Raw genomic sequence first — 41,769 nt, 5'->3', positions numbered from 1 at the left:
GGATAGAGCAGCCTGGTAGCTCGTCGGGCTCATAACCCGAAGGTCAGTGGTTCAAATCCACTTCCCGCCACCAAATTCAAGCGAACCCTGTAATCGTTAAGGTTTCAGGGTTTTGTTTTTGGAAACCACTAAAGAGAGATAAAGCGACGCGGGATAGAGCAGCCTGGTAGCTCGTCGGGCTCATAACCCGAAGGTCAGTGGTTCAAATCCACTTCCCGCCACCAAATTAAACAAGACAAGCCCCGGCAGCCTAAAAGTTGCTGGGGTTTGTTTTATGCCGTCTGTTTGATGGCGTCTGCGATCGCATCTTCGACAGATTGAAAGCAGTTTATTTTAGGCGGCAACAAAAATGAGGACACAGCAGCGCTGTGTCCCTAGTGTATATTTGTATTTTTATGTTTGAGAAAAAATAAGACCCACCCTCAACCCAAACACTTAACCCTATACTTTTCGACGACCGTTGGTGCAAGCTTTATTTGTCAAAAAATTGCAATCCGATATCCATATTTTTTAACTCAGGATTGTGAACTACCAGACGCTGACCACTTAAGTGGTACAGCGCTGGCTTCCTGATTCAACGGGGCGGGGCGTCCCACAAAACCGAAGTTTTACCAGATCGACTTACATCCCCTCCACAGGCAGAAGCGCTAGTTCCTAACGCCAAAATCCGCAAGGCTTCATTTCTAATATTGGTTGCCGCGTTTACGTCACGATCGTGGTGAGTACCACAATGCTGACAACTCCATGCTCTAATATCAAGAGTGAGATTCTCAACTCGATTTAGACATACATGGCAAGTTTTAGAACTCGGAAACCATCTATCGATTTCGACATATTGCTTTCCTTCGCTCTGGGACTTGTACTTGAGCATGGTACAAAACATACCCCAGCCAGCATCACTAATAGCTTTGGCTAGATTATGATTCTTTACCATGCCTTTGATGTTGAGATTTTCCACTGCAATAACTTGGTTTTCGTTAACTATCTTGCGGGATAGCTTTTGTAGAAAATCTTCCCGGCATCGGGCAATCTTGGAGTGAACTTTTGCCACCGCCCGTCTTGCCTTTTTCCTGTTTTGACTGCCTTTATTTTTGCGAGAAAGCTTTTGCTGCTTACGTTTTAGGTTCCGCTGACGTTTAACAAAATGCTTGGGATTGCCAAACTTAGAAGCATCACTGGTAATCGCAAAATGAGTCAACCCGACATCAATGCCAATAGCTTTACCTGCTGGGACGGATTCAGGCTTTTCTTTCCCGTCGTCAGTCAAAACAGAAATAAAGTGTTTGCCGTCTGGGTTACGAGACACGGTAACGGTCTTGATGTCGCCCTCGAAATCACGGTGCCGCCGACAGAAAACTAAACCAATTTTAGGTAAATTAATATAGTCACCGTCAAATTTGACATTTTGAGGATAACTGATCGACTGCCTGTCGTGCTTGGCTTTGAATTTGGGTGGCATCGCCCTCTTGTCAAAGAAGTTTTTGTAGGCAGTAGATAAATTCAATGCAACGACCTGCAAGCATTGAGAATAGGGTTCTTTCAACCATTCGTATTCTTTCTTGAGTGCAGGGAGCAAACCTTGTATGTATGCTCTCGATAGTCCTTTCCCGGTATTCTTGTAAGTTTCTTGACACAGATTCAAAGCATAATTCCAGAACCATCTCGCACAGCCAAAAGACTTTGCCAGCAAGACATCTTGCTCATCTGTGGGATAAATTCTGTACTTGTAAGCTTTATACATTTATCAGGAGTGCAGAATACCGGTAAAAATATCATACGCGCACAAAAACGATATTGATTCGCTGTCGCTCAATTTATTTTCTGACTCATTTTCATCCCGACGCTCACCTTCGGTAGAGCGCGGGACTTCCCATTCGCATTAGTTAAATTGCTAAGTTGGCTGAGCTTCCATCCAATCAAAAATCAGGTTTAATTGTTCCAGTGTTACTAACCCGTACTGCCACAGAACCATCGGCAGTTCGCTGGCATCTTGTTCACCGTGTCGGAGAGCAACGGCAATGGCAGAATTCGATATTGCCAACTCTCCCCGCAAATAATCGATCAGTTGAGCCTTTCTCATCACCTTCACCGCCAGTTTTATGCGCTATTGTAAAGATATGTAGCTAATTGGTCTTTATCGGAAGTTTAATTGGTCTAATTTTAGGTTCACAATAGAGAACCTTGTGTGATCGAAACCGCACAAAACTTGTGATAAAACTCTGATAAAAAAGCGATCGCAATCACAAGAACTGCTAGAATCAAAAATTGGGTTTCGCGATCGCTCGTTTGCTTCACATCAATTTATTTAAAAATCCTAAAGTCCTAGCTGAAGCTGAACTCCCGCTTCTGTACCGCTGTCGGTTTGTTTTGGAGGTAAAGGATTTCCTTGACGCTGGGCGTCCGAAGGAGTAGTAATAAATTCCAATGGGCCCTCGATTTTGAGGCGAAATGTGTCGCCCAAGCTTCTTTCCCTTCTAGCAGAATTAGCCGCCGTTTCTGGTCCACCAATCAAGTTTTGGTAGTCCGAGTCTAAGGTTCTGTCCTCCACAGTCCTCAACGAGTCCCCAGATAAAGTCGTTTCCGAATATTGGGGCGCTGGTTGCAGTCTTTGTTGGGCGAGAACTGCGGGCGTCAAACCGATAAAAATTGAGCTCAGTCCGAGAGCAGTGCCAAGAGTAGCAATAACTGCGTTCATCATCCATGCCTCCGCTAGTTGCATCCTACTATGCTTATTTTACCCAGTCGCAATTAAGTTGTACTCTATCAAAAGTAGCTGCTTGTGGAGATATCAATTGCAGTTGCTGTGAAAACTTATAACTTTCGATCGCGCTATCGGTCAAATAAAACTGACGCAGCGGCCGGGTTGAAACGCAAAAATACGTCATTTCAAGCATGAGTCAACCAAAAACTCGATTGGTTTGATTAGCGCGCGTCAATCGATTTGAGATTTGAGATTTGAGATTTGAAATTTGAAGAATTTACCCCACGGATAAATACGTTCGGCAAGTTTCATCGGATACAGGTTTTTTATTTCTGGACGGATAAATACGGGGGCTTGTATCCTGGATGCTTTCGGTCAGGAGTGGAAAAATAGTTAGTGCTGGACGCACGGGCGGCTATCCATCGGTTGTTTTTGACGAAAATAGTTCGTTGCAGACCGCCAAAACGCTAAAAAACCTAGTTTGAGATACCTGTTCAAAAAAAAATGCAACGGTCGGCAAATTCTAAACCCTTACAGAACCAGTGTTTTTCAATTTTTTAATTCTTTAATCTCAAATCTATAATAGTATGAGCGTGTTGAGTTAGTCCAGGATTGATACTGCATTCATCTCACTTGCCAATGTTCCCAAAGCTCCCGATCGCGCTAAGATGGCGGTGGCAGTCGTTAAAAATTCAGTTTCCAGTGGCAGATTCCGAGTTATTAACAGCACTTTGCCTACTAAAACCATCTCAACTTCAAAATCTGCGCTCATCAAGTTGTACTTGACCGGAATGTTGTGGGTTAATAATAGTTCTGCTTTACCATGCCAATCAAATATCTGACCAACCCGATTTTAAAAATGTCGGGCAAAGTGCCAATTCGCATCGTCCTTGTTGTGCCTTTTGCCCTCCAGACTTTCGCTGCGGTAGGGTTGACGGGGTGGCTGTCGCTGCGGAACGGGCGCATAGCCGTCAACGATGTTGCCGCACAACTGCGGACAGAAGTCACATCGCGTATCCAGCAACATATTAATAGTTATATTGAAACGCCACACCAAATAAATCAGCTCAATCTCGATGCCATCCGTCTCGGCATTTTGAACGTGCAGGATGCTGATAATTTGCAACGCTACTTCTACAAACAAATCAAAATTTTTGATAAAATTAGCTACATTCAATTCGCATCGGAAGAAAAAGATTTTATTGGAGTGGAACGCCTCGACGACGGCAAGTTGCAAATTCAAATTTCCAATCAATCTACTGGCTATAACTTTCACAGCTACGCGCCCTCGGAGTTCGGGGAACCAACTAAGCTATTAAAAACTACTCTCAACTACGACCCCCGCGTCCGACCTTGGTACATAGCTCCGGTGCGGGCAGGCAAACCGACTTGGAGTAAAGTTTATACTTATTTTGATGCTCCCAAACTAGCGATTACGGCTGCTCAACCAGTCTATGGCGATGATGGGAAACTGATAGGAATCCTGGGTTCTGACTTGACACTTTCCAAGATAAATCAATTCTTGGAAGGTCTAAAAATTGGCAAATCAGGACAGACTTTTATTGTAGAAAGATCTGGGCAATTGGTGGCAAATTCTACTCTGGAACCGCCATTTATTGTTAGCAACGGCGTTCCGAAACGGATTATGGCAGCCAGCAGCAAGAATGTTCTAATTCGATCGACTGCCCGCTATTTGACAGAACGCTTCGGGGATTTGCACAAAATTGACAGATCTCGCCAGTTAGATTTTACGATCGACGGTCAGCGGCAATTTCTACAGGTGACGCCGCTTTTAGACAGCAGGGGCCTCGACTGGTTGATTGTGGTGACGGTTCCTGAAGCCGATTTTATGGAAAGGATTAATGCCAACACTCGGTATACTGTGGTGATGTGTCTGGGTGCTTTGGTGCTGGCAACGGCGATTGGCGCTCTGACTTCTAGGTGGATTGTTGTACCGATTCGGCGTCTGAGCAAGGCTGCGGAGGCTTTGTCCCGGGGAGAATGGGACGGGATGGCAGTAGATTCCCGCTTGATGGCGTCTGTAGAGCGGGAGGATGAGGTCGGTGTCCTGGCTCGCTCCTTTAATATGATGGCCGCTCAATTGGAAGAGTCGTTTACTACTCTCGAAGATCGGGTGGAATCTGCGATCGCCGACAAAAATCAATTAATTATTTCTCTGAAAAAATCGCAGCAAAAACTGGCTCTCCATCTTCACCAAACTCCTTTGGGAGCGATTGAATGGAATCTAAACTTTGAAGTAGCGGAATGGAATTTGTCAGCGGAAAGAATTTTTGGATACAACCGCTTGGAAGCTATGGGATGCCACGGAGTCGATCTCATAGTTCCTGAAAATGCTAAGGAGTATGTCAGGCAACTATCTATAACTTTGCTCACTAATAAAGGAGGAATTAGTAGTATTAACGAGAACATCAGAAAAGACGGAAAAATTATTCTTTGCGAGTGGTACAATACGACTTTGGTTGATGCTGATGGCAGCATTATCGGGGTGGCATCGCTGATTCAGGATGTGACTGAATTTCACAATGCTGTGGGGCAGTTGCGGGCTAGCGAGGAGCGGTTTCGCCAGTTGGCAGAAAATATTCATGAGGTATTTTGGATTAGAGAACCCAATCAAAAGCAGCTAGTTTATGTGAGCCCTGCTTGCGAGAAAATATGGAATTTGAGCTGTCAGAGTTTGCAGTCAGAACCGGAGGCTTTTTGGGATGCTATTCACCGGGAGGATCTCGATCGCGTCAAGGCTGCTTTTGAGAAACAGGTGCGGGGCGATTATGATGAGGAGTATCGGGTAGTGCGCTCGGACGGTTCAGTTTGCTGGGTGCGCGATCGGGCTTTTCCAGTCCGCAACGAAACAGGGGAAATTTACCGCATCGTCGGTATTGCTGAAGATATTACCCAGCGCAAATTAGCAGAAGAATTCCAAAAAGTCGCTCAAACCGCTCAAGCAGCAAACCAAGCCAAAAGCGCCTTTTTAGCTAATATGAGCCACGAATTGCGAACTCCCCTCAACGCGATTATTGGTTACAGCGATATGCTCAAAGAAGACGCCGAGGATTTAGGCTGCGAAGATTTTATCCCCGACTTGCAAAAAATTCAAACAGCGGGCAAACACTTGCTATCTTTAATTAGCGACATTCTAGATATTTCTAAGATTGAAGCGGGTCGGATGGAACTTTACTTAGAAACTTTCAACCCGGTTAATTTAATTGACGAGGTAGTTTCTACTGTCAAACCCTTGGTAGATAAAAATTTTAATAAGTTTGAAGTTGATTGTGCTGACGACTTGGGAATGATGTATGCTGACATTACCAAAACTCGTCAAATCTTGCTCAACCTGCTGAGCAATGCAGCGAAATTTACGGAAGAGGGGACTATTAGCCTCTGTATTGAAAGAGTTAAACATGACAGCTTAACAACTCAAGAAATAGCAGAACCTTCCGACTCAATAATTTTTCGCGTAGCTGATACGGGCATTGGGATTCCCCCCGAACAATTGCAGCATTTATTTCAAGCATTTATGCAGGGCGACGCATCAACTACCCGCAAGTATGGCGGCACGGGTTTGGGATTGACTATTAGTCGTCACTTTTGCGTGATGATGGGTGGTGATATGCACGTTGAAAGCGAGTTAGGTTGCGGTTCAGTTTTTACTGTGTGCTTGCCGGCCCGCGTGGAATTATTGATCAGCAGTTAGTCTTGCTATCCGCGACGCAATTGTTACACAAGAAACCAGGTTTATGGACAAAAAACCTACGCTTTTAGAGAATTTATGAGCAATAAACCAAGGTGATGATAGGATGCAGCCTCAGTCTTATTCTAGTTAATTCGCCGTTTCTGCCGCCCCAAAAGTTGAGCTGTTAATACCCCGCCCACAAAGCCAAAGAAATGCCCTTGCCAGGAAATTCCCGGCTGCGAGGGCAAAACTCCCCAAATTAAACTGCCGTAGAAGAAACCGACAATTAAAGATACCAAAATAGATGTAAAGCTGCGTTCAAAATAGCCCCGCAGCAGTAAGAAGCCGAAGTAACCAAAGATTAATCCGCTGGCACCAATGTGAACGGAATAGGGCGCGCCAGTCAGCCAAACTCCGAATCCGCTGACTAGCACAGTGACGGCACTCACGATAAAAAAGTCGCTAATTTCTCGCAGCATAATCAACCAACCCAATGTCACAAAAGGGAGGGTATTGGCAGCTAAGTGAGCAAAACTGCCATGCAGAAAAGGCATCAACAGGATGCCTTGAAGTCCGTCGAGGCTGCGGGGGCGGACTCCGTAAGCATTCAGCCTGCCTCCGAATAGGAATACATCGACAATTTCGATAATCCAGAGGAGGGAGACGAAGCCACCGAGAATGGCGGCGTGGCTTTGCAATTCGCGGGTGATAGCTTTGGTTTCTGGGTTACTCATGGGTGGTGAGGGCGGTGATACCGATTATTTCTCATTGTAGAAGTTTCTGAGCGATCGCGAGCAAAGATTGTTGGGTCGAGGTTTCAGGGTTTTTTGCAGCAGAGCTTATTTAGAAATATTATAAGTTTTATTAAAAATTCCGCATTTTCACGTATAGGATAATTCACTTCGATGCGTCACAATTGTAATTGAACTACAAAAGGAGAGTCAACCGAAGGTTGAAGCTAAAACGTAGAAGACAGAATTTTTACCCTATCAATCAATCCTTGGGCTTGAAATGAGGACACTTTTTAGAGCGCACACCGTCTTTAAAAAAATCAGGAACTACTTTTCTCGCCCTAAGTCATAAATTTAAGAAGTTCAATCCGGTAAAGCAAAACGAGATGCTGTAGATACTGATTGTAGATAATATCGCACAAGCTCTACAGAGAGTTCTTGGCACCTCGTTATAAAAGAGGAAGAGAGCAAAATGAACGTATTTGAGCATACAGTTTCCTACCGAACTCTGCCACATTGGGTAGGATTTGGCAAAGAAGAAACCGCCGTTAATGTCGCTACAACTTCTCAACCTTACGGTCAAAAGCCACACTTTGACCCCTTGCATCCGCTAAAACAATGGCTTGATAACACTGCAATTAAAAGTCAAAAGTTGGCTCGGTTGCTGTGTAAGTTTATTCCCAGCCAGTGTCCGTTTGAGCGAGAAGTCAAAATTGGCGATTGCACTTTATTTTCCATTCCGCCACTGTGCAAGTTAAATCCGCTTTACGAGCAAGTGGTTGGGCTGCGCTTTCGAGCTTTGTGTTATTTGGCTGACGAATGTGGCGAAGATGTAACTCCTTATTGTTAATTCTGCAAAAACTTAAATTTCTCACTGTCTTTTCACCCTCCCTTCTCCTTGTTGGGGAGGGTTTTTGTTTTGTGCAGGCTTTCCGGGATAAAAAGTGCGCTCAATTTCTCGCTCGTCGAGTAAATCAGCTTTAAATTCATTCTTTTTTTATTGATTGATATTTAGCTCAAGGGTAGTTGTTTGGGAGGTTTTCGTGGTTCGCCTCTTGCGTAACTTTATTGGGTAATCTCCCAAAAGATGTACGGTTGTGCCCCCGCCACAGCGCTATGAGCTAGATACCATTAGAAAAGTGTCAATCGATTTTAGATTTTAGATTTTAGATTTTAGAGGCGACCCCACGGATAAATGCGGGGGCAATAAGTGATTTTCGATTTGAGATTTGGGATTGATTCCACGGATAAATCACGTGGCGGGTACCACCTTTGAAATTCTTGGTCAAGGACACCACCAATCTATGTAGGTTGAGCAGTGGAGTGGGGCAACCCACAATTAAAGTTCAGGTTTACTCCCCACATTTTTTACAAAATTGATATATTAGTAATTGGTGCAAATATTTAAGCGATTTCAAGAATATAAATAACACTCAATGTCAAAATCAGGAACTCGGCAATTACCGGGTACAAATTATCAAATATTTCAACTATCTAACTAATACCAAGTGTTGAAAAAAACGTTTTTTGCCGTAATTATTGCGCTTTTATCTTTTATGGTTGCACTCATCCTATCAGCTCAAAGTTCTGAGGCTGTCAATGAACTTTATGTATTTGGGGACAGTCTTTCGGATATGGGAATGGTGTTTCGAGCGAGCGGGGGTCAATATCCGCCTCGTTCGACTTACTTTCAAGGGCGTTACTCGAATGGTAAAGTTTGGGTAGAGTATCTTGCCGATCGCCTCAAGTTGCCGCCCGAACGAGTCACTAATTTCGCTTATGGAGGTGCAACAACCGGAAGCGATCGCAATAGCCTTGTCCCTGGTTTGTTAGCTCAAGTTCAGTCATGGAATAAATCCCAAAAACAGGCAAATCCTCATGCGCTGTATGTACTGTGGGCGGGTGCAAATGACTATTTGCAGGGGGTCAATAATGCGAATCTTCCCGTTGAAAATGTGGCGAGGGCGATCGCGTCTCTTGCTGATGTGGGTGCTAAAAATATCCTGCTGGCAAATTTACCAGATTTGGGGCAGTTACCGGCGACGCGAACAGGCGCTAATTCGGCAAGTCTCACTGCATTAACACAAGCGCACAATCAGGGTTTGAGGCGAACGGTTAAGGTATTAAGTCAACAGCATTCTGACTTAAAGATTGCGACTCTGGATGCTAATGCGCTTTATCGGGAAGCGATCGCCAACCCGGCTAAATATGGCTTGACTAATGTGACGAGTGCGTGTTTATCGGGTGGAGGTGTTTGTGCTAGTCCCGATCGATTTTTGTTTTGGGATGGCATTCATCCGACGACTGCCGCACACAAAATTTTGGGGGAAGCAGCATCCGCAATTGTGCAGGAGAGCGGGATGATTAAATCTGGATTGGGGACGTTTCGGTAAACCATTTTTAGGCCCGACGGGCGCCACAAGAGCGGGATGCTGCCTTGGAGTAGAGGTTGACATAATTTTTTGCATGAGAGCAATATTGACTCATCTGATATTGTAGAAATTTCTCTCGTGGGCGATCGCACTTTATTATCCATTCCGCCACTGTGCAAGTTAAATCCGCTTTACGAGCAAGTGGTTGGGCTGCGTTTTCGAGCTTTGTGTTATTTGGCTGACGAGTGGGGCGAAGATGTGACTCCTTATTGTTAATTCTGCAAAAACTTAAATTTCTCACTGTCTTTTCACTCTCCCTTCTCCTTGTTGGGGAGGGTTTTTTTATTTTGAGATTATTCGGCGGTTGAAACCTGTTAACCTCAAACTCAAATGTGGCGAAGCGATTAAAAGGGCGGGTTTTTGAGATTGTCAATTATTGGCAGATATTTTTCGTGAGGGGAGCCCCTACCGTATTAGGGGTAATCGACCGGACATAATATCATTTGAGTTCGAGGTTAAATTAGACAAAATTTTGTCTGCCTCAGCAGAAAAGCCAGATATTCTGTTAGATACCCGGCTTTTTGAAGAAGTCGGGGCTTGAAAGAGCGATCGCATTGAAATACTAAAGGGAGCGAATCACTCGTTGTTCGAGAATGCGTTTGCCTTTGTTATAAATACTAAGGCTAGCTCCTGTAACAATGTAATCGTAAGCGCCATTTTTTGCCACGTAACCAGTCCCTTCTTCAGTTCGAGCACGCAGGGCGATCGTGCTGCCGTTACTTTTTTTAACGCCGTAGTAATATAGTTGATTGGCGTGGTTGTAGCACAGATAAATCCGAAAGTTGCTGGTCTCGAAATAGTTTTCCACTTTCTGTCTTTTGCGAGCACAAAAATCCCTCACCAGTTTTTGGGGAGTGGATACATTAGCTATTTGTATGGTTTCAATTGGAGACTGAATGCGAGACGTTGTTGGTGCAGTGCTTGTGTTCGATTGTCCTATAGCCAAGGTTGCCGCTGGATTGCTGGCAAATAGCATTAAACCGAGTAAGCTGGTTTGTGTGAGTCTTGCTGTGAAGTTCATAAGTCATTCCTTGAAAATATGTTGATGCGTCTAATCTAGGTAAGTGGGATTGATTAGGGCGATCGAACAGTACAGTTTTCACCATTGGCCTCAAGGAGGAAATTCTGGGATGCAATTTCCGTTTCCCCTGAGAGATGGCACTATTCTCAATAAGCTTTTAGGGGCAGGCTAGAAGCCCGCCCCACAAGAGGATTGAATGTATAGTCGAAAGCTGGTTACTGAGAATGATATTTTTTTGTGAGTTTCTCTGCAACTGACTAGCCGGCGGACAATTAAATAACTGGCACTTTTGATTGCTGAGAGGACTGATGCACTAACAGGCGATCGCGAGGACAAAGCAGAGAATGATTTTAAATATTGGGCGCCAACTGCGGGCGCTGATGCTAGTTTTCATCAATTTCGATAAGTGCGATCGCCCGACACGCACCAGCAACCCACGAGGGAAGTCTTTAGGCGCCGCTTTTGGGCTTTTCAGGTTCAGAAGGTAAATCTCCCTTTTTTTTCGCTTCCAAAACCGCCGTTTCAACGATAAAAGCGATCAAACTAGCTGTGGGTCTACCTTGCCGGTCTGCCCACAGTTCTAAGGATTCATAGATGTAGTCGGGGAGTGTGATGTGAACGCGCTTGCTCACTGTCAATATTTACTGTTTGTGAACGCTCCCAATCATACAAGTTTACGCCGATCGCGGTGTTATAACGCTATTTTAGTAATTTTCTGCTACCAATGAGGGCCTTTTGTGCAATAATTTGTACAGCACACCACAGCAAAGTCAAAAGCCAGTCCCCCGCCGTGGAAAGCAAGGACTGGCTATGGCTCCCATTAACAAAGGAGATACCTTTACAAAGGAGATACAACTATTATGCCGTATGAGAAACGTCTCAAGCCGTGGAGCGTTGTTCGTTTGCTTCCAAATCTACAAAGGGTCGTTATCGGTCGCTTTCGCAGTTGGTCAGATGCAGAGGGTCATTTGCGAGTTCTCCAACAACTGCTTCCCGCGGCTCGATTGACCTTAGTTTTCGATCCAATCGATTAATTTTGGTTGCGAGTTGATAAGCGTGCGATCGCCCTTGGTTGAAAGAGGGCGATCGTACAAATCACCTCAAAACAGTGCGATCGCTTGTGTCCTCAAATTTCAGCCTCGATCGGGATTGTCCTCTTCGTAATCCATTAAGTCTCCGGGCTTGCAATTCAGTGATTTGCAGAGAACGTTTAACGTTGCTGCGTCTATTCTGGTCAGGTAACGGCGAGTTTTGAGCCGAGAAATAGACCTGGGATTCATCCCGGTTAGGACAGCCAGTTCCTTGTTACTGATATTCCGATCGGCCATGACAACTGCTAATCTCCACCGGATCACTGTTTAACTGCTCACAACCTTTGCAAGGCAGATGCTAGCACCTTGTAGGTCAATTTTTGGGCTGTATAGACTGTAACAGTTGCATAATAGACCGCTGCGGTTGTAAAACTGCTTTATTTGGATTAAACTTAAGTATGCAAAAGTCAAAAGCCAGTCCGATGCTTTCCGAGGGATCAGGACTGGCTATGGCTCCAATTAACAAGGAGATACACCTATTATGCCGTATGAGAAACGTCTCAAGCCGTGGATCGTGGTTCGTTTGCTTCCAAATCTACAAAGGGTCGTTGTCGGTCGCTTTCGCAGTTGGTCTGATGCAGAGGGTCATTTGCGAATTCTCAAACAACTGCTTCCCTGTGCTCGATTGACCTTAGTTTTCAATCCGATCGACTAATTTTGGTTGCGAGTTGATAAGCGTGCGATCGCCCGCTTGTTTGAGAAGGGCGATCGCAATTTCGGACAATGTTAAACTAGACGCAAGATATCAATTGAGTTGGGAAAAACACCGTGACAGCTATTCTACAAGTAACAGAACAGCCAACAGCACAGCGCTACTTCACTCCAGAAGAATATCTAGCCCTGGAAGAAGCAGCAGAGTATAAAAGTGAATATCGCGACGGAGTAATTATTCCAATGACAGGTGGAACTACGAATCACAATCGCATTGCCCTGAATATGAGCATAGCATTACGTCTTGCTCTTAAGGGACTTGACTATGATGTTTTCATGGGCGACGTGTGTCTGTGGCTGCCGAAAAAGCGAACTTATACTTATCCCGATGTGATGGTAATTCCGGGGACACCTGAGTATTTCAATAATCGCCAGGATACGGTGATGAATCCGCAAGTGATTGTGGAAGTTTTATCGAAATCTACGAAAGCTTACGATCGCACTGATAAGTTTAAGTTTTATCAAACGCTGCCGACATTTCAAGAGTATATTCTGATTGACCAATCCCAGGTTTATATTGAACAGTATTGTAAGTTGGCAAACAAGCGGTGGTCCTACCGTCAGTACGATGAGGAAGATGCGGCGCTAGTTTTTAATTTCTTTCAAGTTGAAGTAGCGCTGGCTGATGTCTATGAGAAGGTGGATTTTGAGGCGGAAAATGAGCCAGAAGAAAGCGGGGAGGAATAAGGGCGATCGCTTTTTTGGAAATGCGGGTTATCATTTAAGTGAGCGATTCCCTTCGGGATAGCTTCGCACGCGCGTACCCAAAAGAAATATTTGTTCAACATCCTTGCGGGAGAACATCCAGATGACAAGCACTTTGCAAACAACCGAGCAACGTTACTGCACAGAAGAGCAATATTTAGCACTGGAAGAAACAGCAGAGTACAAAAGCGAATATCTCGACGGGGAAATTATTCCTATGACAGGCGGATCTACGAATCACAATCGGATCGCAGGAAACGTTTACATTGCTTTAAATTTCGCTCTTCCAGAACAAGAGTATGATGTCTTCATCGGTGACGTGCGCCTGTGGATACCAAAAGTGCGACTGTACACTTATCCAGACGTAATGGTAATTTTTGGGCTACCTGAGTACCGCAACAATCGCACTGACACGATTACCAACCCTCAAGTTATTGTGGAAGTTTTATCAAAGTCTACTAAAAATTACGATCGAGTTGACAAGTTTACATTTTATAAAACTATTCCTTCTTTTCGAGAATACATTCTTATTGACCAAACAAAAATCAAAATCGAGCAGTATTCTAAAACCGAGAATAAAAGATGGTTGTATAGCGAGTATGATGAGGAAGATACGGCATTAGTGTTTAATTCCTTTCAGCTAGAAGTTCCTCTATCTGCTATTTATAAGAAAGTGAATTTTGAGCAAGTTGAGCAAGAAGATAGTCAAAATGAGGTGTGAGGGCGATCGCACTTGGTTTCAGAAGGGCGATCGCATCTGTCGGCTTTGTGTTAATGGGAAACTCCATCTTTCACTTAAAGCAAGTCTAAGATCTTAACTGTAAAAGTTCTCGTTGTAAATTCGTATACCATTGAGCCAGTTCTTCATCGGGCAGTGCAAACAGCTTAGGCGCGTATTTTAACGCCACCAACATACCTCTTCCCTGTGGTAATGACCAACGGCGAGTCAGTAGATCCTTGCAAATCTCAGCGATAATTCGCCGTGCGATTAAGCGGTAATATACCAAGCGATCGCGATGCAGATCGCTTGAGTATTTTCTCAGGAAAAGTGCCTGATTTAAAGCTGACAGTGCCGAAGACTTAAACCGGGATAACCGACCGCTTGCACTTTGGAAATGATGGAGTTTAGCATTCACCGCAGTTAATAGCATACCCTGACGAGAAACCCTATAGCTAGCATCTAAATCTTCTCCGGCAGCGTAGTAACGAAGTATAGGTTCAAACTTTTCCTGCAAAATTGTTTCCCGCCGATACGTCATTCGATATCCCTGAAACAAGGGAGATGTTATCACATTCAAATGACTGAGGTTGGAGGGGATTTCGTATTGTGGGTAATCACCATCATAAGGAATAAATAATTTTGTTGTACTCATTAAAAAGAAGTTTTCCCATAGCCAATCCTTGACCCTCCTCAGATTTTCGTAGCGTGCTAATTTCTCCGTATCCCCCGTTGCTTTTTGGGAGTCAACGATTTCTCGATCGGATGAAGGAGGAATGTCAACACTATCTGCCTGTATTCCTTTAACGAGACTTGTGGGATCGGCTTCATAAATTCGCATAATTTCCTCAGCACAAGTTGGATACATCAGCGAGTCATCGTCGATTAGAAAAACAATATCGACTGTTGCTATTTCTAAACCCTGATTTCTCTGTAGCGTACTAGATGGAATCTCGGCACGATCGTAAACCCAACGAATATCAGAACTGTTTTTGGCAATTTCTGACATGACTGTATCGCGTGTTGTCTCCCAGTCATCACTCGCATCAATTACAATAATTTCTGTTGGTTTCCGGGTTTGTTTTATTGCTAGTTCCAAGCAAACAGGAAGAATTTTTTCGCGTTTGTAGGTAGCGATAACTAATCCCCAAGACAGTGATTTGTTAGACATCATACTTGACTTCTCTACTTAACTTTCAATCATTATAGCATTGAAAGAAAATTTAACATGAGCCCGCATTTGAGATTTCAAGAGGTTGATTGTCTTTTATGCAGGCTGGTGCAGCGGCCTTGACAGGGCTACAAATGCCCACCCTACAACTAACTACGCCCCCACAGCTTCCTTAGTCGCGTACAATACCTCAACGGTAATTTGAGAAATCCCCCGATCGCCCTTTTATTTCCCTAAATCTAAACACTTTCCAAACATTCTCGTTTTTATCCTTCAGATTAGCGCAGATTTCTCCGCTGTACCAAAGCGTCGATCGCGGGATTAATTACTTCCTCAACTTCCCCAGTTTCACCGTGAATTACTACCTCAAGCCATTGAGCTTTTGCTATACCCACTGCATATTTAAACGCTGCTTCCTGAGTGGGAAATACCTTTTGACTTGACTCTACATTTTCCTCTGTCACCGCCCACCCATTGGGATGAGGTGCGACGTGCAGTTTGCGATTCAATTCCTTCAATACCCGCTGGCGCAACCCAATTAAAGTAATGCCGACAATAGTTTCACTATCCTCATGATAGCGGGCGATCGCTCCATCGCTAATGTCCACAGCTAGACCTTCGCGCGGTTCTCCTAGCGAGATATACAGAACATCCGCTTCTCGATCGTAGAAACCTGTAATAGTTGGGGAATCTTCGAGAATCTTTACTGTTTTGTCCATATAATTCGTTTATTTGATGATGGCTGTTTTCTCAGGTAAGCTGTTGTGATAAATCCATCATAGATACCGTAGGGTGCGTCGCTATATAACATCTCCGAACTCAATCGAAAATCTTATAGCGACGCACCATACCAGAACTCTCAAAATAGCATTTTTTACCCTCACTCAACCGCAATCCCACTCGTAGATAACCTCGCTAAAATCCAATTTTTTTAATGCTGATTCTTTGACAAAAAAGTTACCTACGCCACCATTGCCCCACATAATATCTATTACCTCATTAGCATCGCAATCCATTTGAAATAAAAGGCTATACGGATCGCTTTCGCAATCGAGTCTAGGATCGTTTGATTGAAAAGAACCATGATAGCCACCAATTTTATGACCGTGAGGAACACATAGATTTATATAATTGTCCCTAACTTCATCGTCTTCTCTAAATAATTTATAAAAATCTTCTCCTAAAAAGTTTGTAAATCCATCATCGTAATGGGTAATTGGCGCATACTTTTTAGTAAACTGCAAACTAGAACATCCCCAAATAGGAAAATACTCAATATTTGCTGGCAAAAAATCATAATTAGTGATTATATTCTCAAGGTTGAGATCGGGTTCAGGAAAATATAAAATTTGAAAAATATCTTCATCCGAGTCGAAAGATAAGCCATATAATTCATCGTCTGGAAGATAAAACTGCAAGATTCCTCGATCCGGAAAACCTTCAAGAGGCGGTACTTCAGAAAAGTTGATTTGGGCCAGCAAAAAAAACCAATTGCCATTTGAATTTTTAGGATACTCGAATCCTTTAGGTAAATAGGGCAATCCGCCAAATTTACTTTGCCACCAGTTCGCAGGTTCGTTGTTTTCAATTGTAATTTCAATATAGGGTTTGATAGTTGATTCGATTCGATCGCGATACTTTTCTAGTTTGGGAGATAGCGGCACATCAAGTTTGTAGTTCATAAACCGATCGCAAATTATTTTAAATCCAAAACAAAACTTTGCAAGGCGGGCATTTGCCCGCCCAACAAATCATTAAGCGCCGACAGATTCCTTGGCCGCGTAAAGCACCTCAACGGTAATCTTATCAATCCCCCGATCGCGCGCAAACTTCTCAGTATTCCGCTTCACCTTACCCCGCACAAAACCAGGGATTTTATTCAACTCCGCCTGTCCATCCTTCGTCCAACCCATATCAGAATCAGCCGAAATACCCTTGGTAATCACTTCCTTAGTATCGTGGCCGCCGAAGATTTCCAGCAAGTGATCTTCCATTCCCAAAGTGAAGGAATTGTAGACCAAATCTACGCACTGATTCGTGCCTTCATAACCCAAAAATGGCTTGTAGCCGATCGGGAAATTTTGGACGTGAATCGGTGCAGCAATTACGCCGCAGGGAATATCCAACCGCTTACCTACGTGGCGTTCCATTTGTGTACCGAAAATTGCCGAAGGTTCCGCTTTGGCGATCGCATCTCCGATCGCCCCGTGATCGTCCGTCACCAGCACTTCATCGCAATACTCGCTTACCTGTTCCCGGAACCAATCAGCGTCGTGTTTGCAGTAGGTTCCTGCCCACACAACGTGGATTCCCATCTCGCGAGCCAAAATCTTCGTCATCGCCGCAGCGTGGGTATTATCGCCAAATACGACGGCTTTTTTGCCGGTTAAGTTTTGGCAGTCGATCGATCGCGAAAACCAAGCAGCCTGCGACACAAATCGAGTTTGTTGGTCAATAAAATTTTCGTAATCAACATCCGCACCTTGAGCATTCAAAACTTGCTGAATCTTGCGGATACAGCGCGCAGTTTCTACCACACCCATCGGCGTAATATCGATCATCGGAGTGCCGAATTCTTTTTGCAAATACTCCCCGGCCATCATTCCCAATTCCCGATAAGGAACCAAGTTAAACCAAGCGCGCGGCAGTCTTTTTAAGTTGTGAACCGAAGCACCTTCGGGAATAACTTCGTTGACTTCAATGCCCAAATCTGCCATCAAACGCTTCAACTCGGTGCAGTCGTGCTGGTTGTGGAAACCCAGGGTAGACATACCGATAATGTTGACAGATGGTTTTTCGCTTTTGGCTTCTACTAAATCGCCTTTTTTGCGGGCTTTGTTAATGTAAAATTGGACGATTTGATCCAAAGTGCGATCGGCAGCTTGCAGTTCGTTGACGCGGTAATGGTTAACATCCGCCAGCAATACATCGCCTTTGGCATCCAATTGAGCTCGTTCCACGAAGTTTTCTAAGTCTTCTTGCAGAATGCTGGAGGTGCAAGTCGGGGTGAGCACGATTAAATCTGGGTGTTCTTCTCTGTCTTTGCGGGTGATGTTGTCCACCACCCGTTCCTGCGAACCCCGCGCCAGTACGTGTCTGTCAACGACGCTGGTAGTCACCGGGGTGAAATCCCGTTCCCTCTCCAGCATGGAACGCATGACGTTGAAATAGTCGTCTCCAATGGGTGCGTGCATGATTGCATGGACGTTTTTGAAGGAAGTGGCGACGCGCAAAGTGCCGATGTGGGCTGGGCCTGCGTACATCCAATAAGCCAATTTCATAGTTTTTTTCCTGGTGCTGGTTGAGAATTGCCCGATCGGGCGATTACTGCTAAATTTTAAGGTTGTTTCTGATTTTCTCACCGGATGAATCCTTGAGAAATACTAAGTTTCTGAGGATTTACACATTTGGGAAATGCTCAAACGCTTTGCCTGCTTGGCATTTGACTCGCAATTCAAACAACTTTACCTGGGTTTTATGGCAATAATTCTTAATCTTTCCTAAAATTTTCTTAAGAGTTAGGCAAATTTGATTAATGTAGGGTTCGCTGCCGCGCACCAGACAAGGTGCAATAATTCTGCATTTTTTGTCAAATTTACTCTGCTCAAACGGTCAATCGATTTTAGATTTTAGATTTTAGATTTTAGATTTGAAGCATTGACTTGCGCGAGATAAATTCGGGGGCTCCTTTATCGGATACAGGTTTTTTATTTCTCCACCCATGAAGCCGGGGGCTTGTATCCTAGATGCTTTCGGTCAGTTAGCTAAACAGACGGGAATCCCCGCACTATATCGCTTCGATTAGTGTGGGATGAAAGGCGCGTGAGGTGAGGATTCCACCCGTCTAGCAATTCAAAACATAGTTTTGAATTGCTAGACGGGTGGATGACGAAACAAACAAACTCTTTGTTTAACGAGTCTATTTTGTACTTCAATATACTTTACTCATGCACTTGACAGTAAATAAAGTATTCTGGTACAGTAACACTAATTGATATGTACCGACCACGCCAAAGGAATGAGAAGCTCTTACCAATATCGATTACGTCCAACAAAGTTACAAGCCATTGAAATCGACAGATGGCTGTCGATGCTATGGGCTCAATACAATTACTTGTTGGCTGATAGATTCAATTGGTACGAGCAAAACCGTTCTCCCATCAATGCGTGTCCGCTAGTTTGCCATTTACCCGAACTGCGGGATAATCCCGAATATTACAGTCAGAAAAAAACGTTACCTCAACTCAAGAAAACTCATCCTTGGTATGCTGAGATTTACTCTCAAGTTCTTCAAGATGTAGTTAAGCGAGTTAAGGTATCTTTTGATCGTTTCCTAAAAGGTGATAGCAACGGAAAGCGTAGTGGCAGACCGAGATTTAAACCACGCAGTCGTTATCGCACGTTCACTTATCCTCAAGTTAAAGACGGTTGTTTACAAAATAACTTAATTAACTTGCCGATGCTTGGAAAAGTTAAGGTTGTTTTACACCGTTCCATACCTAATGGATTCAAAATCAAAACCGTCTCTATCACTAAAAAGGCTGATGGGTACTATCTTACGCTCTCCCTAGAAGATTCAACAGTTCCTACGATTAAACCAGATTTTAATCCTCAAAAGATTACTGGAATTGATGTTGGGCTAAAGAATTTCTTGACAACCTCTGAGGGCGAAACAGTTGCAATTCCTCAACATTACCGCAAAGCCGGGAAACGTCTGCGAACTATTCAGAAGCGAGTATCGCGTCGTAAAAAAGGTAGCAACCGGAGACAGAAAGCAGTTAAGCAACTGGGAAAATGTCACAAGAAAGTAGCAGAGAAGCGTAAAGACTTTCATTTTAAGACGGCTAACGAGCTGTTGAAAAAATATGATGTTGTTGCGGTTGAAAATTTGAATATTAAAGGACTGGCTCGTACAAAATTAGCTAAATCTGTGTTGGATGCTGGGTGGTCAAGCTTTCTGTCGATTCTAACAAATAAAGCCGTAAATGCTGGTGTGTTGGTAATCCCAGTAAGTGCCTACAATACTTCACAAGATTGCTCTAGTTGTGGCGAAAAAGGACCAAAAAAGCTGCATATTCGTTGGCATGACTGCCCTCACTGTGGGTGTAGTCTAGACCGCGATCATAATGCAGCAATAGGAATCAAAAATAGGGCGGTGGGTCATCCCGTGCTTAAAGCTCAGTCAATGTCCGAAGCAATAGCTGGAGTCACTGAGAAGCCTACACCAATGGTGACAGCTTGTGTTGGTGTAGGAGTATGTCACTATTGTTAATCGATGGTCAAAATAGATAGAACTGAAGGAACTTGCAGCTTCCGAAGCAACACTTAACTCCCTCCGCGCCTCGGTCGCCAATTATAGTTAAGATTTGCACCGGCCGTTGTTTTGAAGCACCCAAATTCGTGCTCGATCGCCGGAAAAAATAAATCTTTCAGCACTTGCGTATTTTCACGAGATGTGGTGACGCTCCACTAAAGTCAAGCGATTGCTTGGAATCTGAGATGATTTAGTTGTCAGCGTGGCGATCGAGCATTAAAGTAAATGCTTGCACAAATCCTGTATTTGTGATTTTGTTTACCTAACTGCTGAGGTGACGAAAGCCCCAGCGTGCTTTTGTCAGCAGTAGCTCATTCCTGTCAAGGCCTGCTTTCCCACACATCCCAAAAGATAGCTCTTGAGCGATAATGAAGAATAACATAGGATTTACGAAAAGAAACCCGATTTACACGAAAAAATCTTGGGTTTGTCAACGACTAGCAACGAAGAAACCCGGTTTCTAGCCCGCCGCGCGTAAGTCCTGTAACATTGACCAAGCACACCTAATTTGAGAGAACCCAACTATGATGGCAATTCCCGGCGTTGCAGTTCTCGCTCTCATTTATGAAAGCAGCACTTCCCTGGTTTACCGCGGCCACAACGAGCAGAACAACCAACCTGTTATTATCAAACTTATCAAAGAAGACTATCCGACTCCTGAAGAACTGAATAGATACAAGCGCGAATATGAGATCACTGCCAACTTAAGCCTGTTGGACGGAGTTGTGAAAGTGTATAAGTTGCAACAGGTTAGAAATAGTCTGGCAATGATCTTAGAAGATTTTGGCGGGGAATCTTTAAAAATTTTTATGGGTTCCCAAAAATTTACCCTTTTAGGATTTCTGACTACTGCCATCAAAGTTGCTGAAACTTTGGGAGAAATTCACGGAAAAAATGTAATTCATAAAGATATAAATCCCTCTAATATAGTTTTTAATCCTGCTACCGGACAAGTAAAGCTAATAGATTTCAGCATCTCAACAGCATCCAACCTGGAAAATATTCCCAATAAAAATCCCAATTTTTTAGAAGGCACTTTAGCCTATATGTCCCCCGAACAAACCGGCAGAATGAACCGGGTAATCGATTACCGCACCGACTTTTATTCCCTCGGCGTGACCTTCTATGAAATCCTGGCAGGACAACTCCCTTTTCCCACTACAGATCCCATGGAGTTAGTTCACTGTCACATAGCCAAACAGCCAGTCCCTCTCGCTGAAATAGCCCCAGAAATTCCTCAAGCTGTTTCAGATATTGTGATGAAATTGTTAGCAAAAACCGCTGAGGAGCGCTATCAAAGTGCTTGGGGACTAAAAGCAGATTTGGAATCCTGCCTGTTTCAGTGGCAAACATCTGGGTTTGTTTCCGATTTTCCTCTCGGTCGCCAAGATATTTCCGACAAATTTCAAATACCTCAAAAACTTTACGGCAGACAGCGAGAAGTTGAAACTCTTTTAGCGGCATTTGAACGGGTAGCAGCAACAAATAATCGAGGCTACCGCACCGACAATTCTCAAATTTCTGTCATCAAAAAAGAACTCAAATCGAAAAAAGAAGTTCCCTTGTCAGTCCTGGCGAGAGGACAACATAAATCCCGCAGCGAGATGATGCTGATTGCTGGTTATTCCGGCATTGGCAAATCTGCAATGGTGAAGATTTTAGACAAACCGATTACCCGCAGACGGGGATATTTTATTTGGGGAAAGTTTGACCAGTACAAGCGGACTATTCCTTACTCTGCCGTTGTCAGCGCTTTTTCGGAATTGGTGCGGCAACTGTTAACTGAAAGTGAGGCTCAATTAGCAGTTTGGCGCGAAAAACTCCGCAGTTCTTTCGGGCAAAACGGGCAAATTATTATTGATGTTATTCCCGAAGTTGAACTAATTGTCGGAGCTCAGTCTCCAGTAGCTGAATTGGGGCCGACGGAATCTCTGAACCGCTTTAATTTAGTATTTCAAAATTTCATTCGCGTATTTTGCCAGCCAGAACATCCGCTGGTAATTTTTCTAGACGATTTGCAGTGGGCTGATTCGGCTACTCTCAAATTGATCGAATTGATGATGACAGATGAAGCTACGCAATATCTGTTTTTAATTGGTGCTTATCGGGATAATGAAGTTAGTCCTACTCATCCTTTAATGATGACTGTGGAGACGCTGCGGAATCAGGAAGCAATCATTAATCAGATTGCTTTGTCGCCGCTGGGGGTGGAAAACATAACTCATTTGATTGCCGAGACTTTGCACAGCGATCGAGAATCAGTCAAACCGTTAGCTGAATTGGTAATCAGCAAAACCGACGGCAATCCTTTTTTTGTAAATCAATTCCTACAAACATTGTATCAGGAAAACCTGCTAGTTTTTTACCCGCCACAGTCGGGGAGCAAGGGCGGCTGGCATTGGGATATGACTCAAATTGAGCAGTGCGCTATCACTGACAATGTAGTAGATTTGATGGTACAAAAATTGAGAAAACTGCCAAGTTCAACGCAGCAAGTTTTGCGTTTGGTGGCTTGTTTGGGCAACGAATTTGACTTAAATACTCTTTCTTTAATTAATGAAAAAGAAGCCTCGGAAACTTTTTCTCACCTGTTGCCCGCGATTAAGTCGGGACTGATTCTGCCAACTTCGGAATTGGAAAGCAAGTCATTAGATTACGTGCTGTTTCCGCTATTAATTCTGAATTATAAATTTTTGCACGATCGCGTACAGCAAGCCGCTTACGCTCTGATCGACGACTCGCAAAAAAAGGCAGTTCACCTGAAAATAGGCAGGCAAATCCTAGAAAACACTCCGGCTGAATATCGCGCTGACAGAATCTTTGAATTAGTCGATCACTTGAATGTGGCTCGATCGCTAATTAAAGACGATCGAGAATTAATTGAACTGGCAACGCTGAATTTAGACGCGGCCCGCAGAGCCAAAGATGCCACTGCTTATGTTGCTGCCTTGCAGTATTTAACCGCAGGCATGGACGGTTTGAGCGCCGATATTTGGGATGCCCACTACGATTTAGCCTTTGCCTTGCACATGGAGCGGGCAAATGTTGAGTATTTAAACGGTTATTTCGAGAAGTCTGAAGAATTTATTAATATAACTCTGGAAAAAGCGCGATCGCCCTTAGAAAAGGTAGAAATTTACAACCTGCTGATCGTGCAGTATACCCTGCGGGCGAAGTACGAAGAAGCCGTTAAAGCCGGAATCAAAGCTTTGGACTTACTAGGAATTGACTTGCCCCTAGACGGGCTACAAAAAGTCATATCCGAAGAATTTGCAACAGCCACCAATATTTTAGCTGGTAGAGAAATAGCTTCCCTGATTGACGCCCCCGAAATGACTGTACCCGACAAAAAAGTTGCAGTCAAATTAATTACCAACTTGCTGACATCGGCGTACCTCAAAAATCCAGACTTGTGGAAAGTCAGCGTTTTAAAAGGAGTCAATCTTTCTCTACAATACGGTTTAGTACCCGAAGCCTCTCTTTGCTATGCTGGCTACGGTATGTTCTTAAACGCAGTTTCGGGAGATTACAAAGCTGCCTATCAGTTCGGCTTGCTCTCGCTGAATCTCAGCGAAAAATCTGGCAATATTGGCTTGAAATGCAGAGCTTGTTCATCCTTGGTCAGTATTTTTTATTACTGGTTCAACCACATCAAAGATTCCCACGCAATCAGCAATGAAGGATATCAAGCAGCTTTAGAATCAGGAGATTTAGAGTATGCGGGTTATATCCTGTCCAACCGCATAGCTAACTCATTTTTTCAAGGTAAAGAAATATCGCAAATTCTGGTCGATACGAGCAGGTATTTGCAATTCAGCCAAAAAACCAAAAATCAGCTCGTAACCGATATATTATTAGGGGTAGAGTTAATCCTGCGTAACTTGAGCAAACTAACTCCTGAAAAGTTTGTATTTGAAAGCGAAGATATCAGCGAATCTGAATACGTACATAACTGTCAAGCTCATCAAAATTTGTACTCACTCTGCCTTTATCAGATTCGCAAATGCCAGGTAATGTACTGGTACGGCAACTTCAACGAAGCGCTACAACTAGCTTTTGAAGTAGAAAAACAGCTATCTTTTATTACCGGAGCCATACCCGCTACCGAATGGAATTTTTTCTTTTCTCTAACTTTAGCGGCTGTTTTCCCAAATGTTTCAGAAGAGAAGCAAAAGGAATACTTGGAAAAGTTAGAGGAAAACCAAAAACAGATGAAAATTTGGGCAGACAACTGTGCCGAAAATTTTCTGCATAAGTACCTTTTAGTACAAGCAGAAATAGCCAGAATTTCCAAGAAAGATTCAGAAGCTGTAGAACTGTACGATTTCTCTATCAATTTAGCCCAAGACAATGAATTTGTCCAAAATGAAGCGCTAGCTAATGAACTCGCAGCTAAGTTTTGGTTGAGTAAAGGCAAGTATCAATATGCCAAAATCCACTTGCGCGAAGCTCACTCGTGCTACTTGCGCTGGGGTGCAGTTCGCAAAGTAGAAGATTTAGAACAGAAGTATCCGCAGTTGCGGGAAATGACGCCGATCAACGGAAGTTTTAACAACAATCAAACTACCACAACTATTCATACTTCTACGGGCAGCGATGCGAGAGTGCTGGATTTAGCAACGGTAATGAAAGCATCTCTGGCGATTTCTAGCGAAATTGTCCTCGATAAGTTGCTGGCTTCTTTGATGAGAATATCCTTAGAAAATGCGGGTGCTCAATTAGGTTTTCTGATTTTAGTCAGAGATGGTCAACTGTTGATTTCAGCTAAAGCGTCAGTATTTGCTGAAGATGTAGCTGTGCTGCAATTTACGCCTGTTGGCGACTATCAGGATTTACCTGTGACGGTGATTAATTATGTGGAAAGGACTCGCTCGGATTTGGTGTTGAGCAATGCGGCGACTGAGGGACTATTCACAGCCGATCCTTACATCGCTAAACACAAACTGCAATCTATTTTGTGTACTCCAATCATCAATCAAGGGAAACTGATCGGCATTCTTTATTTAGAAAACAATTTGACTGTCGGAGCATTTACTCCCCACAGATTGGAAGTTTTAAGGTTGCTTTCTTCCCAAGTTGCTATTTCTTTGGAAAATGCTCTGCTTTACAATTCGGTTGAACAGAAAGTGCAAGAGCGGACGCAGGAGTTAAATGAAAAGAACGAGCGTTTAGAACAAACTTTGCGCGAACTTAAACTAACTCAAGCTCAATTAATCCAAACGGAAAAGATGTCTAGTTTGGGGCAAATGGTCGCTGGTGTAGCTCACGAAATCAATAATCCTGTAAGTTTCATCTACGGCAATCTTAATCCGGCTAGCGAATACGTTAAAGACTTGCTAAAATTGATTGATCTTTACCAGCAGCACTATCCAGAACCTGCTGATGAAATTCTAGAAGAAATAGAAACAATTGAGCTGGAATTCTTGAGCGAGGATTTGCAAAAGCTGCTGGATTCCATGAAAGTAGGAGCGGAAAGAATCCGGGATATTGTGCTAAGCTTGCGGAATTTCTCGCGCCTCGACGAAGCACAAATGAAGTCGGTAGATATCCATCAAGGCATCGACAGTACGGTGATGTTGCTGCAACCGCGCCTGAGAAAAGAGGGCGGGCGTTTGGGAATTGAGGTGATTAGAAATTACGGCACGCTACCCCTAATTACTTGTTATGCGTCTCAGTTGAATCAGGTATTTATGAATATTTTGACAAATGCGATCGATGCTCTCCTCGTAGCAAGAGATTGCCCGGAAAATTCTCATAAACAGCCTACTATTACAATTTCTACAGAGGTGACAGACAGGAATTCTGCCATAATTAGAATTGCCGACAGCGGGCCGGGGATGAGCACTGAGGTGCTGCACAAGATATTCGATCCATTTTTTACAACTAAGCCTGTGGGTTCGGGTACTGGTTTGGGATTGTCTATTTCTCACTCGATTGTTGTCAGTTCTCATGGCGGAAAATTGACTTGCGTTTCTGCACCCGGAGAGGGGAGCGAGTTTATTATTGAAATTCCGATCGCCCCCAGGCAAGTTTTGTAACCGTTTCTGGATCATTACCAACCCTGGCAGTATTCCAACGATGTCATATCAAATCTGTTAGCATCGGAATTATTCAGATCTCTATTCTTTTCATCTGCGTGAATCCGCGTCCATCCATTGTCATCTGCGGTGAATACATTCTCTTTTTTTTACCGCAGATGAGGGCAGATAAACACAGATTAACGCAGATGAATTAGATATATTCGGGTGGCGCAGTTCGTGATTGTTGACACTGCTGCGAAGCTGAGTGGGCATCGTGGTTGCAGGAATTCATAAAATAAGTTAGTGATAAAGTTTCCAGCATTCTCGCGCAATTTCCCAATCCTCCTGCGTGTGAATTACCAAAATTCTCACGGCTGAATCCACTGCCGCAATATCTTGATCGATCGGTGACTGTTGATTTTTATCCCCATCCAATTTTAACCCGATAAATCCAAAAGCTTCGCAAGCGGCAGCCCGCACAACAGCAGAATTTTCCCCAACTCCCGCCGTAAAAATTAAAGCATCCAACCCTCCTAAACTCGCCAGCATGGCACCAATTCCGGCACGCAAACGGTGGATGTAAATATCCAAAGCAAGTTGAGCTCTCTGATTACCTTGGGCGATCGCATCTCCTATCTGCCGCAGATCGCTAGACACGCCTGAAATCCCTTTTAAACCTGAATTTCGATTGAGAATACCGTCAAGTTTCTCAGCAGTAAAATCGGATTGTTTTAACAGATGAATGATAATGCCTGGATCGATCGAACCCGATCGACTTCCCATCATCAAACCTTCCAAAGGCGTAAATCCCATCGTCGTGTCAACACTCCAGCCACCGCGAATGGCCGCCAGAGAACATCCGTTGCCCAAATGACAGCTAATCAACCGCAAATCTGCCACATCTCGACCCAGAATGTCGGCGGCCCGACGCGCGCAATATTGATGGCTAATCCCGTGAAAACCGTAACGGCGAATCCCATTTTCCAGCCATTCATAGGGGCCGGGATAAACAAAGGCTGCGGGCGGCAATTGTGCGTGAAAAGCTGTATCAAATACTGCTACTTGCGGCACATTTGGGAGGATTTTTTCAATCGCTTCGATACCTTCGAGGTTAACCGGATTGTGAACGGGGGCGAAAACAGATAAACGGGCGATCGCCTTTTTAACATCCGGCGAAATTAACGTACTTTGCTGATAATCTTGTCCGCCGTGTACGACGCGGTGGCCGACAATATCAATCTCGTTTAAATCATTAATTGTTTGAGTTTTTCCCTTCCAAAGACTCTGCAGCATTCGAGAAATAGCATCTTTGCGAGAGTCTGAGGCAAACTCCTCTTCAAGCCGATCGCCTTTTGCTGTTTTGACTTTCAACTCTGCTATACCCTGCTGGTGAGTCCAATCAATTTGAGCTGACCAGAGGGGTTGCAAAGGTCGATCGGGCAGGACATCGTTTAACTCGTAAAGACAGCTCTTTTGACTGCTAGAACCCGCATTTAACACCAGTATTTTCATGCTTTATTATTTCCTGTTGATTCGTTCTTTCGATCGCTAGGCGATTGCAATCGCATCTTGTCCAACTTTCATCCGCCTGCACAGACGAAGAAACCTTGAGATCCTGGGAAGATTTTTAAGAAATATGTCGAAAAATTAACTCTTAATGCAATGTGTAGCGAACAGTTGCATTTTTTTGATATATCTTCTATGCACATTTTCGTTTACTAAAGTTTAAGGAGTCGATCGATGTTTACACCAATTTTACTTGCCGTTGCCCCCAGAACCATAGAGTGGAGCCCCACGATCGGTTTGATTATGATTCTTTGCAATATTTTAGCTATTGCGATCGGCAAATCAACCATCCAAAAGCCTCACACAGGCCCAGCAATGCCCTCATCCAGTATGTTCGGCGGTTTGAGTTTGGGTGCAGTTGTGGGAACTATGGCATTTGGTCATATTTTGGGAGCAGGTGCTATTTTAGGATTGTCTAACTTAGGCGCGATTTAGTTGCAGAATAGAGGGTACGCAGTACGCGCACCCTACCCGCAATTTCAAGTACCGGGCAAATTGCGGAGGTTTTCATCCATGTACGATCGATCGCCCAAAACCTCCAGCAACGGGCCGCGCACGTCAAACTTGACAATACTGACAGAAGCTGCTAAAGCGGCAATGCGATCGCGATAACGTCCCAAATCAATCCCCAACAGACTGCACAGAATAATCCTAATAGTTGCTTTGTGCGAGACAACCAACACATTTCCATTCTTGTATTTTTCCTCAATTTCTGCAATAACTAAGGAAGCTCTACTGGCAATTTGCACCGAAGTTTCGCCGCCGTTTGGTGCATTCCAAGCAGGTTCAGTCAGCCAATTAATATAATCTTCTTCGTAGTCTTTTTTGACCTCTTCTACTGTTTTGCCTTCCCACTCACCGTACTTAATTTCCCTCAGTCCGTCGCGAAGCTGCATTTCAATTCCCACAGCATCGCACAAAGGTTTTGCAGTAGCAATTGTGCGTTTCATCGGACTGACATAAACAGCATTCCAAGGCAATTTTGCGTAAGTGGCGGCAAACTGTTCTGCCATTTGAGAACCTACGGGCGTTAATTCTGGATCGATCGCGCCGCAGAAGCCACCTGTTTGGCTGTAAGTCGTCTCACCGTGTCGTAGAAAGTAGATTTTTAAGCTCATAAATTACTTAATTGTGATATCAAATCCTGTTTATTCTTTAGTCCGCGAAGGCGGACTTCGCTTGTGTAGTAGCGGTTTCAACCGCCGAATATTTCTTGTTTATTTTATCATATTAGCAAAAGAGTTTAAAAAACTCCTTCAAATCATCGAGTGCAGGATTATCCCAATCCCAAATATCTTTTTTGTGTTTCATAACATAATCAAACCCAGACATACTGCATTTCCTTCCAGCTTGTTTCTCTTCCTTATCTGAGCAAGTATCATACCTGAGATAGATGCTTACCCAGAATTTATCAAAACCTTTCTGGTTAATTTGCTGTCCCTGGCTTTCTATGCAGGTTTTCCAGCTATCCAAACAATCAGCATGAGGAGATTCTCTAGCCTTTATTGCCTTTAAAAGCGTTTCCAGTTCGCCTTTACCTTCAAAATTTGTAAAGTAACAAGCCAATTTTGCATTTGTTCCATAATTTGTACAAATATCGATAAATTGTTTAGTGCTTGACAAGCTTGCAGCTTCAAACACTTGTTTTATACATCTATCTACGAATTTCAGCCGTTCTTGCTCTGAACAATTATCAATATCTATAATAATTCCTATCTTTTCGATATCTTTTCGGTCAACCTTTCTTATTAAATTTTTTAAAGCTTTGATTAACTCTGTTTCGCTCAAGCCTTCCAAACTTTGATAATCATCTATATAAATAGGTGATGCTACCTGGATATCGCAGTTTAGTTTTTCAACCATTGCCTGCATGAAAATTTTATCATTTTTACTTTCTACTATGACAATATTACTCACCTCTCACTCCTTCTTGATGCTCAATGGCATAACTAAGAGTTTCCAAATCGAGCCGACTTCCGATTATTTGATTTGTTTTGAGTTTCCTTGCTAGTTCAAAATATGCGCTGCTGCATTCCTGATTTTGTTCTAAACCCACATCCGCAAATGCTTGAAGCATCTCTAAACTGTGCGTTGTAGCAAAAATCTGCGTATCCATTTCAACCGCCAACCGAAATAACACTCTCCAAAACTCCCGCTGACTTGTATGGTGTATGCCATTTTCTATCTCATCAATTAGCAGTATTTTGTGTTCGCTGTTTACCAGTTTAAGGATTATTTCTGCAACTCTGTTAATGGCATCTCCAAACAATGATAAAGGCAAACGCTTTTCGCCTTTCCTTCTCAAGTAGAGCGTGGGTTCCCCGATCGAAAAACTGTCTACTGATTCTATTGAATAGTCGAGAATTTGAAAAGCTTTCAAAACTTCGCTATCTTTTTCATTCAAACGCGCCAGGTCAAATAGTTCCGTGAGATTCCTTTCAAAAGACCTCATACAAGATGGAATAAAATGCGGTTCTTTAACATTAGGACGACTGCCAAACCCCATTTTTTTTGATGAAGTAGCTATTGCAACGGAATTAACAGTTTCTTGATTGTATCGAGTTAATTTGATATTTAGGACTGACAAATCATCTTTATCCTTCAAGAATAACTCTCTTAATCTTTCTACATTTGTGTCTGAGAAAATATTGTCTACATTTCCAGATTCATCTAACCAAATTTCTATTTTATCTACGACATTACTTTCATCTTTTCCATGAATTACTATAACTGCGTCTTTGTTGAGGGAATAAAACAAGTTGTCCCATTCCCTTTTATATATTGATTCTATTGATTCTATCCATTCTGAGGATTCTGACGATGCTGACGATTCCATTCTCAGCTTTTTTAATGCGAATATACTTCTACCGTCGGGATCGTTATAGAGAAAAAGTGCTTCTAGCAAGGCTGTTTTGCCAGCATTATTTTTACCGCCGATTAAATTTACTCTTTCAAAACCAGAAATTTTTATTTGCTCAAAGCACCTAAAATTTTGGATTTCTATTTCTTTAAGCATTCCCGCCTCTTTTGAATGTACAAATCCTAAACCACCGTTGATTTATGCTAAGATTAATTCTATCTTAGTTGTTTTACTTCATCCGCAACAAGCAACGAATTTGTCATGCAGAATATACACCTATTTGAAGTCATTGAACGCGATCCAACCAAGGTGAGTGGTGCATGGATATTTCGGGGAACGCGCGTACCTGTTGCCGCCTTTTTCGAGAACCTTAAAGATGGAGCATCTATTGACCAGTTTCTCGAATGGTTTCCCGGAGTAACTCGCGTCCAAGTTGAGGTGCTACTCGATCGCGCCCTAGCCTCGTTAACGCAGATGGCACAAGCATGAAGATATCGATTAACCCGCAAGTCCGCCGGGGGTTGAAAACCCCCGTCTCATAGCGAAAGTCCTCTAAAAGAGGACTGAAACGCCAATTAAATAAACCACTTAATTCCTAATTTCAAATCTCAAATCTCCAATCTCAAATCAATAATTCCCAATCTAACATCTAAAATCTAAAATCGATAGTCGGTTTCAACCGACTTTTGCTATGAGACAGGGGTTTTCAACCCCTGGCGGACTCGCGGACTAACGACAGATTTCTCATAACAACTAAAAAAAGCCCTCAATTTCTGAGGACTTTCTTTTCAGACAGCGATCGCACCTACCCAGGAGCACCCGATCGCACGGTTTGATCTCCTGTCGTTGTCGGATCTTTCGTTTCCTTCGGCGCTTCCGGCGAAACCGGGCCCGCGTGCGGCCACTTCCAGTCACGGATTTCCGGCATATCATCGCCGTGTTCGTTGATATAGTGCCTGTGTTCGATCAGCTTGTCACGGATAGCTTGTTTGCCGTAAGCTGCAACAGAACTCAGTTTTGGAACGCGATCGAGTACATCTCCAACTAAATGGAATCGATCGAGGTCATTAATCACCACCATATCAAACGGCGTCGTAGTCGTTCCCTCTTCCTTGTAACCCCGAACGTGAATATTCGAGTGATTTGTCCGGCGATAAGTCAAGCGGTGAATCAGCCAAGGATAGCCGTGAAAAGCAAAAATCACCGGCTTATCTTTCGTGAACAAAGTATCAAAATCCTTGTCCGACAAACCGTGGGGATGTTCGCTAGCAGGTTGCAGCGTCATCAAATCCACCACATTCACCACCCGTACTTTTAAATCGGGATAATCTCGGCGGAGAATGTCAACCGCCGCCAAAGTTTCCAGCGTCGGAACATCACCCGCGCAAGCCATCACCACATCTGGTTCGCCACCTTTATCGTTGCTGGCCCACTCCCAAATGCCGATGCCGGCGGTACAGTGTTTAATCGCAGAATCCATATCCAAATACTGCAATGCCGGCTGCTTCCCTGCAATAATCACGTTGACATAGTGGCGACTGCGGAGACAGTGATCCGTTACTGACAGCAAAGTATTCGCATCGGGCGGCAAATAAATCCGCACCACTTCCGCTTTCTTGTTAATTACGTGGTCGATAAAACCCGGATCTTGGTGAGAAAAACCGTTGTGGTCTTGTCGCCAAACGTGAGAAGTTAGTAAGTAATTCAGAGATGCGATCGGTCGGCGCCAAGGAATGTGACGAGTAGTTTTCAACCACTTGGCGTGTTGGTTGAACATCGAATCGATGATGTGAATAAACGCCTCGTAACAAGAGAAAAAGCCGTGGCGTCCCGTCAGCAAATAGCCTTCCAGCCATCCCTGACATAGATGTTCGCTGAGGACTTCCATCACCCGGCCGTCGGGGGAGATGTGATCGTCTTCGGGCAAAATTTCCCCCGCCCACACCCGGTTCGTCACTTCAAACACCGGATCGAGGCGGTTTGAGGCCGTCTCGTCAGGCCCGACAATGCGGAAATTGGCGTTTTCCTGATTGAGTGTCATCACCTCTCGCAGGAAGCGGCCAGAAACGCGGGTTGCTTCTGCCATTACAGTGCCCGGTTTTTGCACGTCAACGGCGTAGTCTTCAAATTTCGGCATTTTCAAGTCTCGCAGCAGCAGGCCGCCGTTAGCGTGGGGATTTGCCCCCATGCGTCGAGATCCCTTGGGTGCGAGTTCGGCCAATTCGGGAATTAATTTCCCGTTATCGTCGAAGAGTTCTTCCGGCTTATAGCTTTTCATCCAATCTTCCAGGAGTTGGACGTGTCCCGGCTTAGAAGCCATTTCCGAAAGTGGGACTTGGTGCGATCGCCAATAATCCTCAGTTTTCTTACCGTCAACTTCCTTCGGCCCCGTCCAGCCTTTGGGAGTTTTCATCACAATCATCGGCCACTGGGGACGGCCCGAATAGCCCTCTGTCCGGGCTTTTTCCTGAATCGCCTTAATTTCGCCGATCGCCGTATCGAGAGTTGCAGCCATCAACTGGTGCATGGTTTCCGGGTCTGAACCTTCCACCCAATAAGGTTTGTAGCCATAACCGACCATCAAACTTTCCAATTCCTCTTGCGGAATGCGGGCCAACAGAGTTGGATTGGCAATTTTGTAGCCATTCAAGTGCAAAATCGGCAACACAGCCCCGTCGCGAACCGGGTTGAGAAACTTGTTAGAATGCCAGCTAGCAGCCAAGGGGCCACTTTCGGCTTCCCCGTCACCGACAACGGCCGCCACAATCAAATCGGGATTGTCGAAGACGGCACCGTAAGCGTGGACGAGGGCGTAGCCGAGTTCGCCGCCTTCGTGAATCGAACCGGGGGTTTCCGGGGCGACGTGGCTGGGGATACCGCCGGGAAAGGAGAACTGTTTGAACAGCCGTTTGATACCCTCTTCATCTTCGGAAATGTTCGAGTAATATTCGCTGTAAGTGCCTTCGAGATAGGTGTTGGCGACCAAGCCCGGCCCGCCGTGTCCGGGGCCTGCGATGTAGATGGTGTTGAGGTCTTGGGCTTTGATGATGCGGTTGAGGTGAACGTAGATGAAGTTTAAACCTGGAGTAGTGCCCCAATGTCCGAGGAGTCTCGGTTTGACGTGTTCGATTTTGAGGGGTTCTTTGAGTAGGGGGTTGTCGAGGAGATAGATTTGTCCGACGGATAGGTAGTTTGCCGCCCGCCAGTAGGCGTTCATTTTGTGTAGTTCTGAGTCGGAAAGCGGCTTTAATTGCGGGAGATCGGTTGTTCCTAGCATCATCAGCGATTGACTCCTAAGTTGTGGTTGTTTTGTAAAGTGCGATCGAGAAGTGCGATCGATATTAATTTGTTATAGCAGACTTTTTGTATTTAACCTCCATGTCTTCCACGCAAACTATTGAATTCTAGCTCGTTTATGCCTAAATAAAAGTTTAAATCAATGTTAATTTCTGGCTAAATATCGCACGCTTTTGATGGAAGAAAGATGAAAATTTTCGGGGATCAAGGAATTCAGTAATATAAAATAGGATTTACACAAGAGTTTGCGGAGAGTGTGCACTGTGCACCTGATACGTATGTGCAGCGGGTCGCCGGATGTGCTGTGCAAGTCCCCAAAAAGATACTTCTCAAGGTAGAACTCGTAATGATTTATATGTGAATTAAATTTTATTTATGCAGGCGAATTGTCTGCTGACTCCTTTTCTGGTAGAGTTCTGTATGTTTGTCTAGGCTCAGGGTAAAAGGGTGAGCAATTTTTCTAATTTAGAGATTTATCAAGAAATTAAAAAGATAGTACGTCAATTCAAGATTCTTGAATGCGATCGCTGTGCTGTAGCTGTTATGGAATGGCTAGAACAACAAGGCATTCAGGGAAAGATTCTGAGACTGAGAACAAGATATCAGGAGGAAGATTACATTATCAGCGAACGTCTAGAACGTCTGGGAGTTGAAGAATCGATTACAGTGAACGGTAAACATTATGGCGTTGAAGTGGCAGGTCTAGTCTTTGACAACCTGTCAACAGATGGGATGTTAAGGGAAGAATGGGTTAAGGATTTTCACTGTCAGAGTGAGCAATTTGTTGTCGAAGAGTTAGAAAGTTTGTAAAATGGAAGTGTCAAGCTCAAACAAGAGGTAAGGATGAGTGGATTGCTTGAGATTATACAAAAAATAAAAGCTAGACCGGGGATGTATATTGGAAAACATTCGGTTAGCGATTTGTTTATGTTTTTGGCGGGTTATAAAACAGCGAGGCGAGAATTAGGAATTGAGTCAAGCGAACAGGAAAATGAGTTTTTCGGGGAGTTTCAGCCTTGGTTGCAGAGACGGTTTAAGGTACTGTCGGTGAATTCTTGGGCAAAAATTATCATGCTTTACTCAGTGGATGAAAAGGAGGGGTTTGAGTATTTTTTTAAGTTGCTGGATGAGTTTTGGCAGCGGGATAAAACTTTAAAGGTTGATGAGGTTGAGGCTAAAGGGGAGACAGTTATCAGTCACAGATAGATATGACCCATAGATTTTGGCGATCGCACTTTCATCGAGATGTTGAAAAAAGTGCGATCGCCTTTCAATGTTCTTACTTACTTCCTTACCTGCACCAACAGCTAGAAAGTCTGACTGACTCTTTTTAACCATTCATTGCTATTTGGTGTTTTTCCAGTCACACCAAATTCATCTGTTATTTCAGTAGTATCAGTCATGAAAGTACCATCTGGCTTGAGCCTGATGCGGTAAAATTTCCTATACTCGTCGCGCCATAGATTGGCATTTGGTGTCGTTCCTGTGGCATCAAATTGCTCCGTTACAGGAGTCTTTGATTGAGCATTAGCTGGCAGAGATATACTCAATATTAAGAGCGCGATACTACCAACAAAAACTTGATACTTCCGAAGACTGCTAATTCCTTTCTCAAGATATTGACAAACAGACTTTGACTGGTGGGAAATTTGTACTGGGTACTTGATGATGATTCGAGCTTTACAAGATTATATTGAGTAATACTATTTTATCTTGTGGAGCTTTGTCAACAAAATTTATAGGATTTTCTGGTAAATACACGATTATCCGATATTCAGACATGGCATTTTCACGCTTGCCAGCGTCTCCGCGCAACCCGTGAACTCCTTGGCCTGACTCAAGAGCAGGTCACTGAGCAGTTAGAGATCAACTACGACATCACCATGAGCCAGCAGACGCTCTCTACTATCGAAAACGGCAAGCGCAAAGTAGACGCCGAGAGGGAGTTACCCGCCTTCGCCGCCGTCTACAGCAAACCTATCGATTATTTCTACGAAACCCTGGAATTGCCCGCCGCCGCACCCCCAGCCGCACCCGCACCCAAGCGCCGCTCAGTCGTCACCGTTGACATGGAAGCCCTGACTCAGCGCGATAAGTTAGAACTAGCAGCAGAATTAATTCACAACGTTTTGCAAGAAACCTAACTAATAGGGCGATCGCCCTACAATATCAAATATCTATATAATTCCTAAATCCCAAAAATTCTATGACTATCAAAGAATTAGAAGCGCAACTTCTGGCTTTAACGCCAACCGAGAAAGCTCAAATCATCCAATTATTAACCCAGAACTTAGCCAACACCTGGCAAGGAATTAGCAAGACTCCCGGTGTCTGCGGCGGTGATGCTTGTATCAGAAACACTCGCATTCCTGTTTGGGTACTGGAAAGTTTTCGTCGCTTGGGTATGAACGAGTCTCGACTCTTAGATAACTATCCCACACTAACCGCTACTGATTTAGCAAATGCCTGGACTTATGCGGCAGCTTTTCCCGATGAAATTGAAATAGCTATCCGCGAAAATGACGAGGATTGAAATGATGGCGCGTCTTTATGGTGACGAACAATTTCCCAGAGAGGTTGTAGAATTGCTGCGCCAGATGGGGCACAATATTCTGACAGTGCAAGAAGCCGGAAAAGATAACCAAAAAATTCCTGACGAAGAAGTGTTAGCTTTTGCAGTCAATGAAAATCGAGCTGTTTTAACTCTCAATCGCCGTCATTTTATTAGACTGCACAGCTCACAGCCTGACCATGCTGGTATTATTGTCTGTAAGGCCGATGATGACTTAGCAAGAATGGCGACTAACATTAATGAAGCTATTTCCTCACTTGCAACATTAACAGGTCAATTGATTCGCGTCTATCGTTCTGGGTCGCCATCTATATCTTAAGCGATCGCCAAAAAGTAAACTACAGCAATCTCAATCCGAAAATCACTGCATCGGTTTGATTGCTGGCTAAATGCCATCGCCGATATTTCCCGCTGAAAAAACCTAGGAGGCGACTAAAACAGGGCACTCTGAAATCCGGCAAATATTGGACACAGTTGGCTGGTGGGAAACGACTCGCAGTTCGTGAGAATACCGGGGACGCGGGTCATTTTCTAACCAGATGGGCGGTACCATCATCACTTCATAGTAAGCGATCGTATGCAAAACCCCGGGCTGGGACTTCAACTCCACTGTCAAGCCCGCTCGGTACTCAAATGCTTCTTCCCAGTCTAGATTTTCATTCATACCCATAGCGATCGCGCCTCTTAATCTTGTTTCTTTTGTCCATTGTAGAGCGGTACATAAAAGATTGGGTACTTTCTGTTGCTTATGATACAATTTTTAACCTTATATGTTCGATCCATGACAATCTAACAGATAGCCACAATTGTCAATAAGTAAATAGGATGATTTTGCTGACGGGTGACAAGTCAACTGAAAAGGTAGGCTTGACAAGAGTTTGAGTTGAGATGTCTCAAAAAAAATAGGGGCGATGGAACCGCGCAGACGTTTATGAGACAAAGGAAGATCAGAGAATTTTAAGGATTGAAGTACAAACCTATTTTTGCCCTCTTGTCTAGTGTTTTACAAATAAAGAAACCCGGTTTCTTAAAGAAACCGGGTTTCTGGGATGAGTGAAAACTAAACTAATTTCACTTGGTTTTCTACTTTGTCGCAGTCGCCGTATTTTTAGCAAGCGAGATCCTGCTTCATTTCTTTTTGGCAGATGTCTAATACTCAAAGTAAAATATGGCATAATATAAATATTAGTTTCATAGCTTTGCACCTATGACCGCCCAAATCACCCTAAATCTGCCAGATGAAGTCTATCACCAAGCAGAATTGCTAGCGCAGCAACGCCACCGCACCGTGAGTGAGATTCTAGTAGAAACTCTGGAAAATTTTCTCTTACCAACCGCTAAACCAGTATCAGCACTGTCTGATTCAGAAGTAATCACTCAGACTCAACTCCGGCTGCAACCACTCCAAGAACAACGATTGAGTGAATTGCTAGACCGCCAACAATCCGGTACTATCGCATCTGTAGAACGTGATGAATTGCAGGCATTAATCCACATATATGAAACTCGACTATTGCGACAAGCTCAAGCCTTAAATGAAGCTGTGCGGCGCGGCTTGCTGGAACCATTAAAAGGATAAGCAAAATGGCGATTTCCGAACAAGTTCGAGCCAGAGTTCGCGCACAAGCTCAAAACCGATGCGGTTATTGTCGCAGTTTACAAATGTATGTTTTGGGAATACTGGAAATTGACCATATTATTCCTAAAGCGATTGGCGGTACTGACGAGGAAGAAAATCTCTGGCCAGCTTGTAGTCTGTGCAATAATTACAAAGGAACCCAAACTGACGCATTAGATCGGGTCACGCAAAAGCACGTTAAGTTGTTTAATCCGCGCACTCAACAATGGTCACAAAATTTTGCTTGGAGTGAAGACGCTACAGAAATTATTGGACTTACAGATTGCGGTCGCGCAACAGTCACAGCACTACAACTAAACAATAATATTGCTGTTACTGTCAGGCGTCAGTGGGTTAGTGCTGGATGGCATCCGCCCACAGATTCAAGTATTTCATAACAGATATTATTGTCAATATAAAACCGCTGCGGCCGCTCAATGGTCAACTTTCCACTTGATGTATTTGCCAAACTGAGATGCACCCGAATAATTTATATTAGATATCCAGATGTTTAATTGTGGAGCTATAATGGAAAGGTTCAACATTAAATCTGAAGGGGGCATTAATGCTACCAGTTAAGAAAGAAAAGAGTAAGAGTCATAGCAAGAATTTCCTATTTTGAACAGGCAAGATGCCTGTTGCACAATAATTATTGGAGATGTCTAATGATCATTATTAATCAGCCCAATCGTAATACTGAGGTATACCATCCCAAAGAGAATAACCATCTAGATTTCCCCAAAGATAAAGTTCACCATCATCTTTGTACTTCTTTTTTGCTCTGAACACCTTTTCTGCCTTTAAATAGGAAAGAGCAGCAATCCCTGTATCTGGTATCTCGTATCCTCGAAGAGGATCACCAACTATACTGACCTTAGTCGTTGGGAGTTCCATGAGTAAAGCAGCTCCTTTTGACTCTCGAAGAACTATCGCAAAACAGTTCAGAATCATCCCATAGTATTTAGTAGCATGAAAAATCTTACCTTCCAGCCCATCTGTTAAACCATTTAAATTGAGTAAATATTTCAAGTGGTCAGGTTTTACTAGACTAGATTTATCACGAATAATACGCTCGGCGGCGTAAAAAGACCAGCGACTCACCTCATCTGAAGTTGCTAATTTTATCCGTGTCTTTTGTCTAGCGGCGAAGCGTTGAGCACAAGGCAAGTATCGTGAAGTTGTTACAAAGAGTCCTTGATTTGCTCGTTCGTCTTCAACAACAGCACTTAAAGCTTGTACTGCTTGAAGATCGATTGGATTGGATGTGGCGTATCTCTTAGCTTGCACTAGAGTCACAACTTCACCAATCACATCGTTAGAATACAGGCGAATATCTACACCACCGTCAGATCGACCAGAACCAAGTTTAGTGTGATACCCGTTATTACGAAATATCCCATCAAGTAAAACCTCAAACTTCCTGGGATCGAGGTGGTATAAATCATCAGGAGATTTATGAAACCGTTCATAAACCTCTTCATACAGATCCGAAAAATCTGGTTGTACTAAATCGCAAATCCATCGCCATTCAAAGTAGTTACGATATGCTTCTTCTAACTCTTCATCATCAATAACCCAAAATGTAAATACTCGCCATCCCTCATTCTCGAAGTAGAACCCAGTATTCCGAGTTAGTTCGTCAAATTCATCGTATAGTTCATTACATAAGTCATTTAGAATTGCGCCAAGTTGCCCAGAAGCACAGAGAACTAAAACGCATGGATTTTCTGGTGGTTCATCATCAAAATATTCATTCCATGACTTAAATTCGCAATCGTCCCATAATTCTTTTTGTTGCGCCCACGAACGGATAACTGATTTGAGGTCTTCAATATTTTTCTCAAGGCGAACGTCTTGCATATGATTAAAATCAACTGTTCTTATCAATATTATGAATTTTGGCGAGGATCGCCAGAGGGAGGATGCCACCCTGCCCTAACCCATAAACGACGAGCTCTGATAATCGCTCCTTCATTATGATATAGATCGTTAAGGTCTAATCGCTCGCAGGTTCCCCTACCTGTTGGAGTAATACCCCTTATTTCTAAACCATCCGCAGACCAGTTAAAATGCTCAGACCATTGCTGTTGACGGGGGTTAAACAAAGTTACTTCTTGTTCTGTTTCTGGGTCAGTACCAGTGACAAAATTATAGCGATTATTATTACAGCGATGACAAGCTAAAGCTAAGTTTTCAAGCTCATCGCTACCACCAATCGAGCGAGGTAAAATATGATCTATCGTAAATAGAGTAGAGCTACTTTCTTCCGCTGAATGGCAATATTCACAAAGAAAATTAGCTCTACTTCTTACTAAATTTCTAGTAGCGCGGTTTACGGACATGAGGCTGCTATAACTTTAGCGTTAATTAAGGTAAAAATCCGATCTAGTTCTAGTAAGCTTGCTAATTCTACAACCTCTTCGGAAGTTAAAAGATTAGCCTTTTTTCTGTCGGCTAGTTCTTCTAATCGGGCTTGCAGGTTTTCCGTAAATTTGAATAAGTAAAGATTTCTGACTTTCTGAATCGAAATCTCACGATCGATCCAGTAGGAAGGTTGTACCATAAGTTCAGATATCATGGTGATTAAATTACTCCAATTACTACATGGATAGTCTTGATTATATCATGAGAACGAAAGGATTACTTTAGAAAGAGCCGACCTACTTACCCACGGCGCGATCGAAGAAACCGGGTTTTTTACCGAATCTGTCTGCTCAAACAAATTATTGCAAAAAACCCGGTTTCTGACCGTACAGTGCCTAAATCCTGCTAACTTGACTTAGTTGTTTTCTTGGCTGTTGTCGCAGTCGCAGCCTTCTTTGTCGTGGTTTTCTTCGCCGCAGTCTCGGTCTTTTTAGCAGTGGTTTTCTTCGCCGCAGTCTTCTTCGTTGCAGTTTCCGATTTCGCCGCAGTTGTCTTAGTTGACTTCTTCGACTTGCTGCTAGATTTTCCGCCGCCCGCTGCTTCCTTTGCTGCTAACAAATCCAGTGCTTTTTGTAAGGTGAAATTCTCCACAGATTCATCCTTAGCCAAAGAAGCATTGATATCGCCGTGTTTGACGTAGGGCCCATAACGGCCGTCGTAAACATTGATCAGTTCTCCCGATTCTGGATGCGCGCCCAATTCCTTCAAAGGTGTAGCTGTTTTGCTGCTGCCGCGGGCGGCTTTCGGTTGCGCTAACAATTCTAATGCCCGATCGAGCCCTATAGTCAAAACATCATCCGGCGGTTTGATCGATCGATAATCTTTCCCCACCTTACCTTGGTCATGCACCACATAAGGCCCGTACATCCCCAAATTAGCTTGCACCTTCGCCCCCGTCTCCGGGTGAGTGCCCAACAACCGAGGTAAAGTCAACAAACTCACCGCCATATCCAGCGTCACGTTATCCTTATCCGTCCCCTTCGGTAAAGAAGCCCGCTTCGGTTTCTTGTTCGTTTCCGAAACATCCCCTAACTGAACGTATGGCCCATAACTGCCAATAAGCACATAAATCGGTTCCCCAGTTTCCGGGTGAAGACCCAATTTTTCCGGGCCTTCCGTCTTTTGT

General features: G+C 43.7%; 40 protein-coding genes, 2 tRNA genes and 1 pseudogene (1 of these 43 cut by a window edge). 21 read left to right on the top strand and 22 right to left on the bottom strand.

Going from position 1 to position 41,769, the window contains the following annotated elements; genetic code table 11:
* Together QUB10_RS07375 and QUB10_RS07370 are read left to right on the top strand one after the other, a co-directional pair.
* Window positions 1-73 (top strand) — tRNA-Met (locus QUB10_RS07375).
* Window positions 74-147: 74 nt separating this feature from the next.
* Window positions 148-224, top strand: a tRNA-Met gene (locus QUB10_RS07370).
* 350 nt (window positions 225-574) lie between these two features.
* Here QUB10_RS07370 and QUB10_RS07365 read toward each other — a convergent pair.
* The 4 genes from QUB10_RS07365 to QUB10_RS07350 all read right to left on the bottom strand — a co-directional run bounded on the left by QUB10_RS07365 (window position 575) and on the right by QUB10_RS07350 (window position 3,473).
* The gene (locus QUB10_RS07365) at window positions 575-1,741 is read right to left on the bottom strand and encodes an RNA-guided endonuclease TnpB family protein (protein ID WP_333200877.1); all 1,167 of its coding nucleotides are present in this window, start codon (window positions 1,739-1,741) and stop codon (window positions 575-577) included.
* A 150-nt stretch (window positions 1,742-1,891) separates the two neighbouring features.
* Entirely contained in the window at window positions 1,892-2,080 is a 189-nt protein-coding gene (locus QUB10_RS07360; RefSeq protein ID WP_333056627.1) for a DUF2949 domain-containing protein, read from the bottom strand.
* A gap of 234 nt (window positions 2,081-2,314) precedes the next feature.
* Window positions 2,315-2,698 carry a hypothetical protein gene (locus QUB10_RS07355; RefSeq protein ID WP_333200875.1) on the bottom strand — a complete coding sequence of 128 codons (384 nt, stop codon included), beginning with the start codon at window positions 2,696-2,698 and terminating at the stop codon, window positions 2,315-2,317.
* Window positions 2,699-3,302: 604 nt separating this feature from the next.
* Entirely contained in the window at window positions 3,303-3,473 is a 171-nt protein-coding gene (locus QUB10_RS07350; RefSeq protein ID WP_333200873.1) for a hypothetical protein, read from the bottom strand.
* A 51-nt stretch (window positions 3,474-3,524) separates the two neighbouring features.
* On the opposite strand from QUB10_RS07350, the gene QUB10_RS07345 reads away from it, so the two are divergent.
* Window positions 3,525-6,413 carry a PAS domain S-box protein gene (locus tag QUB10_RS07345; protein WP_333200871.1) on the top strand — a complete coding sequence of 963 codons (2,889 nt, stop codon included), beginning with the start codon at window positions 3,525-3,527 and terminating at the stop codon, window positions 6,411-6,413.
* A 122-nt stretch (window positions 6,414-6,535) separates the two neighbouring features.
* Here the strand turns inward: QUB10_RS07345 and QUB10_RS07340 are convergent, their stop codons facing one another.
* Entirely contained in the window at window positions 6,536-7,126 is a 591-nt protein-coding gene (locus QUB10_RS07340) for a rhomboid family intramembrane serine protease (protein WP_333200869.1), read from the bottom strand.
* A gap of 469 nt (window positions 7,127-7,595) precedes the next feature.
* On the opposite strand from QUB10_RS07340, the gene QUB10_RS07335 reads away from it, so the two are divergent.
* From QUB10_RS07335 to QUB10_RS07325, 3 genes and pseudogenes are all read left to right on the top strand, one after another.
* Window positions 7,596-7,973, top strand: a complete 378-nt coding sequence (locus QUB10_RS07335) for a Mo-dependent nitrogenase C-terminal domain-containing protein (RefSeq protein ID WP_333200867.1) — start codon at window positions 7,596-7,598, stop codon at window positions 7,971-7,973.
* 706 nt (window positions 7,974-8,679) lie between these two features.
* Window positions 8,680-9,516: an SGNH/GDSL hydrolase family protein gene (locus tag QUB10_RS07330; RefSeq protein WP_333200865.1), complete on the top strand. Its 837-nt coding sequence runs from the start codon at window positions 8,680-8,682 to the stop codon at window positions 9,514-9,516.
* A 120-nt stretch (window positions 9,517-9,636) separates the two neighbouring features.
* Window positions 9,637-9,771: pseudogene (locus tag QUB10_RS07325) on the top strand (Mo-dependent nitrogenase C-terminal domain-containing protein); the annotation flags it as partial.
* 346 nt (window positions 9,772-10,117) lie between these two features.
* On the opposite strand, the gene QUB10_RS07320 reads toward QUB10_RS07325, so the two are convergent.
* From QUB10_RS07320 to QUB10_RS07310, 3 genes are all read right to left on the bottom strand, one after another.
* Entirely contained in the window at window positions 10,118-10,576 is a 459-nt protein-coding gene (locus QUB10_RS07320; RefSeq protein WP_333200863.1) for a hypothetical protein, read from the bottom strand.
* Between the two features lie 449 nt (window positions 10,577-11,025).
* Complete coding sequence (locus QUB10_RS07315; RefSeq protein WP_333200861.1) at window positions 11,026-11,208, bottom strand: ribbon-helix-helix domain-containing protein; 183 nt, start codon at window positions 11,206-11,208, stop codon at window positions 11,026-11,028.
* Between the two features lie 501 nt (window positions 11,209-11,709).
* Window positions 11,710-11,931, bottom strand: coding sequence for a helix-turn-helix domain-containing protein (locus tag QUB10_RS07310; protein ID WP_015178556.1), 222 nt, complete (start codon window positions 11,929-11,931; stop codon window positions 11,710-11,712).
* A gap of 217 nt (window positions 11,932-12,148) precedes the next feature.
* Between QUB10_RS07310 and QUB10_RS07305 the strand changes: the two genes are divergently transcribed.
* The 3 genes from QUB10_RS07305 to QUB10_RS07295 all read left to right on the top strand — a co-directional run bounded on the left by QUB10_RS07305 (window position 12,149) and on the right by QUB10_RS07295 (window position 13,804).
* Window positions 12,149-12,322, top strand: coding sequence for a hypothetical protein (locus tag QUB10_RS07305; protein ID WP_333200858.1), 174 nt, complete (start codon window positions 12,149-12,151; stop codon window positions 12,320-12,322).
* A 113-nt stretch (window positions 12,323-12,435) separates the two neighbouring features.
* The gene (locus QUB10_RS07300) at window positions 12,436-13,065 is read left to right on the top strand and encodes a Uma2 family endonuclease (RefSeq protein ID WP_333200855.1); all 630 of its coding nucleotides are present in this window, start codon (window positions 12,436-12,438) and stop codon (window positions 13,063-13,065) included.
* 121 nt (window positions 13,066-13,186) lie between these two features.
* Window positions 13,187-13,804 (top strand): Uma2 family endonuclease, encoded by a 618-nt coding sequence (locus QUB10_RS07295; RefSeq protein ID WP_333200854.1) that lies wholly within the window; start codon window positions 13,187-13,189, stop codon window positions 13,802-13,804.
* 85 nt (window positions 13,805-13,889) lie between these two features.
* On the opposite strand, the gene QUB10_RS07290 is transcribed toward QUB10_RS07295, so the two are convergent.
* From QUB10_RS07290 to bchB, 4 genes are all read right to left on the bottom strand, one after another.
* Complete coding sequence (locus tag QUB10_RS07290; protein ID WP_333200852.1) at window positions 13,890-14,975, bottom strand: glycosyltransferase family 2 protein; 1,086 nt, start codon at window positions 14,973-14,975, stop codon at window positions 13,890-13,892.
* Between the two features lie 275 nt (window positions 14,976-15,250).
* Window positions 15,251-15,691 carry a DUF2188 domain-containing protein gene (locus QUB10_RS07285; RefSeq protein WP_333200850.1) on the bottom strand — a complete coding sequence of 147 codons (441 nt, stop codon included), beginning with the start codon at window positions 15,689-15,691 and terminating at the stop codon, window positions 15,251-15,253.
* Window positions 15,692-15,856: 165 nt separating this feature from the next.
* Window positions 15,857-16,654 (bottom strand): DUF1963 domain-containing protein, encoded by a 798-nt coding sequence (locus QUB10_RS07280; RefSeq protein ID WP_333200848.1) that lies wholly within the window; start codon window positions 16,652-16,654, stop codon window positions 15,857-15,859.
* A 72-nt stretch (window positions 16,655-16,726) separates the two neighbouring features.
* The gene (gene bchB / locus QUB10_RS07275; protein WP_333200846.1) at window positions 16,727-18,253 is read right to left on the bottom strand and encodes a ferredoxin:protochlorophyllide reductase (ATP-dependent) subunit B; all 1,527 of its coding nucleotides are present in this window, start codon (window positions 18,251-18,253) and stop codon (window positions 16,727-16,729) included.
* A gap of 737 nt (window positions 18,254-18,990) precedes the next feature.
* On the opposite strand from bchB, the gene QUB10_RS07270 reads away from it, so the two are divergent.
* Together QUB10_RS07270 and QUB10_RS07265 are read left to right on the top strand one after the other, a co-directional pair.
* Complete coding sequence (locus QUB10_RS07270; protein WP_333200845.1) at window positions 18,991-20,244, top strand: transposase; 1,254 nt, start codon at window positions 18,991-18,993, stop codon at window positions 20,242-20,244.
* 566 nt (window positions 20,245-20,810) lie between these two features.
* Window positions 20,811-26,324 (top strand): AAA family ATPase, encoded by a 5,514-nt coding sequence (locus QUB10_RS07265; protein WP_333200843.1) that lies wholly within the window; start codon window positions 20,811-20,813, stop codon window positions 26,322-26,324.
* Between the two features lie 282 nt (window positions 26,325-26,606).
* Here the strand turns inward: QUB10_RS07265 and QUB10_RS07260 are convergent, their stop codons facing one another.
* Window positions 26,607-27,818: an acetate kinase gene (locus QUB10_RS07260; RefSeq protein ID WP_333200841.1), complete on the bottom strand. Its 1,212-nt coding sequence runs from the start codon at window positions 27,816-27,818 to the stop codon at window positions 26,607-26,609.
* 228 nt (window positions 27,819-28,046) lie between these two features.
* Between QUB10_RS07260 and psaK the strand changes: the two genes are divergently transcribed.
* Window positions 28,047-28,307 (top strand): photosystem I reaction center subunit PsaK, encoded by a 261-nt coding sequence (psaK, locus tag QUB10_RS07255; protein ID WP_333200839.1) that lies wholly within the window; start codon window positions 28,047-28,049, stop codon window positions 28,305-28,307.
* Window positions 28,308-28,351: 44 nt separating this feature from the next.
* On the opposite strand, the gene QUB10_RS07250 is transcribed toward psaK, so the two are convergent.
* The 3 genes from QUB10_RS07250 to QUB10_RS07240 all read right to left on the bottom strand — a co-directional run bounded on the left by QUB10_RS07250 (window position 28,352) and on the right by QUB10_RS07240 (window position 30,888).
* A complete protein-coding gene (locus QUB10_RS07250; RefSeq protein ID WP_333200837.1) occupies window positions 28,352-28,990 on the bottom strand; it encodes a histidine phosphatase family protein in 639 nt (212 codons plus the stop codon).
* A gap of 112 nt (window positions 28,991-29,102) precedes the next feature.
* Window positions 29,103-29,789 (bottom strand): DUF3226 domain-containing protein, encoded by a 687-nt coding sequence (locus tag QUB10_RS07245; RefSeq protein ID WP_333200836.1) that lies wholly within the window; start codon window positions 29,787-29,789, stop codon window positions 29,103-29,105.
* Window positions 29,782-30,888, bottom strand: a complete 1,107-nt coding sequence (locus QUB10_RS07240; RefSeq protein ID WP_333200833.1) for an AAA family ATPase — start codon at window positions 30,886-30,888, stop codon at window positions 29,782-29,784. The genes QUB10_RS07245 and QUB10_RS07240 overlap by 8 nt, the downstream gene beginning before the upstream one ends.
* Before the next feature lie 105 nt (window positions 30,889-30,993).
* Between QUB10_RS07240 and QUB10_RS07235 the strand changes: the two genes are divergently transcribed.
* Window positions 30,994-31,221: a DUF433 domain-containing protein gene (locus QUB10_RS07235; RefSeq protein WP_333200831.1), complete on the top strand. Its 228-nt coding sequence runs from the start codon at window positions 30,994-30,996 to the stop codon at window positions 31,219-31,221.
* 316 nt (window positions 31,222-31,537) lie between these two features.
* Here QUB10_RS07235 and QUB10_RS07230 read toward each other — a convergent pair whose 3' ends face one another.
* Complete coding sequence (locus QUB10_RS07230; RefSeq protein WP_333200829.1) at window positions 31,538-34,012, bottom strand: phosphoketolase family protein; 2,475 nt, start codon at window positions 34,010-34,012, stop codon at window positions 31,538-31,540.
* A 464-nt stretch (window positions 34,013-34,476) separates the two neighbouring features.
* Between QUB10_RS07230 and QUB10_RS07225 the strand changes: the two genes are divergently transcribed.
* The 6 genes from QUB10_RS07225 to QUB10_RS07200 all read left to right on the top strand — a co-directional run bounded on the left by QUB10_RS07225 (window position 34,477) and on the right by QUB10_RS07200 (window position 36,920).
* Entirely contained in the window at window positions 34,477-34,839 is a 363-nt protein-coding gene (locus QUB10_RS07225) for a papain fold toxin domain-containing protein (RefSeq protein WP_333200827.1), read from the top strand.
* Between the two features lie 33 nt (window positions 34,840-34,872).
* Entirely contained in the window at window positions 34,873-35,235 is a 363-nt protein-coding gene (locus QUB10_RS07220; RefSeq protein ID WP_333200825.1) for a hypothetical protein, read from the top strand.
* Between the two features lie 2 nt (window positions 35,236-35,237).
* Window positions 35,238-35,363 carry a hypothetical protein gene (locus QUB10_RS07215; RefSeq protein ID WP_333200823.1) on the top strand — a complete coding sequence of 42 codons (126 nt, stop codon included), beginning with the start codon at window positions 35,238-35,240 and terminating at the stop codon, window positions 35,361-35,363.
* 414 nt (window positions 35,364-35,777) lie between these two features.
* Window positions 35,778-36,173 (top strand): helix-turn-helix transcriptional regulator, encoded by a 396-nt coding sequence (locus tag QUB10_RS07210; RefSeq protein WP_333200942.1) that lies wholly within the window; start codon window positions 35,778-35,780, stop codon window positions 36,171-36,173.
* A 62-nt stretch (window positions 36,174-36,235) separates the two neighbouring features.
* The gene (locus tag QUB10_RS07205) at window positions 36,236-36,562 is read left to right on the top strand and encodes a DUF433 domain-containing protein (RefSeq protein WP_333144268.1); all 327 of its coding nucleotides are present in this window, start codon (window positions 36,236-36,238) and stop codon (window positions 36,560-36,562) included.
* 4 nt (window positions 36,563-36,566) lie between these two features.
* A complete protein-coding gene (locus tag QUB10_RS07200; protein ID WP_333025693.1) occupies window positions 36,567-36,920 on the top strand; it encodes a DUF5615 family PIN-like protein in 354 nt (117 codons plus the stop codon).
* Window positions 36,921-37,022: 102 nt separating this feature from the next.
* On the opposite strand, the gene QUB10_RS07195 is transcribed toward QUB10_RS07200, so the two are convergent.
* The gene (locus tag QUB10_RS07195; protein WP_333200821.1) at window positions 37,023-37,271 is read right to left on the bottom strand and encodes a hypothetical protein; all 249 of its coding nucleotides are present in this window, start codon (window positions 37,269-37,271) and stop codon (window positions 37,023-37,025) included.
* 537 nt (window positions 37,272-37,808) lie between these two features.
* Here QUB10_RS07195 and QUB10_RS07190 point away from each other — a divergent pair.
* Window positions 37,809-38,180 (top strand): hypothetical protein, encoded by a 372-nt coding sequence (locus QUB10_RS07190; RefSeq protein WP_333200819.1) that lies wholly within the window; start codon window positions 37,809-37,811, stop codon window positions 38,178-38,180.
* 5 nt (window positions 38,181-38,185) lie between these two features.
* The gene (locus QUB10_RS07185) at window positions 38,186-38,617 is read left to right on the top strand and encodes an HNH endonuclease signature motif containing protein (protein ID WP_333200817.1); all 432 of its coding nucleotides are present in this window, start codon (window positions 38,186-38,188) and stop codon (window positions 38,615-38,617) included.
* A gap of 277 nt (window positions 38,618-38,894) precedes the next feature.
* On the opposite strand, the gene QUB10_RS07180 is transcribed toward QUB10_RS07185, so the two are convergent.
* The 4 genes from QUB10_RS07180 to topA all read right to left on the bottom strand — a co-directional run.
* The gene (locus QUB10_RS07180; RefSeq protein WP_333200815.1) at window positions 38,895-40,079 is read right to left on the bottom strand and encodes a restriction endonuclease; all 1,185 of its coding nucleotides are present in this window, start codon (window positions 40,077-40,079) and stop codon (window positions 38,895-38,897) included.
* Between the two features lie 29 nt (window positions 40,080-40,108).
* Window positions 40,109-40,561, bottom strand: a complete 453-nt coding sequence (locus QUB10_RS07175) for an HNH endonuclease signature motif containing protein (protein WP_333200814.1) — start codon at window positions 40,559-40,561, stop codon at window positions 40,109-40,111.
* A complete protein-coding gene (locus QUB10_RS07170; RefSeq protein WP_333200811.1) occupies window positions 40,552-40,797 on the bottom strand; it encodes a hypothetical protein in 246 nt (81 codons plus the stop codon). The genes QUB10_RS07175 and QUB10_RS07170 overlap by 10 nt, the downstream gene beginning before the upstream one ends.
* A gap of 191 nt (window positions 40,798-40,988) precedes the next feature.
* On the bottom strand, window positions 40,989-41,769 hold the 3' end of the coding sequence (gene topA, locus QUB10_RS07165) for a type I DNA topoisomerase (RefSeq protein ID WP_333200809.1). It continues 2,045 nt past the right edge of the window; 781 of the gene's 2,826 nt are visible here — the last part of the coding sequence; its start codon lies off the right edge, out of view — the gene reads right to left on this strand; it ends in the stop codon at window positions 40,989-40,991.

The sequence above is a fragment of the Microcoleus sp. B5-D4 genome (assembly GCF_036705145.1).
In the GTDB taxonomy this organism is placed as follows: domain Bacteria; phylum Cyanobacteriota; class Cyanobacteriia; order Cyanobacteriales; family Microcoleaceae; genus Microcoleus.
Note: the sequence above shows the minus strand (reverse complement) of the source record. Positions and strands in the feature narration are given on the sequence as shown.

What these genes read in the sequence shown, in the direction of transcription:
- QUB10_RS07365 (WP_333200877.1), bottom strand. Translation starts at nt 1,741, where the DNA reads ATGTATAAAGCTTACAAGTACAGAATTTATCCCACAGATGAGCAAGAT.
- QUB10_RS07360 (WP_333056627.1), bottom strand. Translation starts at nt 2,080, where the DNA reads ATGAGAAAGGCTCAACTGATCGATTATTTGCGGGGAGAGTTGGCAATA.
- QUB10_RS07355 (WP_333200875.1), bottom strand. Translation starts at nt 2,698, where the DNA reads ATGATGAACGCAGTTATTGCTACTCTTGGCACTGCTCTCGGACTGAGC.
- QUB10_RS07350 (WP_333200873.1), bottom strand. Translation starts at nt 3,473, where the DNA reads ATGAGCGCAGATTTTGAAGTTGAGATGGTTTTAGTAGGCAAAGTGCTG.
- QUB10_RS07345 (WP_333200871.1), top strand. Translation starts at nt 3,525, where the DNA reads ATGCCAATCAAATATCTGACCAACCCGATTTTAAAAATGTCGGGCAAA.
- QUB10_RS07340 (WP_333200869.1), bottom strand. Translation starts at nt 7,126, where the DNA reads ATGAGTAACCCAGAAACCAAAGCTATCACCCGCGAATTGCAAAGCCAC.
- QUB10_RS07335 (WP_333200867.1), top strand. Translation starts at nt 7,596, where the DNA reads ATGAACGTATTTGAGCATACAGTTTCCTACCGAACTCTGCCACATTGG.
- QUB10_RS07330 (WP_333200865.1), top strand. Translation starts at nt 8,680, where the DNA reads ATGGTTGCACTCATCCTATCAGCTCAAAGTTCTGAGGCTGTCAATGAA.
- QUB10_RS07320 (WP_333200863.1), bottom strand. Translation starts at nt 10,576, where the DNA reads ATGAACTTCACAGCAAGACTCACACAAACCAGCTTACTCGGTTTAATG.
- QUB10_RS07305 (WP_333200858.1), top strand. Translation starts at nt 12,149, where the DNA reads ATGCCGTATGAGAAACGTCTCAAGCCGTGGATCGTGGTTCGTTTGCTT.
- QUB10_RS07295 (WP_333200854.1), top strand. Translation starts at nt 13,187, where the DNA reads ATGACAAGCACTTTGCAAACAACCGAGCAACGTTACTGCACAGAAGAG.
- QUB10_RS07290 (WP_333200852.1), bottom strand. Translation starts at nt 14,975, where the DNA reads ATGATGTCTAACAAATCACTGTCTTGGGGATTAGTTATCGCTACCTAC.
- QUB10_RS07285 (WP_333200850.1), bottom strand. Translation starts at nt 15,691, where the DNA reads ATGGACAAAACAGTAAAGATTCTCGAAGATTCCCCAACTATTACAGGT.
- QUB10_RS07280 (WP_333200848.1), bottom strand. Translation starts at nt 16,654, where the DNA reads ATGAACTACAAACTTGATGTGCCGCTATCTCCCAAACTAGAAAAGTAT.
- bchB (WP_333200846.1), bottom strand. Translation starts at nt 18,253, where the DNA reads ATGAAATTGGCTTATTGGATGTACGCAGGCCCAGCCCACATCGGCACT.
- QUB10_RS07270 (WP_333200845.1), top strand. Translation starts at nt 18,991, where the DNA reads ATGAGAAGCTCTTACCAATATCGATTACGTCCAACAAAGTTACAAGCC.
- QUB10_RS07265 (WP_333200843.1), top strand. Translation starts at nt 20,811, where the DNA reads ATGATGGCAATTCCCGGCGTTGCAGTTCTCGCTCTCATTTATGAAAGC.
- QUB10_RS07260 (WP_333200841.1), bottom strand. Translation starts at nt 27,818, where the DNA reads ATGAAAATACTGGTGTTAAATGCGGGTTCTAGCAGTCAAAAGAGCTGT.
- psaK (WP_333200839.1), top strand. Translation starts at nt 28,047, where the DNA reads ATGTTTACACCAATTTTACTTGCCGTTGCCCCCAGAACCATAGAGTGG.
- QUB10_RS07250 (WP_333200837.1), bottom strand. Translation starts at nt 28,990, where the DNA reads ATGAGCTTAAAAATCTACTTTCTACGACACGGTGAGACGACTTACAGC.
- QUB10_RS07240 (WP_333200833.1), bottom strand. Translation starts at nt 30,888, where the DNA reads ATGCTTAAAGAAATAGAAATCCAAAATTTTAGGTGCTTTGAGCAAATA.
- QUB10_RS07235 (WP_333200831.1), top strand. Translation starts at nt 30,994, where the DNA reads ATGCAGAATATACACCTATTTGAAGTCATTGAACGCGATCCAACCAAG.
- QUB10_RS07230 (WP_333200829.1), bottom strand. Translation starts at nt 34,012, where the DNA reads ATGATGCTAGGAACAACCGATCTCCCGCAATTAAAGCCGCTTTCCGAC.
- QUB10_RS07220 (WP_333200825.1), top strand. Translation starts at nt 34,873, where the DNA reads ATGAGTGGATTGCTTGAGATTATACAAAAAATAAAAGCTAGACCGGGG.
- QUB10_RS07215 (WP_333200823.1), top strand. Translation starts at nt 35,238, where the DNA reads ATGACCCATAGATTTTGGCGATCGCACTTTCATCGAGATGTTGAAAAA.
- QUB10_RS07205 (WP_333144268.1), top strand. Translation starts at nt 36,236, where the DNA reads ATGACTATCAAAGAATTAGAAGCGCAACTTCTGGCTTTAACGCCAACC.
- QUB10_RS07200 (WP_333025693.1), top strand. Translation starts at nt 36,567, where the DNA reads ATGGCGCGTCTTTATGGTGACGAACAATTTCCCAGAGAGGTTGTAGAA.
- QUB10_RS07195 (WP_333200821.1), bottom strand. Translation starts at nt 37,271, where the DNA reads ATGGGTATGAATGAAAATCTAGACTGGGAAGAAGCATTTGAGTACCGA.
- QUB10_RS07190 (WP_333200819.1), top strand. Translation starts at nt 37,809, where the DNA reads ATGACCGCCCAAATCACCCTAAATCTGCCAGATGAAGTCTATCACCAA.
- QUB10_RS07185 (WP_333200817.1), top strand. Translation starts at nt 38,186, where the DNA reads ATGGCGATTTCCGAACAAGTTCGAGCCAGAGTTCGCGCACAAGCTCAA.
- QUB10_RS07180 (WP_333200815.1), bottom strand. Translation starts at nt 40,079, where the DNA reads ATGCAAGACGTTCGCCTTGAGAAAAATATTGAAGACCTCAAATCAGTT.
- QUB10_RS07175 (WP_333200814.1), bottom strand. Translation starts at nt 40,561, where the DNA reads ATGTCCGTAAACCGCGCTACTAGAAATTTAGTAAGAAGTAGAGCTAAT.
- QUB10_RS07170 (WP_333200811.1), bottom strand. Translation starts at nt 40,797, where the DNA reads ATGATATCTGAACTTATGGTACAACCTTCCTACTGGATCGATCGTGAG.